Source organism: Virgibacillus profundi (genome assembly GCF_002287375.1).
In the GTDB taxonomy this organism is placed as follows: Bacteria; Bacillota; Bacilli; order Bacillales; family Amphibacillaceae; genus Virgibacillus_K; species Virgibacillus_K profundi.
This window is the reverse complement of the sequence record NZ_NPOA01000010.1, coordinates 1-57671: the sequence shown is the minus strand read 5'-3', so window position 1 is coordinate 57671 and position 57671 is coordinate 1. Positions and strand designations below refer to the sequence as shown.

The window sequence follows — 57671 nt, the reverse complement described above, 5'->3', positions numbered from 1 at the left end:
ATTATTTCGAACACAAAACAGTTGAGTTCAAAAGTGAATTCTGTTCCTAATAAATTGAACTTGAAAATAGGGTTGATTGAGGAACATTCGTTCTCTATGCGTTTAAAACATGTTATACTATAGATAAAAAAATAAAAAATGGGAGAAATCAAATGAAATTAATTTTAGCTGAAAAACCATCAGTCGCAAAAAACATTGCGGACGCATTAAAAATCAAGACAAAAAAAGATGGCTACTTTGAAGGGAACGGACATATTATTACATGGGCTTTCGGACATCTCGTTGAGCTATATGATGCCAAAGATTATGACGGCAAGATGAGAAGTTGGAGAATGGATAACTTTCCATTTATTCCGGAGGAATTTAAATACAAAGTGAAAAGTAATCCACGGAATAGACAGTACCCTGACAGTGGGGCTCAAAAGCAATTAAAGACAATCCATACATTAATGAAACGAAATGATGTGACGATGATCATTTCAGCCTGTGATTATGACCGAGAAGGCCAGCTGATTGGTGACAGTATTATCTATCGAGGCGGCAGACCTAAAAAGCAAGTATCCCGCTTGCTCCTTAATGAGTGGACACCGAAAGAAGTACTTCAGGGACTTGAAAATATTAATTCCAATGAAACGATGAAGCCTTTAAGAGATGCAGGGATTAGCAGGCAATGGGCCGATTGGGTTATCGGAATTAATTTAACTTCTGTCGCCACATTGAAATATCAGAAGGGAAAAGGAAAAGCTCTGAATATTGGCAGGGTGCTACTTCCAACGTTAAAAATTATTTATGATCGCGATAAGGAAATTGAAAACTTTAAACCAGAAGATTATTTTAAACTGATCGCAACATTTCAAACGCAGGATGAAAAAGATTATGAAGGTACATATATAGAGAAAAACCGTGAAAAATTTAAGGAAAAGGAAACATTAGAGGCGATCCATCAAGCTCTTCAAAACAAACAAGGAGTAATCTCCGACAAAAAGGTGGAGAAGAAAAAGGAATTTCCTCCATTTCTATTTAACCTATCTAATTTGCAAGGGTATATAACGAACAAATACAAGGGCTGGACTTCAGATAAAGTACTAAAAGTCGCACAATCACTTTATGAGAAAAAATTCATTACCTATCCACGTACATCAAGTATTGCTTTAGAGGAAAGCTTGGTTGGCAAAACAGCAAACGTATTAAAGACACATGCGGAAGATCTTCCTTATAAAGATGAAATAAAATTCATGAAAACCAAAAGAGTATTTAATAATGCTAAGGTGGAAAGTCATAGTGCAATCATTCCTACCTATTTAAAACCAAAACGTCTATCAGCAGATGAACAAATCGTTTATACAGCAATTAAGAACCGGTTTATCATGCAGTTCATGCCAATTGCTGAATATGAAGAAACAAAATTAACTACAAAAGTGGACGGTTTAAAAGGAGTCTTTTCATCAAAAGGTAAGGTTCAGCTGATTGAAGGCTGGAAAAAGGTTGAGAAGATTCAGTCCAAGGATACTATTTTACCTTTAGTCCACGTTAATGATCATGTTAGCTTACTAGATTCAAAGGTTACAACACACGTGACCAAACCCCCAAAGCACCATACGGAACGGACATTATTACGTGTGATGGAAACCTGCGGCAAAAGCTATAAGGAAGAAGAAAATGAAGAGATAATGGGAAGTATTTTGACTGGTTTCAGCATTGGAACAGCAGCTACAAGAGCGGAAACTATTAAGAAATTAAAAGATGTAGGCTATATCACAGCACAAGGGAAGAATCTATTGTCTACAGATCTTGGCAGAAGACTTGTTGAAACATTTCCTGTACAAAATTTATTCGACCTTGAATTTACCGGACGCTTAGAAAAAGCATTGTCTGATATTCAAAATGGAAAAGCTAATAAACAGGAATTCCTGCACATGGTTTTTAGTTTTACAAATGAATCGGTAGAAACGATCAAAAATGGACAGGATATTATTATCAATGAAATTGCATCAACTAAAAATACGAATGAGATACTTGGTACATGTCCAGAATGCGGCGGAAAGATTACTGACGGCTATAAGGCCTTTGGCTGCAGCAACTGGAAAAAAGGATGTAAATTTGTTGTATGGAAAAATGATAAATTCCTGGCAACAATGAGGAAAAAGCCTACGAAAACAATGGTGAAAGAATTGTTGAAAGGTAAGCGAGCTTTTGTAAAAGGGTTAACAAGTAAAAAAGGAAGTAAATTCAACGCCTATTTAAGGTATGAAAAAAATCCGGAGAATGATTACTATAGTTGGAAAATGGAATTTAAATAAAAGGGTCAGCAGAGAAGTTTCTGCTGACCCTTAACTTATTATTCATTCGATAATTTCAATACATCCAATAATTTAAAGAACAACCCAAGCACAATTGCAACAATCGTAGCCAGCCCCATTCCTGTTAACGCAACATCTCCTAATTGAACGGTTGCACCACTGATTCCAATAACCAGTACGACACAGGTAAGAATTAAATTCTGGGATTGATTGTAATCGACCTTTGCTTCAACCAACATCCTAATCCCACTTGCTGCGATGATACCAAATAACAGTAGTGATATTCCACCCATTACAGCTGTTGGAATGGAAGAAATCAGAGCAGTGAGTTTACCGACAAAGGAAAGAACAATTGCAATGACAGCCGCTCCTCCAATAATCCATGTGGAATACACTCTTGTAATTGCAAGTACACCAATATTTTCACCATATGTTGTATTCGGTGTAGAACCGAAGAAGCTGGAAATAATTGTGGAAACCCCGTTTCCTGCGAATGAACGATCAAGCCCTGGATCTTTCGTTAAATCTTTCTTTACAATATTTCCGGTAACGAATAAATGTCCAATATGTTCAGGTATAAGAACAAGTGCCGCTGGTAAAATCACAAGAATTGCCGACCAGTCAAATTTCATCTGATAAAATTGCGGCATGGAAAACCAGGAAGCTTCTTTGACTGCAGTAAAATCAACTAAGCCAAAGAAATAAGCAATCACGTACCCTGCAATAATTCCAATCAGTATTGGGATGATTTTCAAAAAGCCGCGAAGTGTTACCCAACAAACGATAGTGATTACAAGTGTCAGTAATGCTACAATAGCTGTTTTAGGATCCATGGTCCAGGAAGCGGCAGCATCTGCTGGCGCAATCCAACCAGCCATCTCAGCTGCAGTTGGTACAAGCTCAAGTCCAATCACAGCAACAATTGCTCCCATCGCTGCAGGTGGGAAAATAACATCTATCCATGCCGTTCCTATTAACTTTACAATTAATGCAACAATAGTGAGTACAACCCCGACTGCCAGAAAGCCCCCTAAAACATAACTATAGCCATCTCCTCCTGTATAGTTCCCGAGTACAACAAATACAGGGGAAATAAATGCAAAACTGGAACCCAAATATGCTGGGATTTTACCTTTTGTAATAAAAATATAAATAAGTGTTCCTACACCGTTCATCAATAAAATTGTTGCTGGATTGACGCCAAATAAAACTGGTACTAAAACAGTAGAGCCAAACATGGCGAATAAATGCTGAATACTTAGTGGTAAGCTTTTTAATATAGGAAGTCTTTCATCAACCTGAATTTCATCGTATTTTGCCATTATTTAATCCCCCTTTAGAATGAGGTTCATAGGTACCGTCCTTTAATGGAAAAAGGATTAATAAAAAATAAAAACACCTTGCCTAACTAGGCAAGATGTTTTTGAATAATAAAAATGTAGAGAGACATGTCTCTCTATTGATTTTTATCAATATACAGATTCCAATCTGTTCCACCTTGCCAGTCTCACAGGACTGGATTAAAGGTAACCGTATGAACTTATCCTAAATATTATCGCAGTCTATTAGATTTGTGTCAATCATAATTCGACAAATTTGCTGTTAAATTCTTTAATTACTAATAAATATAGCTAAAAGTCGCTTAAAAGTCGTATTTTGATACTTTTATACAAAAGAAGCGTATACTATATATGAGGGTAGCATAATTCGATAAACGGATAATGATATGAATTTAAATGTATAATGCTAAAATTCTCAGAAAAAAGGGTTGATAAAATGACGAAAGTGACAATTAGTCCTCGCAAAAGTCTAGCTGATGGTACACTGATGTGGATTTATGCAAACAATAAAAAGGTTTATTACAGCAGCAAAGGTCATGAGGTCAATGAATTTAATGAACATGATTCAAACTACTTGGGCGAGGTAGGAAAGGTTTGTAAAAATCAACAGCTATCTGTTGTAGCCGATTTATTAAAAAAGAAAGATAGAATCTATGGTATTTGCATGAATGAAGATAACAATCAAAATGCGAAAGATGTAGATGTACTATTTTTTTCAACCTGGGATAAATTGTTGAACTATGCTGAAACCTATTCGAATGAGACAGAAAAAATAGTTCAAAGAAAAAAAGAAGAAAAACAAAAGTGGTTGGAACAAGGTAGACGTTATTTGAAAAATAAAGAGCAAGAAAAGGAAATTTAAAAGGAATCCGCATTACTAGCCGCAGAAAAGGTATATACTATTGAAAAACTTCCTCAAAAAGAGGTCCACCCAGGAACCTAAAGGAAATGATTAAAGCTTGTATCCAACAAAAAGGATACAAGCTTTTTTGCTTAAAATCCACACCAATCAGCACGATTCGTATTTATACCATTTCTCTAAGCTGTATTTTTAATATCTTTCCACTAATGGTTTTGGGTAACTCATCAACGAAAGTAATTGTATTTGGGATATTGGCAGAAGGAAGTTTCTCCATTGAGTAATCCAGTAAATCCTGTTCAGATACTTCATTGCCATCATGAAGAACTACCACCGCATGGGAGGTTTCTCCAAGTTCTTTATGTGGTGTTAAAATTGCCGCTATTTCCTGAACTGCAGGATGTTTCGATAATTCAATTTCAATATCTGCAGTGGAAATGCCTTTTCTATTATCATTATTTTTTTGATCTACTACTTTTATACTTCCAGATTCATCTATTGTTCCCATATCACCAGTGTGCATCCACCCATCTTTAACACTTCTGTTTGTTACCTCTTCATTATTGGCAACACCGTCACCTTTTACGATTATCTCCCCAATTTCAATTCCATTTTGTGCAACATCTTCACCTTGCTCGTTAACAATACGTACTTCTGTATTGCTCATGATCATCCCACCTTTTATCTTAAAAATTACTTTTGGATATTTTATATTATGAAAATTATAACACATATTTGAAAGCGTTTTATAATAAATGTATTCAAATTTGCTTGGTAATGCAAAATACCTAATTTGAATATGGTTTTTTAGTAGTTTTGTTATATTGACTATGAGGGTCAAAATGTCCAAAATTAATAAAGGTAAAGAAGACGTAGAACGGAGTGAGTGGATGTTCAAGAATTCAATCAGTATTATTATCCTGGTATTTATGTTATTTTTAGCTGCGTGCAGCGATGAAAACGAAGCAACGTCAAATGATGATCAAAGTAATAAAGAAGATGCTGAAGTGGCTGCAGAAGAAGAAAAAGAATCAATTGTCGATCAAATGGAAACAGTTATTCAGGTAGAAACAAGAGAAGACATGAAAAAGCAGCAGGGTGGAACATTAGCTACAGATATTACACTGAAAATGGAGCTTGAGGATTCTACTGAAGAACAGTTGAACACTGAAATAATAAAAGAATTAAAAGCAGAATTTAAGAAAATCACAGAAGAAACACAGGATCCAACTGAAATTTACAAAGGGTTTATCTATTTATTGGGTAGTCATCATTATAAGGATGTTATTAAGAAAGCAGAAGAATTTGAACCGAATTTTGAAGAACCATTTTTACCGGATCCTGGTAAATCTGAAGAGGAAGTTAAAAATGAACCGGAAAAAGGGAAAGCAATTATTTTACTTGATGCAAGCTCAAGCATGCTTCTAAGTGTGGATAACAAAGTGAAAATGGATATTGCTAAAGAAGCTGTGGAAAGGTTTGCTGATGCGATTGGTCAGGATAATGAGGTTTCCCTTGTTGTATATGGTCATAAGGGGTCAGAAGCAGATGCCGATAAAGAGTTGTCATGTAACGGCATAGAGGAAATATATCCAATGGGTGATTATGAAGCAGCCGCATTTGAGGAGTCCTTATCAACATTTGAAAGTAAAGGTTACACACCGCTTGCAGGAGCAATTAAGAAAGCGGCGGACATGAGCCAGGACTTTAATGAAAACGTAACGGTATATATCGTAAGTGACGGGGTAGAGACATGTGATGGTGACCCTGTTAAGGAGGCTAAAAATTTTGTGAAAGATAGTGAGGACAGAACTGTAAATATTATCGGTTTTCATGTAGATCAGAATGCAGCAGACCAGCTGAAACAGGTTTCTGAAGCTGGTAACGGGGAGTATTACTCTGCTGAGAGTGCAGATGATATAAAAACAACGATAGAAAAAGCATGGCTGCCTTCCAGTATTGATTTGGCATGGGCATTTACAAAAGCTCCTGATAGCTGGGAAAAACTTGCAGAATATGAGAGGTTTGACGAGAATCTTAATCAAATAAAGGATATCATCCAAAAAGAAAAAGAACGATATGATGAAGCATTGCAAATTCTTAGAGATGAGGAATTAGTAGAACAAGAAGTTACTGATGACATTCGTGAGCTGATTTACGAAAGGTATAATAAAATGATGGATTTAATGCGTGACTTTCGCACTGAAAAGATAGATGAAATTGATGGTCGGGCTAAAGAAATACGCGATCGTGTCGATAAATGGACGGAAGAGATGAGGAAACGAAAAGAAGAACGCGGGGATATGTTTTAATAATTTTTTGACTGTTTCAGCAGGTATAATCACCTGTTTGAAACAGTTTTTGTATTAATTGTTAAAGTATTTCCTGTAAAAGCTTAAATAGATTGAAATTCATTGGCAATACATATTAAAATAAGGGAAAAGCAATATAATATGAGAATATTTGTCAGATACATACAAATGTGAAAGGGAAAGTGATATGAAAAATAAAAAGTTATTGATTATTAATCTGCTGGTGCTGACTGCATTTATTTTAGTAGTAAGTATGGGAATAATGCGTGCAGAAGCTACAAAAGACAAGTATGGTGATCTGGAACAGGAGGAAGAGCCAGATAGTACGAAAGAAGTAACAGAAGAGATTGTAATAGAGTCAGACGAATCCTTAGAAACAGAAGAACTTAAAATTAGAGAAAATGTAGGAGCACTTATTTTAAAAGATAAAGAATGGCTTGCTTTTGATGAAGAGGAGGTTAAGGAGAAAGTTAAAGAGGAAGAAGACTCAACTATTGTAGATGATTTTGATGAAGAAGGTAGTAAGAAAAATACTTCCAGTTCTGTTTCTAAAGAAAAGAATATAACTGAAAAAAATGATACGCCAAAGAAATCAGAGAACCCAGATCAAAAATCTACTTCAAAGCCTAAACCAGACCCAGAACCAAATTCAGATCCGAAACCGGGCTCTAGTCCAAAGCCTGACCCAAAGCCTGATCCAACACCAGAGCCTGATCCAGAGCCAAATCCAAAACCAGATCCTGAGCCTGATCCAGAACCAGATCCAGAACCAGATCCAAATCCAGAACCAGATCCAAATCCAGAACCAGATCCAAATCCAAAACCAGACCCTAAACCAGACCCGAAGCCTGATCCGGAGCCAGATCCAGAACCGGATCCTGAACCATAAAAAAATAATTGGAGGAATTTCATGTTAAAACTTACAGGTAAAACCGCAGTCATCACAGGTGCAAGCAGTGGAATAGGTTCAAGTATTGCAAAACATCTTGCTGAAGAGGGAGCGAATGTGGTACTTGCTGCAAGAAGAAAAGAAAAATTGGATGCTCTTGCCGAAGAAATCAATGGTATCAAGCAAGGGCAAGCACTTGCTGTTGAGACAGATGTGGCCCAAAAAGCAGATATAGACAATTTGGTTCAAAAGGCTGTTGGTGCATTTGGAAAGATTGATATCTTCATAAATAATGCCGGATTGGTACAAAATGGAGCAATTCGGGATGGACAGGTAGATAAATGGGATCAGATGATAGACGTTAATGTGAAAGGGGTCCTCTACGGAATTAATGCAGTACTTCCTGATATGATTAAACGTTCTGCAGGCCACATTGTGAATACAGATTCTGTATCAGGTCACGAGGTTACAAAAACAAGTGGAGTATATAGTGCAACAAAATATGCTGTTCGTGCGATATCTATGGGGCTGGAGAAAGAGCTTGCCAGAACCGGAGTACGCGTAACAAATATTTCCCCGGGTATGGTTGAAACCGAGCGTAATTCCGAACGGCTGCCGAACGATCGCAAGCCGCTTCAAACCGATGATATTGCAAGAGCTGTAGTATATGCTGTCGCACAGCCCGAACATGTTAATGTAAATGAGATAACCGTCAGACCTGTATAAACGATTTTGCCTGTAATTGCGTGAGATTTTACAGGCAAAACATCTGTTTATCAGCAAAATTCGCAGTGTTTACTCAAAAAGTAAACATATTTCAGCGATTTTCAACGGATTTATAGCCTTATTAAAAAAACTTTGATATTATTAAAGTATTGCTATTAAGCATTTATAGGTTCAAGCGGATTAATTATTTTTAAATCTCCATTATAAACATGAGAACGCTTTTACCATATGCAATTAATACTTAAAATAGTTTACAGGAAGGTGGAAGTTTCATGAGTTCAAACAAACCAAAAATAGTCGTTCTGGGCGCTGGATATGCAGGATTGACAACAACAAAGCGCTTAATAAAAATGTTGTCCCCAGAAGAGGCTGAAATTGTACTAATTAATAAACATAATTATCACTATGAATCAACCTGGCTGCATGAGGTGGCTGCAGGGACAATTAACCCAAACCAGGCTCGTGTCATGATCAGTGATGTCGTCAATCCGAAGAGAGTTAGATTAGTTTATGATTCTGTTGTCGAAATCAAGAAAGACGAACAGCGTGTTGTTTTGGAAAATAGCGAAATCACATATGATTATCTTGTTGTTGGTCTTGGATTTGAATCAAATGATTTTGGAATTAAAGGAATGGCTGAACACGCATTTGCGATTGAGGATATTGATACCAGCCGTTTAATCAGTGAACATATTGAATACCAATTTGCGAAATACAGCAATGATAAAAATGCTGATGAAGACAGCCTGAATATCCTTGTTGGTGGTGCTGGATTTACCGGTATTGAATTTGTAGGTGAACTTGCTGATAAAGTACCGGAACTATGCAAAAAATATGATATTGATCGCAACAAAGTACGAATCATCAATGTTGAAGCTGCTCCATCCATTTTGCCAATGTTTGACAAAGAGCTTGTTTCCTATGCGAAAAAATCATTGGAAGACCGTGGGGTAGAGATTATGATTGGTGCTCCAATTTCCGAGTGTACCCCTGAAGGATTCATTGTTGGTGACGACAAAGAATTAATTAAAGCAGGTACTGTTGTTTGGACAGGCGGGGTAAAAGGAAGCTCAGTACTGGGAGACTCCGGTTTTGAACTGGTAAAAGGAAAAGTAAATGTTAATGGTGACCTACGCATGCCTGAAGAAGAAAATATTTTTGTTATTGGTGACTGTTCATGGGTTTGGAACAAAGAAGCAGACCGTCCATATCCACCAACAGCTCAACTGGCAATGCAGGAAGCTGATGTTGTAGCAGCTAACCTAAAAGCATTAATTACTAATCAGCCATTAAAAGATTTTGTATTTGATGATAAAGGAACAGTAGCTTCACTGGGAAATTCAGATGGAATCGGAAATGTATTCTCCAGTTACAAACTTCAGGGTAAATCTGCTGCTGCAATGAAAAAAGTAGTAGATAACCGGTCATTGTTCATGATAGGTGGACCAATGCTTGTACTGAAAAAAGGGAAAGTACGCCCATTCTAATGATAAAATCACAATATAACTTAGGTTCAAACGAGGAGGTAATTTTAAAATGAAAAATACATTTTGCGGAATATTACTTCTACTTGCAGCTGTAGTAGGATATCGAATGGCAAGTGATTATATGGAAGATTCAAGAGATTTTCGTTAATAAAAAATAACCGCTTGGCATAAGTCAGGCGGTTTTTAATATCTTTTTATAATTAGCAGAAAAATTAAACTTTTATTGCTTGGGAATACAGAACTTTCCACAAAAATGTCATATTTGACTCTGAAAATAACGATTACCCCATTGCTTAAACCCATAAAAGGAGGCTTTTTTATAGTAAAGAGTGATAAACATCACAGCAATAGTGTAAACCCTAAGTTATTATGGAATGGAAGCGGAGGAGATTTTAATGAGTACTGGACTATTAATATTTTTAATTGTTTTATTTATTGCCGCTCTGGCAGGGACATTTTATGCGTTTAAACAGGAAGAAAATAAGATGAAAAAATACGAGGAAGAGGGACAAACGGTTCAGGATGAATTAAAGCGCTCCCTCGATTATGAAACAAGCTCGGTAAAATCCAATGTATCCTTACAGGTCTGGATCTATGTAATCACCATACTATTATCATTAATTGCATTTGCTATTTATCTTTTGTAGGTAACCAGGAGAAATCCTGGTTATTTTTATGTCTTTTTTCTAATACTAGAAAAAAGGGGGAAACCAAATGAAAGTTACAGCATTAATTTTTTTGTTATTATTTATTCCAATGAATCCTATTTTTGCGGAAGTGGATTTTAATGATAATAAAATCATGTTGGATAAATTGGAAATTAAACAATATTCTCTTCCGTATATGGATGGTCTTTTTATTGATGAGAAAAAATTAACTTTTTTGATGGATATATTGAAGGAAAAGATCTATAAAAATCCGCAAAATGCTTCTTTGGACAAAAATGGAGAAATAGTTAAGGGGAAGCCTGGGGTAACAATCGACAGGGATAAATTTAATGTTTTGTTTCGAAAAATGTTTTACAGCAACAGTGATATGAAATTGGAAGTACCAAAGAAACTTATTTATCCCAGAGTAGATAATGCATTGTTGGAGGAAATAAGAGCAAAAGAGCTTGGAAGCTATGTTACTTATTTTAAGAAGAGTAATCTGGAGCGTTCCCATAATATCGCACTTGCTACAGAGGCAATTAATAATTATGTTGTTTTTCCCGGTGAGACATTTTCCTTTAATGAGATAGTTGGTGAACGAACAAAAGAAAAAGGATATAAACGTGCCCCTGTTATTGTAAAGGGAGAATTAGCAGAAGATATTGGTGGCGGAATATGCCAGGTCTCATCCACTTTATTTAATGCAGTAGATCTAAAAGGCATTCAAATCATTGAAAGGTATGAGCATAGCAAAAGGGTGCCATATGTACCACCAGGACGTGATGCAACTGTTAGCTGGTGGGGGCCGGATTTTGTATTTAAGAACATATATAACCAGCCTGTTTTAGTAAGGGCCAAATCAGATCATGGAAAAATGCTCGTTAGTATTTATTCCTCAGAGGATGTGGAATATTTTTCGGGTGAATAGGATCAGTTTTTTTCAGGGTTGATCATACAGGAATCCCCGCACTGATTTACCGGGACAAGCTTTCTGTTAGCAGCGATTTTTTTATAAATATAATCACCAAGCCCTACCCATTTAAAAATATACATGAATGGGAGTAAAACCCAGATTAACGGTAGCAGCTTTGCAATTTCTATTAGGGCATTATATCCTTGAAACCATTGACCCCTATGTTTTACATGCAGGCTTTTTTCCATTTCTTCCGGATAGTCCATTAGTAGACGAAATGATTCAAATGATAGTTTATTTCTCCAGTCTATTTTTTTCCAGAGGATTGATGAGGTTGTGCACATTTTACAATAGCTATCATAAAAAATGATCATTTTTATTACCTCCATTCCATCTTTATTTTATCATGATAAGCATGGGAATTCTAATTTGTTTTATGGTAAATCCTTTTAGTATTCTAAAAAATACTGTTACACTAGGGAAAAGAGAAAGAATGGAGCAGGGTGATGTCAACGATGGATATTTTAAATTTGGATGAAAAAGTAAAAGAAATTATTAGAGATGAAAATAAAGCTGATTTGGAAGTAATAATAGAAGAGTTCAAGCGGAATCATTTTCCCAATGTATTATCCAAATCAAAGAAATGTCGTCAAAAATATAGTACAGATGAAAAACTTAAGGAATTATTATCTATTGTGGAAGCAGTCAGTCATGCACAAATAGGAGAAAATAGTACTTCAGCGGAAATCATTTCCAGCCTTTATAAGTCATCTTCCAGGATGACGAGTGATGATTTAATTTTATATGCTGAATTAGCATTTATGAGTGACTATAAACTTGCTCGGAGAATAATGTCTGAGGCCGTAAAGCAAATGGAAAATGATGAGGAAACTGATAGAATAAAGCTTGCTCGCGGTTTTTTAGTGCTAGGTGAGGCAGAAGAAAACCTTGAGAAGTTTGCTCGTGCAATCAGGTACTATCAGCGTGGACTAACTTACTTTCAGGATGATGATAATCGGGATAAATATATGATTTTGTTTCTGCATTTTAAACTTGGTGTCTTATATTCGACGGTTAATAATTCGGAAGAAGCAATTAATTATTTGAATAAAACAGTTGAACTTGCAGGGGATGACCATCCTGAAATGAAGATTAACAGCCTTGTCAGTATTGCCAAAACCTATGGCAGTAAGGAGGAGGATAAAAAAGCCTATGCTTATTTGACAGAAGCAATTGAATTGCTTGATGACTCTTCCTTAGCTGAAACATTGGTGCATGCTGAAGCTTTTACGGAGATGGCTTTTTATTACTTTAATCAATCTGAGCTTGATGAGGCAATTCCAAATTATACAAGAGCAATAGAAATCTTCTTAAATCTTCCAGCTTATTCTGCGAGAAAAATTGGAATGATTTATATGCAATATGCTTACTGTCTGGAGCATAAAAAGCAACCGAATCAAACACTTGCAGGAAGAAACTATGAACTCGCGATTGAAAAGCTTGAAAAAACAGATGATAAGGAACTGCTGGAAAATGCACTTGCTGATGTAATTTCATTTTTCGATAACACTAACAATCCAAGAAAGAAAAAGTATTTCGAAAATAAATTTGTGAATATGACGAATGTAAACTAATCAGAGTTTACGTTAATAAGTAAACATAAAAAACCGGGTAGTATTTTCTAAATGAAAATACTACCCGATTTAAATTGTATTAATCCTGTTTTTGTACTTCCAGTTCGAAATTGATTTTTACTTCTTCACCAACAAGTACGCCACCAGTTTCAACTGCAGCGTTCCAAGTCAAACCGAATTCTTTACGATTAATTTTTGTTTCGCCGCTAAATCCAGCAACAGTGCTGCCACCCATTGGATCCTTACTTTGTCCTGCATAATCAACATCAATTGTTACAGGTTTAGTTGTTCCGCGGATAGTTAGGTCACCGGTAACATCATAATTGTTGCCTGATTTTTTCTTAATGTCAGTAGCAACAAATGTAATTTTTGAATGATTTTCAGCATCAAAGAAATCTGCTGAACGAAGGTGGTTATCACGATCCTCATTACGTGTATTAATACTTGAAGGATCAATTGTAACCTCGATTTTTGAATCTGTTAGGTCCTCTGGATCTGCTTCAATTACAGCATCAAATTTCTCAAAAGTACCTTTCGCTTTAGAAATCATCATATGTTTTACCGAAAATCCTACTTCACTATGAACTGTATCTACTGTCCAAGTTGTTTTTGCCATTGTAAATCCCTCCAAAAGTTATATTAAGTATGTTAATTACTTTATGTTACTAAGTATATTATCTTGAATTCAAAATGTCAAGTATTTTTATACTCTGTATTTAAAATACCCTAATCAGTTCAATTTAAACTTTTTTCAATTCACTTTTATTTTAGGGAACTGTTTTTAATGCTAAGATTCCAATTCTTCGTTATAATAAAAAACAGGGTAAAAAATAAGCCATATTTTTAAGGAGCGATTTTATGCAGCAAACGTATAACCCAACCTGGGATTTAGATGTAATTTTCCCCGGTGGAAGTGAATCTGAAGCATTTCAAACATATGTATCGAACATACAGAATGATATGAAGAAGCTTTTAACAGCAGTTAACAGCTTTAACCCGGATCAAAAAAATGAAAATGATTTAATAGATATTGTCACCCAATATGAAGCTGCAATGAAGAAGTTGCGTGAAGCATTTGCCTTCGTCAGCTGCTTAAGTGCACAGGATGTAAAAGATGAGAAAGCGAGTTTGTTAGTTGGTAAGAGAAGTGCACTAAAAGCAGAAATGGATGAGATCCGGACAAACTTGGAACAAAAGCTTGTATCGATTGATGACAAAGGATGGCAGGAACTTTTAAACCACCCGGAGCTGAAGGAATTATCTTTTGTATTAAATGAAAATAGAGAAAAGGCAAAAGAACAATTAGCAGTGGAACAGGAAGTGCTAATGAATGACCTGGCTGTTGATGGCTATCATGGATGGAGTCAAATGTATGACACGATTGTTGGAAATATGAGTGTTGACATCGAGGAAGATGGAGAGGTTAAATCCTATTCTGTTGGTCAGGCTTCGAATAAACTAAGTAACCCGGATCGCGCTGTTCGTAAGCATGTATTCGAACAATTAGGCAAGGCCTGGAAGGGACAATCTGATTTAATTGGTCAAACACTGAATCATCTGGCCGGTTTTCGATTGCAAAAATATAAACATCGTAACTGGGAAAATGTACTGAAAGAACCGCTGGCTATTAATCGAATGAAGCAGGAAACGCTTGATGCCATGTGGACAGCAATAACAAATAATAAAAAACATTTCGTGGCATATTTAGAGAAAAAAGCTGATTTATTAGGATTGGAAAAATTAAGTATGTACGATATTGGTGCACCATTATCAGACTCAGTGAAAACTTCAAGCTATACAGAAGGAGCAGATTTTATTGTAGATCATTTCCGTGAGTTCAGTCCAAAGATGGCAGACTTTGCTCAAGCTGCCTTTGATAATAGATGGATTGAAGCAGAAGATCGGGCCGGTAAACGACCGGGAGGATTTTGTACGAGTTTTCCTGACAGTGAACAAACACGGATCTTTATGACTTATTCAGGTACAACGTCCAATATTTCGACGTTAGCACATGAACTGGGTCATGCCTATCATCAGCATGTGATGAATGATCTCAATGGTTTAAACCAGGGATATGCCATGAATGTGGCGGAAACTGCATCCACATTTGCAGAAATGATTGTTGCGGATGCTTCCGTGAAAAGTGCACAAAACAAAGAAGAAAAATTAGCACTACTGGAAGATAAAATACAGCGCAGTATCGCATTTTTCATGAATATCCATGCACGCTTTCTTTTTGAAAACAACTTTTATGAAGAAAGAAAGCATGGATTGGTTTCAGTTAACCGGTTAAATGAACTCATGATTGAAGCACAGAAAGAAGCATATAGTGATGCAGTTGAAGACTATGATCCGAACTTCTGGGCTTCTAAGCTACATTTTCATATTACCGGAACACCGTTTTATAATTTCCCATATACATTCGGGTATTTGTTTAGTCTTGGTATTTATGCACATGCCAAAGCAAAAGGTGGAAGCTTTGAGGATGATTATATTGCGCTGTTACGTGATACCGGCAGAATGAATGTGGAGGAATTGGCTGAAAAGCATTTAAATGTTGATTTAACAAAAACAGATTTCTGGGAAAGTGCAATTCAACTATGTGTTGCAGATGTTGAAGAATTTCTTTCCCTTTAGAAAGTTGTTATTTTTTGAAAGTTACGTTACAATACGGGTAACCAAGAAAGCATAATAATAAGAGCCTACAGGGGGAGCCATTTGGCTGAGAGTGAACATTTTACGTGTTCTTACCCTTTGAACCTGTTAGTTAGTACTAGCGTAGGGATCGTGGTTTTTTTGATGGAAAAAAGTAATGTGAGCGGATTCCCCATCAGGAAATCTTCCCCTTGGCATTGCTTTTTTTGTGTTTAAAAATTGAGAAATTAGCTTTAAAAAGGGGAGGTAACTTTTTATATGAGATCGAAAAGAACTTTGTTTTTAATTGAAGTTGCGATATTTGCAGCAATGGCTTTACTTTTGGATATTCTGCCGTTTTTATCATTTAAAGTATGGGCTCAAGGTGGCTCCGTATCGTTTGCGATGATACCAATATTTATCGTGGCGTTCCGATGGGGAGTGAGAGGCGGTATTCTGGCAGGACTCCTCTGGGGTGTATTACAGTTGTTATTTGGACCGGCTATTTTCACACCTTTACAAGGATTTCTGGATTATATCGTCGCATTCTCTGTACTGGGACTTGCGGGAATCTTTGCGAAATCAATACAGAATGCTACAAAGGAAGGTAAGGCGATTGTCGGTCTTTCTTATATTCTTTTAGGGACATTGCTTGGATCGGCATTGCGGTTCCTGGCTCATTTCACCGGAGGAATTGTATTCTTTGGTGAATATGCACCTGAAGGACAGCCTGTTTGGATATATTCTTTGATTTATAATGGTTCTTACATGCTGCCGGGATTCCTGGTCAGTGGAGTTATAGTGTATTTCTTATTTTATAAACAGCCGAGAGCTTTGCTGAACTCCGTTTAACCAATTGAAAATCCGCTTACATTAAGGTAATCTCTTAGATAAAGAGATTACCTTTTACTATTTTGGGAGATGATTTTACTTGCGTGAATTAATAGGTACATGTACATCCTGTGGGAAAAATGTTTATTGTGAAAGTGGCTTTTTTGATGGGGTACAGGAAAACGGAAAGCTTCTCTGCAATGAATGTGCAGATAAAGAGATGGAAAATAAAGCATACTCAATTCAGAAAGGATAATCTCTTACTAGGGCTCTTTTCGTAAGTTTTGGGACTGCACTTCGTACGCTCCACAAAATACTGGGACTGCGCACTGCTCGCCCCATCGAAACCATTTGTTGCTTTTTAACCTTCACAGTTGATATAAAGTGCGATACAAGATACAAATCCAGAAATGCACCGTGTGGACTTTAGGGCTTGAAGAAAACTGCTGTAAATTGTCCAATAGAAAGCTTCTTTATGCCCAAACAAAGCTAAAAAAGGCGCAAGCGGTAACATAGAACACTTCTATGAGCCTGAACAAAATTAAAACAGGTGCACGCGGTCACATAGAATGCTTCAATATGCCCAAACGAAGTCGAATCAGGTGGAAACGGTCACATAAAACTGTCATAAAGAACGCTTCTCTACGCTTAAACACCGCAGTTTTACATCGACTACTGGTTAGATAACAACAAGTCACTTCGATGGGACGAACCCATGGTGCTGTCTCAGTCTATACGAAAAACAGCCTTAACGAGAACCCCCAGAACCACTTTGGAACTTTAAAAATAAAAAGACAACCTCTGCGCCTGAGGTTGTCCAGTTCTATCTAAAGCAAATAGCTATTTACGTTATCATTATTTGCAACCATCAATAATACTTTACCTTCATCCATGTCTTCTTCGTATTTTTCTGCTTCTGCTTTTGAGAATCCCATTTCTTCCAGTTTTGTTCGCAGTTCGTCCCCTTTTTTATTGAAAAGGTTTCCTACCGCATTACCAAAATCCATTTCTTTAATACCGATTGTATTTGTTTCAGCACTTCCTGCTAATCGGTTTGTTCTATCATCATCGTGTGACAGAATATAGACATCATCTTTGTTTACACCTTTATCTTTCAGTATACTCACATCTGTTTTTAGTTTTTCATCATTTATATATTCTTGAATAAATGGTTTCATTTGTTATCCTCCTTTTGTTGCTTCAATAAATGTATTCCCATTTTGATAGCAGTTAAACATAATATCATTTCCCGGTAGCGTTTCTTTTCTCTTTTGCATAGGCTATAGCACTATTCAACAGGAGAGGATTGGTTGAAATGGAGCTGACGATATCCCACTGGTTATATGGTTTATTTACACTCATCATTATATTCACAATGATTTTTCGCAAAGGGGTAGTATTACCTTCGCTACTAGGCACATTTGTCATTGCCTGGGTTTATAATGGAAGTCTGATTGATGGTTTTACAGCAATATTTAACGCAAACCTGGTGGCTGCAAAAGAGCTTTTTAATATATTTTTAATCATTACCTTTATGCTGGCACTTCTGCATTCATTACGAGATTTAGGTGCAGATCGGAGAATGATACAGCCAATTCAAAAAATGATGATCAATGGTCATGTTTCGTTCTTTGTCCTTGTTGGTGTAACGTATGTTATTTCGTTATTCTTTTGGCCGACACCTGCTGTTCCACTAATCTGTGCATTACTTGTTCCCGCTGCAGTAAGATCAGGTTTACCAGTCATGACTGCCGCGGTTGCGATCGCTCTCGCAGGTCAGGGGATGGCATTGTCCTCCGATTATATTGTGCAGGTAGCCCCAAGCTTATCTGCTGCTTCAGCCGGGATTGATACAGCGTTAGTTGCTGATAAGGCACTCGTTTTATCATTAATTGTTGGAGGAGTTGCGATTCTTTTAGCATATTTAATGTACCGAAAATCTATTCGTTCCAAAGATGATAAATTTATTGAAATAGAATTACAGAATATGCAATCAACTACGGAAACAACGAATAAAGCGCATACCAATAATTTATCCAAATGGAGTAAATTATTTGCTGTCTTAGTTCCTTTAGCTTTATTGGCAGTTGTGATTTACATGGCTTACGAAAAACTTTTATCAGGTAGAATGAGTGGACTTGAAGGTGGTGATGGGGCAGCATTTGTTGGTGGAGTAGCTGTAATCCTTCTATTATTGTCCACCGTTGCATTCGGAAAACAGCATGCGCTTGATTATATTAGTAATCATATTACAGATGGATTTGTCTTTGCATTTAAAGCAATGGGTCCTGTTATCCCGATTGCGGGGTTCTTCTTCTTCGGCAGTTCGGATTTTTCCGGAAGTATTTTAGGAGTAGAAGAAAATGCACCAGCCTTATTATTCGATCTTGTACAATCCACACAGGAATTTTTACCACAAAGCGCATTATTAGCTGCATTAAGTGTGTTAATTATAGGAATAATAACAGGACTCGATGGTTCCGGTTTTTCCGGGCTGCCACTGACCGGGGCACTTGCAGCATCCCTTGAAAACAGCTCTATTGATGCAGGAACACTCGCTGCAATAGGACAGATGGGTTCAATCTGGACTGGTGGTGGGACAATTGTAGCATGGTCCTCACTTATCGCAATTGCCGGATTTTGTGGAGTATCCGTGATGGATTTAGTACGAAAAAACTTCATACCTGTTATTCTCGGGCTTGTCTTAGCTACACTAGCAGCTGTATTCCTGCTTTAAGGGGTTGTTCAAAACCCCTATAGCTTAACAGAACCCAATAATAGGGTCTTTATCATCCTTTTAGAGTTAATTAAAACGTTTTCATTGGTCACTGTACTTTTCTTTTGTTACACTTTATATTAAATAAATTTTTAGTCGCAGATGGAGGAGTACTACATGGCAAATCAAACAGGGGTAATTGTTGAAGAATCGTTGAATGCTCTATTGGATGATGAAACATTCTTACCTGAATTACAAGGTTCATCAAGGGAAAAGGCATTTACATCACTGGTTTCGATCCTTTCCACACCCAATCATGTGAATAAATCATTTTTGCGGATAGCGTTGGAAAATGGAAATGTTGTACGGATTCCAGCTTTTCGTGTGCAGCATAACAATATTTTGGGTGCTTATAAGGGTGGAATTCGTTTTCATGAATCAGTTAATGAAGAAGAAGTAATTAACCTGGCAGCACTAATGACACTTAAAAATGCGTTGCATGATGTCCCTTTTGGCGGTGGAAAGGGTGGAGTCGTCATCAATCCAAGAGATTATGAAGTGAAGGATCTTAATTTAATTTGCAGGAAATATGTTCAGTATTTTAGTCAAATCATTGGTCCTGATAAGGATATCCCAGCACCTGATGTTGGAACAAGTGCCAGGGAAATGGATTGGATGATGGGAGAATTTAAAAGTATTCATCCAGGGGAAAATTATCGGGGAAGCTTTACAGGGAAAAGTGTAGAAAACGGCGGATCTTTAGGTAGGAAAGAAGCTACAGGAAAAGGTGTTTACTTTACGTTCCGTTATTTAATGCATGATTTTATTAAGCAACAGCATGAATGGCTGTCAGAACGTGAGAATATATTTGCGAAAACTGCTTTAGCTCATTATGATAAATCATTAACATTGGCTTTTCAAGGCTTCGGAAATGTAGGATCTGCAGCTGCGCTGGAGGCTTATCGTTGTAATGATCTGAATAACAAAGTAGTAGCTGTGAGTGATCGTAATGTAACACTTTATAATTCGGATGGGCTTGATATACCGGAATTAGTAAAGTTTACTGAAAATAACAAAGGGGATTTACCTGTTGATGACGTCGAGTTGAAAGAAGCAGGTATAAAAGCTGTCGTCAAGGATCGGTCGGAAGTACTGAGTTTGGATGTTGATGTTTTATTTTTAGTTGCATTAGAGAATCAGATTCATAAAGATAATAAGGAAGAAATTAAAGCTCCAATTATTGTAGAAGGGGCAAATGCACCGATTACGAGCGAGGCTGATAGTTATTTAAGTGGCAAAGGAAAAGTAATCATTCCAGACATTTTAGCAAATGCCGGTGGTGTAATTGTTTCCTACTTTGAATGGCTGCAGGGAAGAGAAACACAATTTTATTCTGAGGAAGAAATTTTTAGAAGGCTTTTTGATAAAATGCAGGAAACATTTGATGTTGTATTACCACAATACTTTGGAGACCCATTTCCTTTAAGACAAAACTGTTATATACATTCCGTCATGAAAATATCAACAATATTATATCGTCAAGGTAAACTTTATTAATACTTTTTATTTAGAAAGGCATTCCGCAAAAATCGGAATGTCTTTTTTGATGGCTCTTTTCGTAACCTTTATAGCTTTACAACCTTCGCAGATGATATAAAGGACGACGTAATGAGTGATAGTAGATCTCATCGACCGCTCCGGAAACACATTACGCTTTCCGCGGGCGGCTGGTGAGCCTCCTCGCGCTACGCACTGTGGGGTCTCACCTATGCCTTTTCTCCCGCAGGAGTCTTCATGTGTTTCCTCCTCTGGGATTGTGCTTATAAACTTTTTTAATTTCTTGATTAATTAAATAAATGCTGACATATTTTGGCGGTTGTTTGGAGCGGAGGACCGTTGACTCCTGCGGGAACAGCACGAGTCCGAAGACCCCACAGCGGTGATCTTCCGCGAGGAGGCTGAGGCCGTGCCCGCGGAAAGCAACGGTCCGTAGCGGATAACAAACCAGCGCATACGTCATTGTTTCTATCGACTACGGGGAAGATAACCAATCACTTCGGTGGGAGGTGCAGTGCGCAGTCCCAAATTATGCGAAACCAGCCTTTTGAATTCAAATAATTATAATAATTCAAGTTTTGAAATAGTTATTTACGGGGATTGGACATATATATAATAAAGTATATTAAATAAAAGGGAGGAGTAAATATGCAAGAGCATATTGTTGTGACAATTAATGGTTCAGAATATTTAGCTGAGCCCGGCCAGAATCTGCTGGATTTAATTAACACAACAGATGAGTTTTTTCCACAAATTTGTTACAACGAATCACTTGGACCTGTACAAACATGTGATACTTGTATGGTGGAAGTAGATGGGGAGATTATAAGAGCATGTGGGACGAAGGTTACCACTGCAATTGAAGTAAACACGGTTATTGAGACAACTAAGAAAGCACAAAAAGAAGCACTTGATCGTATTTTGGAAAATCATGAATTATATTGCACCGTTTGTGATTATAATAATGGAACTTGTGAAATCCACAATACTGTAGCTGAATTTGGATTGGAGCATCAATCTAGGCCCTTTCAATCCAAATCATATGAAGAAGATCATTCGGGGTCATTTTACCGTTATGATCCTGATCAATGTATTCTTTGTGGAAGATGTGTTGAGGTGTGTCAGGATGTCCAGGTTAATGAAACCTTGTTAATCGATTGGGAGCGCGAACAGCCTCGGGTTATATGGGATAATGATGTTCCAATTGACCAATCATCTTGTGTTAGTTGTGGGCAATGTGTAACCGTTTGTCCCTGTAATGCATTAATGGAGAAACCGATGCTGGGCGAGGCAGGATTTATGACGGATCAGTCACCAGGTTTATTGCGTTCAATGATTGATCTTACGAAAAAAACAGAGTCGGGATATGGCCCTTTATTTGCGATTTCAGATACGGAAGCATCCATGCGAGAAGAAAGAATCGAAAAGACAAAAACCGTTTGTACATATTGTGGAGTAGGATGTACATTTGATGTCTGGACGAAGGATCGCAAAATTTTAAAGGTAGAACCTCAAAAAGATTCGCCTGCTAATGGAATTTCTTCCTGTATAAAAGGGAAATTCGGTTGGGATTATGTGAATTCAGAAGAGCGATTAACACAACCGTTAATCCGAAAAGATGACCATTTTGTTGAAGTAGAATGGGAGGAAGCACTAACATATGTCGCCAAACGTTTTAATGAAATAAAAGCAGAAAAAGGTGCTGATGCACTTGGGTTTATTTCCTCATCCAAAGCAACAAACGAGGAATCCTACTTAATGCAAAAATTATCACGGCAGATTATTGGTACGAATAATGTGGATAACTGTTCAAGATATTGCCAGGCACCAGCAACAAAAGGACTTTTCCGGACAGTTGGGCATGGGGGAGATTCAGGTTCCATTGATGATATTGCCGAAGCAGAAATGGTTATCACAATTGGTTCAAATACAGCTGAGTCACATCCGGTCCTGGCATCCAGAATTAAACGCTCCCAAAAATTATTTGGTCAAAAATTATTTGTTTTTGATCTCAGAAAGCATGAAATGGGACAACGTGCTGATCGATTTGTTCAGCCAAAAAGTGGGACGGATTTAGTCTGGCTTTCTGCAATAACAAAATATATTATTGATCAGGGTCTTGAAAATCATACGTTTATTGATAAATGGGTTAATGGTTTTGATGAATATAAGGAAAGCCTAAACAAATTCACCTTGGAATATGCAGAAGAACTGACGGGGATTTCCCGTGAAGAATTAATAGAAATAGCTACAGAGATTGTTAATGTCGAAAGATTAGCAATCTGCTGGGCTATGGGAGTAACCCAGCATCAGCTAGGAAGTGATACGAGTACCGCAATCTCCAATTTATTATTAATTACCGGAAATTATATGCGAAACGGAACTGGTGCATATCCATTACGTGGTCATAATAATGTACAAGGCTGCAGCGATTTTGGAAGTATGCCGAACTTCTTTCCAGGCTATGAAGAGGTAGCAGATGAAGCGGTAAGGAAACGTTATGAAAAAGCTTGGAATGCGGAATTGCCTGAAGCACCAGGCAAGGATAATCATGAGATGATAAAGGCTATCCATGAGGGAGAATTAAATTCGTTATTTGTAATTGGGGAAGATACCGGAATTGTTGATGCGAATATAAACTATGTAACAGCAGCATTTGAAAAATTGGATTTCTTTGTTGTTCAGGATTTATTTCTAACACACACCGCGCAATATGCTGATGTGATTTTACCAGCAGTGCCAAGTTTAGAAAAAGACGGTACCTTTACAAATACGGAAAGACGAATTCAACGATTGTATAAAGCATTGGAACCAGTAGGTGAATCGAAGCCCGATTGGGTTATTTTACAGGAATTGGCAAATGCATTAGGACATGATTGGAGCTACTTCCACCCATCGGAAATTATGGATGAATCAGCTTCTCTTGCCCCGTTATTTGCAGGAGTTAGCTATGATCTGCTTGAAGGCTATAATAGTTTACAATGGCCTGTTGCTGCTGACGGCACAGATACACCATTATTATTTTCCGATGGATTTCCTTTTGAAGATAATAAGGCAAAATTGTATCCACTGCACTATCAGTTGATGTATGACACAAATGATGAATATGATTTGCACGTAAATAATGGCAGGGTATTGGAGCATTTTCATGAAGGAAATATGACCTTTAAATCACCTGGACTTTTAAGGGAGATGCCTACATCCTTTATTGAAATTTCACCAGAGCTTGCCGAAGAAAGAGGAATAAAAGAAGGTGCTGAGATCAAACTGATTTCAGAAGCAGGGGAGGCTACAGGGATTGTTCATGTTACAGATCGTGTAAGTGGAAAAGAACTTTATTTGCCACTGAATTCAAATGGAAAATCAGCGGTGAATTATCTAACGGACAATAGAGTTGATAAGGATACAAACACCCCCGCTTATAAAGAAATTGCTGTTAAAATGGAAGTAATCAAGAAAAAAGGTAAAAGTCCTTTACTTGGCCATAACCACCGCAGAGGAAACCGACAGCCGCAAATTGGTGTATTGGTGGAAAACAAGTGGGATCGTAAAGACTATATTTTCCCAGGAAATCAGGTGAAACAAGATGGCTGATCCAATTTCTAAAATAAAGCGTATGGAAATCCCTGAGGAATTGATTCATGAAAAAGATTTGACAGAGGTTTCAAAGAAAGTCAGTGAAAATAAAGAAGCAATTTTAAAAGGAATTGATCTGCTTGCAGCAATAAATGAAAGTGAAGCATTGGATACAATTAATGCACTTGTAAAACACAGGAAGGAAGCCTTGGAAAATATTGTACAAGAACTTAACAAGCCTGGGTATTCAGCTACATTGGAAAATTTGAGTGATCTGTTTTTATTTCTCGGGCAATTGAATGTGGATGAATTGTTTTATTTTACAGATAAGCTAAATCATGGAATGAAGGAAGCAAGAGCTTCAAATGAAGACGGGACTTCCTACATGGGGTTGATAGGAGCGTTAAAGGATCCGGATATTAATCGCAGTATAACACTGTTATTATCATTTTTAAGAGGAATGGGAAAAGAATTATAAAATAGCCAAAACTGCCATAAATAGTGTTGTTTATTCACTTTTAGTGGCAGTTTTTTATTCATTAAATAATCACGCTATTTTACAAATGGTGAATTTTTAATTAATATGAAGTTGTACTAAAGTAAAATTCCTGTACATAGCATGTAATGGGATAAGTCTTCTATTTTGCAAATTTACAAGAAAAAACCTGAATTGACTTATCACAAATAAATGAAGGAGGTAGAGAGTTTGTCGAGTATATTGGTTGCTATTATTGGGATGATTGTTTTTGCATTAGGTTATCGTTATTATTCAAGGTTTGTAGCAGAAAAAATATTTCGGCTTGATCCAAACTATGTTACTCCGGCACATCGTTATAAGGATGGAGTAGATTTTGTACCAACAAACAAATTTGTCCTATGGGGACACCATTTTACTTCAGTTGCAGGTGCAGCTCCGATAGTAGGACCTGCGATTGCCGTTTACTGGGGATGGCTTCCAGCATTTTTATGGGTGATTTTAGGAACAGTATTTGCTGCTGGTGTTCATGATTTTGGAACATTGGTATTATCTGTCCGGAATAAAGGCCAATCAGTGGGGACACTTGCCCATCGATTAATCGGGCAGCGTGCCAAATTGTTATTTCTATTTATTATTCTTATTTTAGTACTGATGGTTAATGCAGTATTTGCCTGGGTTATAGCTAATTTATTCATTTCATACCCAGCTAGTGTTTTACCGGTATTTATTCAAATTCCACTTGCAATATGGATTGGGTATGCTGTTTATAAGAAAAATAAAAAAATGCTTATCCCATCATTGATAGCGCTTGCGTTCATGTATTTTGCAGCAGTACTTGCCAGTAGAATTGATTTTCTGCAGATTGATCTGGTGCAATACATGGGTGGGGAAGACGGCGCAGGATTCTTCGGGCTTGGTGCCGTTTCAACAGCATTTTTCATTTGGATTATCATTTTAATGATCTATGTTTATATCGCATCAACCCTGCCAGTATGGAAATTATTACAACCACGTGATTTTATTAATTCACATCAGCTGGTTGTTGGTTTAGCAATTTTATATTTGGGGCTTTTATTTGTAAATCCTGAGATTACGGCTCCAATCACAAATGCGAATACGGATATCTCATGGTTTCCATTACTATTTATAACAATTGCCTGTGGCGCTATTTCGGGATTCCATGGATTGGTCTCATCAGGTACTTCCTCAAAACAATTAAATAATGAAACAGAAGCACGTTTTGTTGGTTACCTAGGAGCTATAGGGGAAGGGGTATTGGCACTCATTGCCATTATCGCTGTTATAACCTTCTTTCCAAGTAAAGAAGCATTCCTGGCAACATACTCAAGCTTTACAGCATCAAATGGAGCAGGTCTAGGAGTTTTTGTGGAAGGTGCAAGTAATCTGGCTTCCGGTTTGATGATCCCAACAGATATCGCATCAACAATTGTTTCCATTATTGTTGTCAGCTTTGCGGCAACAACATTGGATACATCTGTAAGATTGATGCGGTATATTATTGCTGAATTAGGTGTGGAATATAAGGTGCCGGTTTTATCCAAAACACATGTAGCAACAACAATAGCAGTAGTTTCAAGTGCTGCCCTTGTACTTTTACCTGAAGGTCCTAAAGGATTCGGCTCCGGAGGGTACTTACTATGGCCATTATTTGGTACTGCAAATCAATTACTTGCAGGAATTAGTCTATTACTCATAGCAATATGGCTTAAACGGCTTGGAAGAAATTATGCCATTGCCCTGATCCCAATGATTTTCGTTCTGTTTATGACATTAATTGCGATGTTCCAGCAAGTTATATTTGAGTGGTCATGGTTCGGATCGAATGCAAATATGCTTTTATTCGTCCTTGGTGCCATCACATTTGTATTTGCTGTCTGGATAATCCTAACAGCCTTTTCCTCACTTACAAAAAACATGGATGAACCAATTGATGATGAAAAGTAATGGATTATGAAGGGGGGGTCATTCAATTGATCCCTTTTCTAAATAAAGCGAGGTGAAATGTAATGATGCTGGCTAAATTGAAAACATTAATACAGTTTTACGAAGAAGTACTAAGCATGCCGCATCGTCAGGAAATTGCACGTGAATTACGAAATGAAGATGATTTATTTTTGTTACTGCTTTACTCTGAAATGATTGGAATTCCAAATCCGGTCTATTATTATACACTGGAACTTTATCCATATATGATTGAAAAATTTCATGATTGGCATTTACGAATGGGGATGGAAAAATCACCGATGACTGGAATTCGCTGTTGCTAGTTTTAGAAAGAAAAGGAGAATTTCAATGAAAGAGTTGGCTAAGAATATAATTTTTGTTGGTGGAAAGGGAGGGGTAGGGAAGTCCACATCTGCTGCGGCAATTGCTTGGAAATCAGCACAGAAAGGCTATAAAACCCTACTTATTTCCACAGATCCAGCACATAATCTAGGGGATATTTTCAATCAATCCATTGGGGGTAAAACAACGAAAGTTGCTGATAATTTGTTTGCACTGGAAATAGATCCGGAGATTGAGACGAATAAATATATTAAAGGTGTTAAAGAGAATATCAAGGGTATAGTACATTCAGGGATGATGGAAGAGGTACATCGCCAGCTTGATACAGCCAAGGCATCACCTGGAGCGGATGAAGCCGCCCTGTTTGATAAGCTGATCTCAATTATTTTGGAAGAAAGTGAGAACTTTGATAAGCTTATCTTTGACACAGCACCTACGGGTCATACAATCAGGCTGTTATCCTTACCGGAATTAATGGGGGTTTGGATTGAAGGAATGCTTCAAAAACGCAGGAAAACAAATGAAAATTATACACAGCTTTTAAATGATGGTGAACCGATTGAGGATCCTATCTATGATGTACTAACAAAACGTAAGGAACGTTTTAGTAAGGCGAGGGAGGTGCTGCTTGACGGTAGTAAAACCAGTTTTATATTTGTGCTAAATCCGGAACGACTGCCTATACTGGAAACAAAAAAAGCAATTGAATTATTAGATAAATATCATCTACATGTGAAAACATTAATTGTAAATAAAGTATTACCGGAACATGTAGATGGGGAATTTTTAATCCAGCGCAGAGAACATGAAAAAGAGTACTTAGCTATGATAGAGGATAAATTTAGAAGTAAGAAATTAATATATGTTCCATTATTTTCACATGATATAACAAATAAAAACCAGTTAGAAGCATTTAGTAGTTATTATTAGAAAGGATGAAAGTAATGAAAGCATTTGTACATGAAGGTGCTGAGCTGAAACTAAGAGATATAGAGGATCCTGTAGCTGATAAAGGGGAAGTTGTTGTTGCCCTTGTGACTGCAGGCTTAAATCGGCGTGATTTGTCTATTCCGAACAGAAGAGGGGATGAGGCTGAAGCATTGATCCTTGGCTCGGATGGTGCAGGTATCATCGAAGCTGTAGGGGAAGATGTTACAGATTTTAAAGTCGGTGACGAGGTAATAATTAATCCTGCACTTCGCTGGCATGAAAACAGTGACGCACCCCCAAAGGGCTTTGGTATTTTAGGAATGCCTGATCACGGAACTTTTGCAGAAAAAATTGCGATTTCCGATGAACAGGTTGAGAAAAAACCAGAGCATCTCACGTGGGATGAAGCGGGTGTCCTAGCCTTATCAGCACTCACCGGGTACCGTGCATTATTTACAAAAGGACAAGTGAAAAAAGGCGAGACCATTTTTATACCAGGGGCTGGCAGTGGTGTTGCTACATATTTAATTTCCTTTGCAAAAAATATTGGTGCAAAAGTGATTGTCACCTCCCGTAGTGAAGAAAAACAAAAGCAGGCCAAAGAATTAGGTGCTGATATTGTTTTAGATACGAATAGTGATTGGCCAAAAGAGCTGGCTAACGAAACAGTTGACTTAGTGATTGACAGTGTTGGACGAGCTACATTTAACCGTTCACTGGAGGTTTTGAAAAAAGGTGGGCGCATCGTTGTGTTTGGAGCAACTACTGAAGATACAATTGATTTGAATTTACGTGAATTCTTCTATGGCCAATACCAACTGATCGGTTCAACGATGGGAAGCAGACAGGAGCTTCGGAGCATGTTGGATCATGTAACCAATTATAAAATGCATCCTGTCATTGATAGAACCTTCTCATTTGATATGGCGCATGATGCACTGAATTATCTAAAAGAAGGGAAGCAGTTTGGAAAAATAGCTTTATGGATAAAAGATGAATAAAAAATAAGTGAAAAGCTGGCAAATATATTATTTGCTGGCTTTTTACTTTTTTCTGATTTGTTAGTGGATCACATATTCAGGATTCAGCTTCCCAAATACGGACTAACCATTTCAATCGCTTTTTGCAACTTTTTACTGTTCATTTCATAAACTTGTTTACTCTCTGAATTTTCGGTTGCAAGTGCAAATAATTCTAAATCTGCCTGGCACTTTTTCATTGTTGCTAAGAGAAGCGGAACTTCTGTCGGGCTTGGAACAGCAATTTTATCATCATATAGATCAACAGTTAATTGACCATTATTATCTGCCTGGCCAAGAAAAACATTTTCAATACTAATATTCATTTTATCCAATTCAGTTTCAAGCCAGTTTGTATTTAAAGATAGGTTGGCTAATGGTTCAAGTAATACTTTTCCATCCATAACCACTGTTTGGGGTTCTTTCTCGGGGGCAGGATTCAATCCTAAATCCTTCGCAGTAAGCGGTTGATTTTCCTTTTTGGGTAATACACTTAATGTTCCTGTAGGCTCAAGTACAGCAAATTCAACATCAGATGCCAGGAAAACATTGTTGTCCCGAAGTTTTTCAAGTAAGTCATCCGTGGAATAGCCTTCTTTTTTAAGATTATCCTCCATTATTTTACCGTCCTGAATAAATACAGTACTTTTGCCCTGACTGAAATTACGAAAACTTTTACTCTTAAGTGAGAAGAACTCCACTGCAAAAGGTACAATAAACCATATGAACATCGCAATTAATCCATAGACAAGATTTGTATTTGGGTCAATCGTATTAATGGCAACGATTCCGCCTAGAACAATGCCAGAAATGTATTCGAAAATATTTAGTTGTGATATCTGCTTTTTACCAAGCCATTTAGTCATAAAAAACAGAATAATTAACAGGGTAAATGATCTTAAAATAATTGTTATCCACTCCGGCATTTCAGAACAAATCCTTTCAGGAACTTATTTATATTGCGGTTCTTCTTTAGAAAGCTGAATTACTTGTTTTTGCAGATCGTCTTTTACTTCAGTAATTATTTTCTGCACATTGTTAAATGTTTCTTTTGCCAGGGGATCCTGTGTTTTATTTTCCAATAATTGAAGGCTTGCTTCCACGCTCTTAACTGATGAAAAGCAGCTTTTTACTTGTGATCCAACCGTCATGAAATTTAACTCCTATCCTTTTGGTTTAAAAATAAGTGCACCAATTACTCCAAAAATGATCGCTGCTGATATACCGGCACTTGTCACTTCAAACATTCCTGTTACCACTCCAACAAGACCGTGCTTTTCAGCTTCAGCCATTGCACCATGTACTAAAGAATTACCAAAACTGGTAATCGGTACAGTAGCACCAGCCCCAGCGAAATCAATAAGTGGTTCATATAAACCAAATCCATCGAGAATTGCACCGGAAACTACCAAAATACTCAAAGTGTGTGCAGGGCTTAGTTTGAAAATATCAAACATAATTTGTCCGAAGACACATATGATTCCACCGACAACGAACGCCCAAAAAAAGATCATGTTAAATCACTTCCTGCTTCTATTGAAACTGCATGTGCAATACATGGAATGGGGTCTTTTTGTTGAATGCTTAGTGGGGAATGAAGCGCCCCTGTTGCAACGACAAGTATTCGTTTTAGCTCCCCTTTTTTCATTAAATTTAAAAAATGACCATACGTAACAACCGCTGAACAAGCCGGACCACTTGCTCCTGCTAAAACAGGTTGTCCTTCACGATAAATGGTTAAACCACAATCGACATACTGCTGATCCGATATATCCAGTCCACGTTCTTTAAGAAGATCCAATGAAACTTCCCTGCCAATATGGCCAAGATCACCTGTTATAATTAAATCATAATAAGAAGGATCGATATCTCTCTCCTTGAAATGCGTTTCAATTGTATTAACAGCAGCTGGGGCCATTGCACCACCCATGTTAAACGGATCCGTTATCCCCATGTCTACAATTTTTCCTATAGTAGCTGATGTGATACGGGGTCCATTACCCTTTTTGGCAACAAGTGCACACCCTGCCCCAGTAACTGTCCACTGAGCTGTTGGAGGTTTTTGCCCCCCATATTCTGTCGGATAGCGGAATTGCCGTTCGGCTGCAGAATTATGACTTGATGTACCACTTAAAATATAATTGGCCCCATTTGCATTAATTAAAAAAGCAGCTAATGCTAAACTTTCCGTTGATGTTGCACACGCACTAAATAACCCTAGATAGGGAAGTCCCATTGTTTTAGCGGCAAAACTGGTTGGGGTAATTTGATTCACTAAATCACCACTTATAAAAAACTCAACCTGTTCTTTTTCAATGCTGCTTTTTTTAACGGCAACCTGACATGCTTCCTCCATCATCATTTGCTGAGACTTTTCAAATGAAGCCTGTTCAAGCCATGTATCATCATGCAGGATATCAAAGTCACCTGGAATGTTTCCGTTTGCTTCAAACGGTCCTCCAACGGTTCCAGTGGATATAATGACTGGCTTATTTTCGAATGTCCATGTTTGATGTCCGACTAGCATTACAATCCACCCCATTTTATTAAGATTGTTTTTATAAGAGCAATGACAAAAGCGGAGAATACACCGTATACAATAACCGGGCCAGCTAATTTCAACATATTACTGCCTACACCTAATACAAAGCCCTCTGTTCGATGTTCTATAGCTGAAGAAATAACAGCATTACCAAAACCTGTCACAGGAACAGCAGAACCTGCACCCGAAAATTGGCCGATTCGATCATATACTCCAAAGCCTGTCAGCAGCATCGTTATAAATATCAGTGTTGCTACAGTAGGATTACCGACAGTTTGCTCCGTGAAATTAAAAAAGTGGATGTAAAAAGTGGAAATAATTTGGCCGATAAAACAAATAAATCCACCAACTAAAAATGCTTTGATACAATTTTTGAAAATTGGCCTTTTTACTTCCCGCTGCTTCTGAAATGCTTGATATTCCTGAGCGTCCGGGGGTAAGTTTTTTTTCTTTTTATCTGCCATGATCCTTTCACTCTTTTCGCCTAAGTCTGTTCTTTGGATAATTTGATAAGTTTTTTTATTTCTTTTTCAAGCTTTTTTTTAGTAAATGATTCTGCCTGTATTTTATTTTCCAACTGATCAAGTTCCAGAATGATTTTTTTGTCTGTTGTTAATTCAACTTTCATTTCAGGAAACATCTTTTCTAATTCCTTTGTTAATTCCTTACGTATATTTGCAAGCTTAAATCGATCATGATGATGTACTTCAACAGCAATTAAGAGGTCTTTATCCGTATTAACGGCTTTTATCGTTGTTATTTCATCATATTTTTTTAATTCTTCTTTTGCTTGATTGGAGGGATGCTGAGCAGTTGGATTGCTTGCAGAAATTTTTGTGAGTTCAATATCTCTGTTTTCTTCATCGGAACTTTCCAATGTTGAATTTGTACCACATCCAAATAGCAATAAAATTAAACAGAAACTGACAATTTTATAGTAATTCATAATCTCACCCGTTTCCCTGTTGTGAGGTATAAGAGGCTGGTTAAAAACCAACCTCTAAATATTAAAAACCTTTATATTGAGGTTCTTCCTGTTCCATTTGCTGAACCCTTGGCTCGACACTTTGCAGAATAGTCATTGTCTGTTGTGCAGCGTTTTCATAAAGCTGTTTTGCCTGTTTATTTTCAGTTTGTAATGCAAATTGTTCAAAGCTTGCTTGTGCACTCTTTAACCCTGCGATCGTTTGTTTCACTTGGCTTCCAACTGTCATATAGATCCTCCTTTTTAAGACCATCACTATATATAGTTAGAAAAAGTGTGTATAAATATACTTTTTGCTTTTTTCCTATTTTCACCATTTGATGATAATAGTAGTAATAAAATTGAAACTTTTTAATTGAGTCTTCCGTCATATAGTATAAGGGAGCTGTTTTACGTGAAGGGGACCGTATTGAAAAAAATCCTGCTTTTGTCTTTTGTGTTACTTTGTTGTTTTTTCGTAATGCTGTTATGGCAATTTATTAAACCTGAAGCAAAATTGGCAGAAAGTAAAATTGCGGAAAAACAAGTGGATGATTTTATATTGCATATGAGAGTAAATGAAACTGAAAAAGGAATTCAGGTATTACAATCCATTCAATATGTTGGGAAAGAGATTGTTGAAATTAAACATCAATCACCTTTAGTATCTGTATCATTGCTAAATAGAAACCATGATTATACTGGAAGTACCGTTTCGAAAGCACTCAAAAAAGGAGATGTATATCCAGGAGAAGAGATAATCTTTCCATCTCCCAAAAAAGGAGAGTGTAATTTATATTTGCAGGCCAGATTTAATGTGAATGGGGAAGAAGTATCAATTGATCATGTAGAAAAGTTATTTTTTGAATAAGAAACAGCACATATTAAGTAAAATGTGCTGTTTCTTCTAATTATGTGAAATGCGTAATACAATGTTCGTTACTATAGATCCTTCTGATACCAGCCATTCATTAATAAGTTCACCCGAAGGTTCTAGAACTGCAGGTTTTGCTGCAGAAATGGTTTCATTATCGATCCACTCAGCACTAATCAGTGGCCAGGTATAATCGAGTATATTGGAATCTGTAGTTTCATTAATTAACGGTAAAGGTTCCCATGCCTCCAGATCAATTACAACCATATTTGTTAAAGGAAGTGGCAGTGAACTATTACGTTGAAAAAGAAATAACATCTTTGTATGATCAGGTGATCCAATCATCGATACTGATTTTGCCAAATCAGCCAGAAGGTAAGTTTGAGTATCAGCGTTACTGTTAAAAAGCAGATAGGAGCACAGGTTATTTTGACAGGAAAACTCAAGTAAATACATACTGGGACTATCTGCATATATGCGTTCTATTTCCATTTTTTCAATAGCTGTTTGACGATCGTTTACTGCATTAAGGTAAGCGTCCAAAATCGGAACCATTTTTAAGTTGATTCTTATTTGTTCATCTTCAAATGCAAATTCTATATATTCTTCCACTTCATCTTCGTTTTCATTAACTTCTTCAACAAGTTCGGGTTCATTACTTGGATCATCAGTAACGGTATCTGTTTTTTCAATAGCAGGTTCCTCCTTGACACAAGCTGCTAGCAGGATAAGGATTAATATACTTAGTATTTTTTTCATAAACAACGCCTCGATTGTATAATATATTGAATAAATATAATTATACAATAATTACGAGCGGTTAACAGGTATTTTACAGTAGTTTTTAAAAAAATGGGGTAGTGCACCGCTCGTTTCCCGAAATACTTCTCATGACTTTTTAAACTACAATTGATTCGTTGCTTTGGAGTTGATGATTAACACGCAGTACTGTATTTTTTGCCTGATCGTCCAGAATGGATATGATATCCTCATAGGACTCCTTTGTGTTCACACCATCAATGATCATGACAATGGAATTGCTCTTTGGTGTAATAAAGAAAAAGGAAAGCAGCTTCGGTAAATTTCTTGCATCAGCAATTACATTTTCACGATATAAATAAATATTGTTTTCCCCTTTTAAACTAAATTGATGGATTTCCATGACATCCTTTGTTTGCAATTCTTCTTTTAAGTGGATTTCATAGGATGATATTTCTTCCAAATCCTCACCTCATTTCGGCGGAACGTCTTAGGTAATGTTTGTAAATTAATACCCAATCGTTACAGGATTCAAACATTTCCCTATTTAAATATCAATTGCTTGCTATTTTTGTTACACTTTAAATAAGTTCAAATTAAATTAGATTGTACAATTAATATATAAGAAAGGGCCTGGTAATTGATGGTTGAAAGAAGAAAACCAATTCCTATAAATAAAGCAGTAGAAATGGTAATGAACTATCGTTTGAAAGGTCAAAAAGAGATAATTTCTATACATGAAAGTGATCATAGAAGATTAGCTGAGCCAATCATTGCAAAAAATAATGTACCATCATTTGATAAATCTCCATATGACGGCTTTGCTTTAAGATCAATCGACACGGATAAAGCTTCCACTAATAACCCAATGGAATTTGAGGTTGTTGAACACATCGGGGCTGGTCAGGTTCCGACAAAGACGTTAGGAAAAGGGCAAGCTACAAGAATTATGACAGGTGCGAAGATTCCTGATGGTGCAGATTGTATAGCTATGTTTGAGATTTGTAAATCATATGAGAGAAATAATAACCCCTTCATGTCGATAAAAAGAAAAATGAATAAAGATCAGAATATTATCAAAGAAGGTTCAGAAGTACTTGAAGGTAAAGTTCTTATAGAAGAAGGTACAATCATTAACCCAGGTGTAAAAGCATTACTGGCTACATTCGGATACAATCAAGTAGAAGTTGCCAAAAAGCCGATAGTGGGAATTATAGCTACGGGAACGGAATTATTGGAAGTGGATGAAGACTTAAAACCAGGAAAAATCCGAAATTCAAATGCATATATGATTGCTTCTCAAATTAACAAGGCTGGAGGTATTTCCAAATACTATGGTAAGCTGGCTGACGAATTCGATACAAGCTATGAAGCTATGAAAAAGGCTCTTGATGAGGTCGATATTTTAATTACTACAGGGGGAGTCTCGGTAGGTGATTTTGATTTAATGCCTGCCATTTATGAGAAGCTAAAAGCAGAAGTGCTTTTTAATAAAGTTGCAATGCGCCCTGGAAGTGTAACGACAGTTGCGGTAATTGAGGATAAGATATTATTTGGTCTCTCGGGCAATCCTTCAGCCTGTTATGTAGGATTTGAATTATTTACAAGACCGATTATCCAGCATTATTTATATAATAAGAAACCCTATTTAAAACGAATAAAGGCAATATTAGCTGATGGGTTTCCAAAACCCAATCCATTTACAAGATTTGTACGGAGTTACATAACTTATGATAATGCTTCAGTGTACGTTCACCTTGCTGGAATGGATAAATCTAATGTTGTAACATCATTGGCAAACTCAACCTGCTTAATGGTATTGCCTGGTGGAACAAGAGGTTTTAAAGCCGGTGATGAAGTAGAAGCGTTATTACTTGATGATATGTATGGTCAATCAGATTTTTAGTCTGAATTATACAAGGGGTGATTTACATGGAAAATAAAAAAACACCAATTAAAGATCATTTCGGCAGATCACTGAAAGACTTGAGAATTTCTGTTATTGATAAATGTAATTTACGCTGCAACTATTGCATGCCAAAGGAAATATTCGGAAATGATTATGCTTTCCTACCTGAAGATCAACTATTAAGTTTTGAGGAAATTGTTCGTTTAGCAGAAACATTTGCACAGCTTGGGGTTGAAAAAATCCGGATTACAGGTGGAGAACCTTTAATGAGAAAGGATCTTGATCAATTAATTGCGAAATTAACTATAATTCCCGGGATCAAAGATATAGCATTGACAACAAATGCGATTTTATTACCCAAGAGAGCAAAAAAGTTGAAAGAAGCGGGCTTGAAACGCGTAAATATAAGTTTAGATGCCATTGAAGATGAAGTTTTTAAACAAATTAATGGGAGGGGAGTTGTGACACTTCCCGTATTAAAAGGGATTGAAGCTGCTCAAAAGGCAGGATTAGAGATAAAAATTAATATGGTTGCTAAAAAGGGCATGAATGAAAGTCAAATATTACCAATGGCACGTTATTTCAAAGGAAAAGATATCATCCTTAGGTACATCGAATTTATGGATGTTGGTAACCATAATGGCTGGGATTATAATAACGTTATTTCAAAAAAACAAATCATAAACACAATAAATGAAGAAATGCCTCTTGAGCCAGCAGAGGAAAACTATTATGGCGAAGTCGCTTCAAGACACCGGTATAAAGATGGCGGGGGTGAGATAGGCGTTATCTCTTCTGTGACGGATTCATTTTGTGGAACATGTACACGTTTAAGGTTGTCGGCAGATGGCAAATTATACACCTGTCTATTTGCTTCCGGTGGTTTTGATATAAAAGAAAAATTAAGAAATGGATTGTCCGAGGAAGAACTGGAAAATGAATTAACCTCATTATGGGAAACAAGAAAAGATCGATATTCTGACGAACGTGCTGAAAATAAACATAAGAATCGCAAGAAAATAGAAATGTCATATATTGGGGGATGACAGGAGTATATGAAAACATTTAAATTGAATAATCTGGAAATTATTGAGCAACAGGATGAGGATATTATTCAAAATAGAATTCCTTTAAAAGATGGATTGATTATAAATAGAGAAGATGATCAGAATCGCTGGGTTATAGAAGCATATGTTGAACATTCCTATTTAGAATTCTTCAAAAATCTGGATGAAAAAGATGAGGAAATTCTTATTCAGGTGAAAATAACGAAGGAAACGAATGAGCCTGCAACATTTATTACATCTATCATTGGAATAAATGAAATAGGCGCACATATGAATATTTTATTCATGGGAACTATTGTAGATCAGAGAAAACATAAAATTGAAGAACAGCTGACGGCATTAATCGAAGAGGGATTTCAAGGGGAAGAGCTATTAAATAAATTCAAAGAAATTATGTAAACAAGATTGGTCTGATTTAGACCAATCTTGTTTCATATACTTGCATATTAATATGCAAATAAGTCTGTTTTAATTTTGACCGTTAGGACAATAGGGTTATTTTACGTGTGGTTGGTTTTCAGAAGCCTAATACATCATTAATTATGCCGAAAAAGGAAGCATTTAGCGTTGATGACTGCTATAATGATATTAACTTTTTTAAAAGCATACCGATATAATACATAAGGTCGTTGGGAGTACTAATTATGAACCATCAAAATCTTATTTTTCGTTGGATACGTAAACTATCACCTGTACAAATATTATTGTTTTTTTATTTAATAGCGGTTCTTTCTTCAACTGGCATCATGGCTTTACCTGTTGCATACCAGGAAGGTGTGGATGTAGCATTCATTGATGTACTTTTTACATCTGTGAGTGCATTAAGTGTAACTGGATTAAGTACAATAACAATTGCCGATACACTTAGTACAACAGGTATCATTCTACTCGCATGTATACTGCAGTTGGGTGCAGTTGGTGTGATGTCAATTGGTACATTCATCTGGCTGTTGCTGGGTAAAAAAATAGGTTTAAAAGAACGGCGTTTAATTATGACAGACCAAAACCAAACATCCTTTGAAGGTATGGTTCGCCTAATTAAGCAAATAGTTTATGTTTTATTAGTAATTGAGTTAGTTGGTTTTCTTATTTTAGGAACTTATTTCCTGCAATATTTTCCGACTGCAAAGGAAGCATATCTGCATGGTTTTTTTGGAACAATCAGTGCAGTTTCCAATGGCGGATTTGACATCACAGGACAGTCATTGGTTCCATTCAAAGATGATTATTTTATACAATTTATAAACATGCTGCTGATTATTTTTGGTGCTATTGGTTTTCCGGTATTAATCGAAGTGAAGGAATATATATTTGCTAAATATGAAAACCGCAAGCTAATGCGCTTTAGTTTATTTACAAAGTTGACTACTGTTACTTTCTTAATCTTAATCATTTTAGGTGCTTTATTTATATTTTTACTTGATATTGGAAATTTCTTTGCCGGTAAGTCCTGGCATGAGGCACTTTTCTATTCATTGTTTCAATCTGTTACAACAAGAAGTGGTGGACTATCTACAATGGATGTAAGTCAACTGACTGAGGGAAATCAATTGTTCATGTCAATGTTAATGTTTATTGGCGCATCACCCAGCAGTGCCGGTGGAGGTATTCGTACAACAACATTTGCTCTGGTAGTTATTTTTATTATTACATATGCGCGTGGTGGTGGAAACATTCGGATTTTCGGTCGTGAAATATATGATGAGGATCTGTTTAAAGCTGTTACTGTTACCCTAATGGCAATTGTATTTGTATTTAGTTCCGTTCTGGTCATGTCGATTATAGAACCATTTTCTTTATCAGAAATATTATTTGAAGCTACGTCAGCATTTGGAACTGTAGGGTTATCACTTGGCATAACTGATGAAATTTCTACATTTAGTAAAATAATACTGATGATCCTGATGTTTATCGGCAGGATAGGAATAATTACATTTTTGTTCATCTTTAAAAATAATAGGAAGAGTGGAAAATATCATTATCCAAAGGAAAAAATAATAATTGGGTAATTTACGGGTTTCGTTAGGGGAGAAGGTCTATGAAGAATAGAAAAGTAGAAATACCATTTCAACGTAACATACTGTCCAGTTTAAAAGAACCAATTCTTTTTGTTCAAAAGGATGGAGAAGTAATTGATGGTAATAAACCGGCGTTTACTTTATTGAATGCGGATAGTACCAGTGAATTATTCATAAATGATTACCTGGATTTTGATCTATTATCAGCAGCGGATGAGACACATCAGTTAATGGAATTAAAAAACAAAAATAATAGCCTGATTGAAGCGAAATGCATTCAAGTATCACCAGGCGTTTATTGTTTAATTATGAATAATCTGAGTTTGGATGATAAAACTTCCGGGGTAAAAAAATATATTAATCGTCTTATCGATACAAGTGTTGGGGGCATCATTATTTATAATGAGAAATCGATCATCGATTGTGACTCTACATTTGCTCATATGTTTGGATATTCACAAGCAGAAATCAGGCAAAAAATACTTAAAGAGCTTATGGACAGTAAAAGTAACTATATTTTTACCGAGGAGGTTCAATCCAATCCGGAAAAAACCTACGAACTGACTGGGATCCGAGCGAATGGATCAACATTCGATTTTGAAATAATGCAGCATCCTTATAATAACCAGGGGAATGTTATTCGTATGGCTATTATTAAGGATGTTACCGAAAAAGTAGCCAACGAAAAACGAGTGGAGTATATGGCTTATTATGACGAATTGACCGATTTGCCAAACCGGAACTTTTTTATAAATGTATTAAAAAATGCAATGAAAAAAGCAACAAAACATAATGAATTGCTTGCCGTTTATTTTTTGGATATTGACTACTTTAAAGAAATTAATGAAACATTGGGCTTTGATTTCGGAGATAAATTACTCAGAGCCTGTGGTTCGAGATTAAAGACTTTTTTACAAACAGATACCTTTATAGCAAGAATGGGTGGGGACGACTTTTTAATATTACAGAGAAATGTTTCTAATAAAGATGCTGCTGCATCTCTTGCTGAGAGTTTGATTGCTGAATTTGAAAAACCAATTAAAATTGATGGGTACGAAATTTTTACATCTGTCAGTATTGGAATCAGTGTCTTTCCGTATAATGGGAAAACATCTAGTGAACTTATAAAACACGCTGATTCAGCTATGTCTGTAATCAAAGAAAAGCATCGAAATAATTATAAAGTATTTGAATCATCTATTTCTGAGAATTTGAAAACAATGTTTACAATGGAAACTGAGTTACGCAAGGCTTTAAGTAAAGAAGAGTTTGAGTTACATTACCAACCACAAAAAAATCTGAAGACAGGAAAAATCGTTGGGATGGAAGCATTATTGCGCTGGAAACATCCGGTGAAAGGCTACATTCCACCATTGGATTTTATATCATTGGCTGAAAAAACCGGGTTGATCATTGAAATTGGTGATTGGGTATTGGAAGAGGCCTGCAGGCAAAATAAATACTGGCAGGATCAAGGGTTTGAGCCTGTAATTGTTAGTGTTAACATGTCTGCCAAACAGTTCCATCAAAACGGGCTTGTTGAAAAGCTGGAAAAAGTATTAATGGAGACAGGGCTGGATCCAGAGTTTCTGGAACTCGAAATAACCGAAAGCATTTCAATGACCAATGAAAAAAACATCCTTACCACAATGCAACAACTAAGAAACCTTGGCGTATTTGTTTCGATTGATGATTTTGGAACAGGCTATTCATCATTAAAGTATTTAAGCCTTTTTCCAATCACCAAATTGAAAATTGATAAAATGTTTATGGATGATACACAAAAACAAAATCCGGCAATAGTAAAATCCATTATTCATATGTCACATTCTTTAGATATGAAAGTAATTGCTGAAGGTGTGGAAACAATGGAGCAACTCAACTTTTTAGAAAATGAAAAATGTGATGAAATGCAAGGCTTTTATTTTAGTAAACCATTGCCACCTGAACAATTATCCAAGCTGCTTGTTACATTACGCTAATTGGGTTGATTAATAAATGCCATCTCTTATTTTTAGAGATGGCATTTCTATGACTCTTGCTTATAACGCTCCTTCTTTTGTATCCGTAACAATATTTTCTTTCTTATCTGGAAGTAACAGACTAAATACGATCCCAAAGAATGCTGCAATAAAGAATGTAGTAAAGCGGGATGTCAACATTTCTTCTAATGGAGTGCTTATCCATAATATAGTTGAAATTAGGCCAGCCAATACGGTTGCAACTACACCTGCACTCGAGTAACGCTTCCAAAAGAATGTCATCAGAATAGCAGGGGAGAGTGTACAGCCGACTCCTGCCCAGGCCCAACTCACTACGAGATACAAGAGCGATTCTGATACAAGTGCGATTACCATCCCAATAAGTCCAAATAGCAAAACGGAGATTCGGGATATCCATACTAATTGTTTATCTGTAAGCTGTATTCCCAAAGCCTTGTGAATAATATCTTCACTTACAGAGCTGGTAACCACAAGCAGCTGAGAAGTTGCAGTGGTAATGATTGCGGCTAATACACCAGCAAGTAAAATACCTGCAATCCAAGGTGGCATTAATTCCAGAATCATTGTTGGTAAAATGATTTCAACATCTGTGAAGGAACCCTGATCGTACATAGCAATTGCAGATAATCCAATTAAAAATGCGCCCCCATACGCTAAGAAAGTCCAAATAATTGCTACCACAGTACCTTGGTTGGCGTCTTTTTCACTTTTTAATGCCATGAAGCGTGTACTGAGCTGTGGCTGACCACCAAGGAAGCCGAAAAACCATGCAAAATTATTAAAGAATAATACCCCAAGTGCAAATCCAGTCAGTCCACCAAACCAGGAATCAAATGAATCACCTGCACCAACTAAAGATTGTGTAATGGACAAATCATTCGTATTAATATAAATCAATGCAACTATTGGCAATGCAACTAATGTAATTACCATCATTACACTCTGAATCATATCTGTCCATACTACGGAAATAAATCCTCCGGCAACTGTGATCAGAATAATAATAATTGTTGCTAGGACGATACCTAATGCTGGCGGCATCTCAAATGTAGTAAATAACATTTTACCCGCACCTGCCATTTGAGCACCAACATAAAACATTAAGAATCCGGCTATAAGTGAGCTTGTAAGCCAGCGAATAACATTAGCCTTTTGTCCAAAGCGTACTGCTAAATAATCCGGTAGTGTTAGGACATCATATTTATCCGTCTCTCGCATAAAAATTTTTGCCAGGAATACCCAGGCAAAAATAATCCCAAGGGCAATTCCTGCTGCAACCCATATCCCGGATAGACCTGTCATAAAAACAAATCCAGTATAACCTAGTAATAGCCAAGCAGATTCCCCAGTGGCCCGTTCGGAAAAGGCAAGCGCCCAACCGGGTAACTTTTTTCCTCCTAATAAAAAGTCTGATTGTGTTTTACTTACTCGACTGAAATAATACCCAATTCCAAGTACTACAACACAATAAATAATGAATTCCACAACTATAATATTCATCGTTTACCTCCATGATTTTGTTGAAATCGCTTTCAAAATCTAGTAACTCAACTGGTTACCAACTCCTTTTTCGATTGCTTTTTGATAGATCAAATTAGCAGTAACTACATCAAATAAAGCCATTCCTGTTGATTTAAAGATAATTCCTTTCTTATGTGTCGAATTATGTTTATTTGTGAGGTATGATGACATTGTTTGAATAGAGCTTTTTTCAATCCACTTGTTTTCCAGAGGTATTCGGATATCGCCAGACTCCTTAACTGCATCCTCAGAGTCTACAATTATCCGATTCGATTTGAGATAGAGAGCTTCCGGAAATTCCCGCATCTCGGGTTGGAAAGAGCCTATACCAATAATTAATTTATTATCCAGTAAATCTGGATTATTCGGCAAAACCGGTGTAATGGAAGTTGTGGCTGTAATAATAATTTCAGCATCCTGAATGGCGGATTCAATAGTCTTCATGGCGTGCAGGCGTATAGACTTGTCCAATTGTTTCTCTAAATTTTCTTTAAAGAGAGGAATTTTATCATAAGTACGATTAAATAAATAAATATCTGTGATTGGACGCTGTGAACAAGCAGCAATTGCCTGATAAAACCCTTGAACTCCTGTACCAATAATGGCTATCTTTTTAGCATCTGCTTGAGATAAATGCCGGATGGCTGAGCCGCCAATAGCACCAGTTCGAAATCCTGTAATAAATGAACCATCCATAATAGCTTTTATTTCACCGGTCTCACTGCTGTTTAAAATAACAAGACCATGTAGTGTGGGGTGTTTAGTATTATTAGGAAAAGAAGTTACTAATTTTGTACCAATAGCATCTTCTGTTATACATGGCATTAGTATTAAAGTATTCGGATCATCAGTAACCTGCATTCTTGTAGGCATTTGAAATTTCTGTGATTCATATAATTTATAGGCGGTATCAATCGCATCAATAGTATCCTTCATTGTAACCGCCTTTAAAATATCCTGTTTATTCAAAAATAACATAAGAATCAGCTCCAATTTTTATACGATTGCACCTTCAATGATTAAATTGTTTTCCGCAAATCTCTCAAACCGCAATGGGGATAAATCTAAAGTCTCGTAACGCCCAGTACGTATTAATTCAGACAATCCTTTTCCGACAGCTGGAGCCTGCTGCATACCATGTCCACTGAAGCCACAAGCAATGAAGTATCCATGAACTTCTGGATGCGCTCCTATAATCGCATTTTGATCTATCGTGTTATGGCTGTACATCCCCGCCCAACCACTAACGATTTTAGCCCGTTCAAAATTGGAAATGCGATGACTTAGTATCGGCCATAATTGTTCCAGAAAGAATGAACGTTTCCATTTAAAATCTATTCCTGGTCGTACAGTTTCAGAAAAACCAGTAATTAGAGACTTTCCTTCATGACGGAAATAAACCCCTGTTGGATCCACCGTTAATGGTAAATCATTTACTAAAGCTTCTGCTATATCAAATTGAATGATTTGTCTTTTTAAAGGGATAACAGGGAGGGGGTATCCCATTTTCTCACTTAATGCTGGCGCCCATGGTCCAGCACAATTAACTACAATTGGGGCTTCATATATATCACCATTTGATAGCTTGACCCCGCTGACTTTTCCGTGATTTTGCAAAATCGAATCTATTTCTTCATAAACATAATCTGCACCGAGCTGCTTTGATTTTCGGGCATATCCCTGCATGACGGAATATGGATCTAAATAACCATCCTCACCACAGTATAGACCTCCGTTAAGGTCATCTATGGTTAATTCAGGAATAATGGATAATAGTTCTTCCTTTGAAAGTAATTCAGATGGTACGCCATTACTTTGCTGAAGCATCCATTGTTGTTTTAATTCTTCTATTGTTTCGTTTTTGGCAAGGAAAAGATAACCTCGTTGTTTAAAATCAATCTCAGCTTTTTCATTTCCAACAGCCATATCCTCAGGAAATGTTAAATATTTTTTTAAACCAAATCGACTGATCTGAATATTAATGGCAGTGGTAAATAATTGTCTTATTCCTCCAGCACTTCTTGGTGTGGATGAAAATTCATAAATGCTGTCTTTTTCAAAAACAGTAACTTCCCCGTTATAGTCATCATTCAGTAGATTATATGCAATACTAGAACCAATAACACCGCCACCTATTACAATGATATCGGATTCATATTTCATATTTTCACCTCCAAAAGTATATTTAGTAATAATTCATAAGATTATATACATTTATAACGTATATAGACGGTAAAATCTATGGTTAATTTATACAAAAAAACTACCGATTTTATTCTAAATTATCAAAATTATGTTAGAATATAATGAAGTTAGAAATAATTTTAATGGGGAGGGGAAGGTAATAGAAGGTTTAGTTCAAGTTGCACAAAGGATTGTGAAAGCGGCTTCAGAAATTTCTCCTTTTCCTATTAGTTTAACTGATGAATCAGGTTATATAATTGGGGATAGTGATTCAAGCAGAATTGGGACATTACATTCTCCGTCTTCATTTGTTTTAAAACAAAATAAGTTAATATTATTTGATGAACAAACTATATCTAAAATGAAGAATGTTTTACCAGGTATAGCTGTACCATTAATCTTTGATAATAAAACGCTGGGAGTTCTGGGGATTATCGGAGACCCTGAAAAAGTGGAGCCACATGTAAAATTAGTAAAAAAATATGTAGAGATGATGTGGCAGGAAACAATTTTCAGGCAGAGTAAGCAGCTTGAAAAACGTACTGAGGAAACCTTTATTCAATATATATTACTAAATGAAAAAGTAAATAAGGAGACGGTTGAAAAGTTTTGTGAAATACTTCATATTAATTGTAAAATAAACCGCTTCTGTATTGTTGTAGATATAGGAGATTCTTTAGTAAACAGAGTAGGGGAGAAACAGATTTCTTTAGATCATTTAAAAGACGTATTGATTGATCATACACTTAAAATATTTAACTGTAAGGAGAATGCCATTTGCACCTTTTTGAATACGGGAAAAATGGTGCTGTTAAAGCCAATTCCCTCTGATGAGGTATATATAAAGACAATGGAACAGTTTTCATATCAAAGCAGGAAATTGATGGAAAAATTTCTTAATTATCAAATTTATAACATGGCAATTTCCGCAGGGGATCAATCTTCTTCTTTGGTTAGTATAAATAAGTCCTATCATGAAGCGGAAAGGTTAATAAAAGTCGGTAATGAATTAGAATTATTACCTCGCATCTATAATTATTATAATTGGGATATTCTGTTGGTATTAATAACAAGTCAAATTGAAACAAAATTACAGGATAAATTAGAATTTCGTCTGAAGGCATTAATTGAGCATTCCGATTTTAAAGAGTTAGCAAATAATTTTATGGTATATTGCAGTAACAGCATGAACATTAGCAGTACTGCAAAAGAACTGTATATTCATCGAAATACATTAATATATCGATTAAAGAAAATAGAAAAAATTACAACACTGGATACAAGCTGTTTTGAACATTGTACATTTTTATATTTAATATTAAAAAATCACATGAGTAAACTGAAAAAGTAGAAGCTTGTGCTATAAAGAGGAAATAGCACAAGCTTCTAAAGCTTCCATTTAGCAATAAAAAGCTGCGCCGACAATGATTAAGAGAATAAAAAGCACAACAATTAGCGCAAAGTTATTTCCATAGCCACCACCATAGCCACCAACGGAGTTATATCCGCCACAGCCACCATAACCATAGCCCATTCTAAACACCTCCAGTATGTTACAGTTATACTATATGTAAAATAACTAAAAATGTATGGACGTTTTACCTACAGCATGTAAAAAAGGAGGGGAGAAAGACAATGATAACCTCAGGCAAAAGACTGTGGGGTTATCAGGATTCAGAACTATTAACATTTAAAATTTTTAATTGATCATTTTCATACCCTGTTGTAAAGTCAAATTTATATGTTTTCTTCGATGTTTCTTCCTCATTTTGCAGTTTGTTTTCTATCGTTACATTTACAGTTGTATTGATGTGATTATCCTCTGTTATTTTACTGGACAGCTCTGAATAGTTCATGTCAACAATATTAATGTACTGTTCACGGAACTTCGGATAAGCAATTTCAGACTGCGTGGAACTTCCAAGTAATGCATAGGCATTTACATAGTCCCTGATATCAATACTCTCCAAAAAATAATCAATTAAGTATTCTGCTTCCTGAATAAATTGCTCTGGATCATGTGTGATGATATCAGAAGTACTTGCAAAGTCTAATTTGTCATTTTGTGCTTCATTCGACCATTGCTCTATTTGATCGATTACTTCATTAATTGGAATGCTAAAACCAATCGTTCCATCTTCCGTACCGACAGAGTTAATTCCAATGACCTTCCCGGTTTCCCTATTGATCAAAGGACCACCACTATTTCCATGCGTTATTTGTGCAGAAATCTGATATACATTTGAATAATCGAATCCATCTACTGAAAAATTACGTTCCGTTCCTGAAATAATACCAAGGGTAACCGTATTTTGGAAACCATGGGGACTTCCTAATGCAATTATTTCATCACCTATTTCTGCCAATGATTCTTTCTCGACAGTTGAGAAGGATTGCCCTGCAAGCTGGGGAACCCGAATTACTGCAATATCTAAATCTTCTCCAATACCAACTACTGCAGCTGGATAAATTTGTGCATCGGCTGTTCGGATATTGATAACATCTGCATCTTTGATTACATGCGCATTTGTGATGATATCCCCTTTCTCATTGTAAAGGAAACCGGAACCTGTAATGGTATTATATTCATTCTGGCCTTCAATTTGTACCACATTTTTTTCAGCTTCATGTATGATTGTCTTAAGATCGAGCTGCCCGGAATTTATCGTAACCTTGTTAATAATCGGGTTGCTTATTGATACTCCTTCACTGTCCCAATGGGAATACATAACAAAAAAGACAGAAATTCCAATGATTAATAGGATTATTGATACGAATATGGGGGGAAACCGTCTTTCACGCATGATGTTCACCTCGACTGCTGTTTTGATTATTCTGTGTACCAGGTTATTTTGCTTACTTCTATTTTTAAGTTTTTATTCTCTTCATCGATATCAAAATGAGTAAATTCAAAATCACCTTTTTCTTCCGGATAAAGCTTATCCGGATAGACATAGACCTCATTGGATAAAATTTCTGTACCACTTTCAGTCAGAAGGGAATATTCGATTAAAATAGAGTTGATGGGAATAGTTGCAACACTTTTTACTTCACCGATTACAACTAATTTTCCTTGTTTATCACTTTCGATAGCCACGGATACAAGCTCTATAGCATCTTTTTCATTGATTTCCTGTTCTTTTGCTGCAGTGTTTATTGCCTGCTCAATCCTTTGCTGCTGGGCTGTTTCGAAAGCTACTTGCTCTTTGTCGATAGTTGTTTTTAAACTTTGTAGTTTTTCCGCATTTGGTGCATATTTAAGTCCATCCTCGACAAATATAAGTGCATCATTGAATTGTTTGTTTTTTAATTGTTCACTTGCTTTTGAATAGGAATAGTCAATAATCTGATCTCTAATCGTTGCCGTAATCTTTTTTGCTTCATTGTCCTTTATAGAATCTGCTTCCCATAATAAAATTTTTAAATCGTCAATAGACGGTTCTTGTTTCAAGGTGTCTTTTAATTGTTCGATCTTAATCGTATTTCTTGTGGAAACAATAAGGTCAATTATCTCGTTAACTGCAGGACCATTGAAGTTTGTCATATCATTTTCTGCTTCATTTATAAGTGATAATGCTTGTTGATAATCCTGTTCTTTCAATAATTCAGTTGATTGTGTTAAGGTTCTTTGCACATTCAATGCTTTATCCATAAAATCCAAGGAAGTGGATGCATGATTAAAATTCTTTTTATGCTCTAATGCATCTGCAAATAAATCTCTTGCTTGTTCATAGTCCCCGGCCAAAACTTGCTTCTCACCTTGTTCATATAAATTCTTGGCTTCTGCAGTCTGGTTTTCCAGGATCAAATAATAAATGCCACTTGATATAAGTAATACTGCGGCTAATATAGCTGGAAGATACCATAATTTATTTATATATTTTTTATTTTTTAAACGGTTATTTATATCGTCGGGTAACTGTTTTCCACATTTAATGCAATAGCTTTCGTCTTCTTTAATGTTCGTTCCACAATATGGACAATGAAGCATTTATTGTCACCTACTTTATCATTGGTGTAGTCTTTCTACCATAATATCATATTTTTACTTTATTTAGGATGGAATTATTGGTATGATAGAAAAGAATAAAGCTATAAATAAATGGTTTTGAGATATGCTAAGAATACATAGATATGATGAAAGGGGTTGCTTTAGACAATGGAAATAGCTTTCGGTATTGTTTGTCTTGGCCTTTTAGTACTAAATGTTGGATATTGCATTTTCGATAATGAAAAATAAGCAGTAAAAAAGAGCCGGCATAATGTCCGGCTCTACTTCTAATTATCTTGTTTTGGATAATTCATCAAAAGGAAAAATAACAAATTCTGATCGTCCAATAATTTCATCCTCCAGAATAAACCCTAGCCCATTTCTGCTGTCCTTACTGATCGCACGATTATCTCCCATAACAAAGTAGCTGTCTTCTGGTACTTGAATGGGACCGAAATTACCGGTGCGCTGTTCAGCTTCTTCATTTAGAAAATTTTGTTTGTATTTTTCACCATCTATATATAATTCGCTTCCATTGATTTCAATTGTTTCACCTGGTAATGCGATAACTCTTTTTACATAATTTTTAAAAGGTCGCTTAATTATAACGATATCTCCACGTTCAGGTTCATCAACAAGATAGACAATTTTATTGAAAATAACTCTCTCTCCATCTTCCAGTGTGGGATCCATGCTCTCACCTTCTACAATAGAAGTGGCAAAAATAAATGATCTTAAAAATAGAGCAATTAATACAGCAATTATAATGGCTTTCGCCCATTCGAGCCACTCATTTTTCTTCTTAGCCTGAGTCAACGATGACATCCTTTCTTAGAAAACTTGTCATACGCTTTAGGTTAGGCGTATGACATAGTTGCACTTATGCAGTAAGGAAGTAGTTATGCTTTCTTAACTGCCAAAAAACATTTCTATATTATAGTAGCACAGTAATTTCAAGTATTCGAGTATTAATTATCAAATCATAAATGAAGGAAATTAAGGCTTGTAATAGCACGTAAAATTATGCTAGATTATACTAGTATGTTAAAAAGGTGGTGTAATTTTTATTAAAATGGTAGAAACAGAAAAGCTTCTAAAACAAATTGAATTTTTACGAACTGAAATGACTAAAGTAGCGTTGGAAAAAGGATTTACCAATGTAGAATCAATTTCCATAAGCCAGGAGTTGGATCATCTCCTGAATCTATATGAAAGTAAGGAACAATCAGATGTAAAAAAGTAAACAGATTAGCCTCTTTGTATTTACTTCGATTTGGATAAGTCCTTCTATATTAGTCTATTATAACATTCTATACATATGAACCGTGTGATATAGAAAAAAATACCTCGAATTATCATTTCATTTAATCTTTTCATTCAACTTAAAATCCGTATTAGATTATTAATAAATTTTTCGTTAAGTTTTGTTTTTTAAAATAATCTTCGTACTTGATATAAACTGCGAAGTAACTTTTAATGATAATATGTGCTAAATCTACCGCTACGGAAACACATTTCGCGGACCTTAGGGCGGCTGGTGAGCCTCCTCGTGCTACGCACTCCGGGGTCTCACCTATGCCTTTCCTCCCGCAGGAGTCTTCAATGTGTTTCCTCCGCTGGAATTGTGCTTTAAATTTTTTATAAATTTCTTGACTAATTTAAACAAATACTTGAACATTTATGCGGTTGTTTGGAGCGGAGGACCGTTGACTTCTGCGGGAAAAGCACGTGTCTGAAGTCCCAGCAGAGTGGGTTTCTCGAGGAGACTGAAGCCGTGCCCTAAGGTCCGCAACGGTCCGCAGCGGAAAATAACCAAGCGCATACGTCGCAGTTTATATCTATTGTGGAAAAAAGATTCTTTTCGAGGACAAATAACCGTAATTTCAGTCTTATAGAAAACAGATGTGTTAAAAATATTGAAAAGTTTCACAAAATGTTCAAACAATTTCGATTTGTGATGCGAAATATAGGGTATACTTAATATATAACGTAAAAGGAGTGGATAACATGCGACCAAAAACGATGAATTTTGAACAACTTGTTAATCAGAATAAACAAGATTTATTAAATGATGAAGTGAGAATTTCTCAAATAGAAATGCGTTTAGAGAAAAAACAGGCAGAATTGGCATTACAAAAACGTAAAGAATTGAGTATCTAATATTTCTGAGGGGGAATAGGGTATGAAAAAGGCTATAGACTAGAAAAAGGAGTGACATAAAAAATATGTTACTCCTTTTTCAATACCTAAAATATTATTTAATTCGTTTGAACAATACATTATTTTCTAAATGAACATGCTGGAACGTGTCTGATTCCAGTTCAGCTAATCGTGCATATGTGATTCGATATGAATTACATGCATCTGCAGGTGGTTCAAAATCATTTGTTATTACTCTCATTCTTTTTAGAATATCTCCCTGTGACTCATGTTCGTCCTCTAATCCACCATTAGCCTCATGGATATGGTGCGCAAGTTTTTCGCTTGGATTTTTTTCAAATTCTTTAATTAAAGGAAATACCTCTCCTTCTTCTTTTATCATATGTTCTTCCATATCTACCTTAAAGTCATTATATAGCCTATACAATTCTTTAAGATGAGGATGTTTTGCGCCATGTACACGGAAAATCTTTGTCACAAATTGACCAAGGGCAGGCAGCTCTTCATTTAAATATGCATGATGGTTATATACGATATGATCTACCAATTCTGAAAGGGGTACTTGATCCCAGTCAATTATTTCATGATCTTCTTTGCTCCAGCTATCAAATGCTGTATTTAATTCTGACAGGACAATGGCTTCGTCCAGGTTTTTTTCTGTAAATACTGTACCAAGCGGTCGATCTCCACCACAGCAAAAGTCAATGCGCCGTTCTTTAAACAAATCACTGGCCTTAGGAAAAACCTTAACTATCTCAGCTGGCGTATGTTCAGCAGTAAATGAACTCATATCACTATACCTCCTATTTATGAATCTCCATAAATGATAACCGTTTTCATTAAATTATTCCGTGATAGAGATCACTTAGCAAATTGTTTTTTAGCTCGTCCATTTAATTGCATACTGATTACTGCACCTATAATGCATACCATTCCAAGCATTTGGATCGTTGAGAATGCTTCCTGGAAAATAAAAATACCAATTAATGTTGCTACAACCGGCTCTATTGTGGATAAAATAGAAGCCTTTGAAGCCTCTGTTTGATTTAGTCCATGGGTATATATAATATATGCGAATGCTGTTGGCAAAAACCCTAGACCAAATGCATATAAAAGAACAGTTGGATCCTGCAGGAGATGTAATTTTTCCTGATAGGGAAAGAACGGGAGCAATGCAATAGCTGCAATAACAAATGTAAAGGTGGTAACACTTAAGCTTGTGTATTTCTTTAATGCATATTTACTAAAAATACTGTACAGTGCATAGCCAATTCCCGAACCCAATCCGAAAAGTATGCTGGTAAGTTGCAATGCTTTTAGGTTTAATGGTATCAATCCAACTACTAAGCAAGTTCCAATTAGCGTAGCAAATAAAGCGGTCAGCTTAATTCTTGTCAATGGTTCTTTAAAAAGAAAGAATGAAATAATTGTTACAAAGGCAGGTGCTGTATATAGTAGTGCCGTTGCAAATGGCAATGTTGATAATTCAATTGCAGTAAACAAACAATAATTGAAAAAAATAATGCTTATAATACCGGTACCCAAAAAATATTTAATATCTCCAGGTGTATGCAACTTTAACTTTTTTGGGGCAGCAATCAATAAATAAATAACTAATAAAATAGCAGAGGACCATGCCCTGAGTGTAACTACTTCCATAGGAGTGAAACCAAACGCATATAAATTCTTTACATACCAGCCAATGGTACCCCAAAGAGCTGCACCAATAATTATGTAGATAAAAGCTTTGTTCAATGCAGTATTTCCCCTTTCTGATTCTATCTAAAGCGATTATAACAAACTTATTCAAATATTATGTATGTTTTAAATAGAAATTGCTAACACTATATATAAAAAGGAAGTGGGGGAGAGTTGGATGATTAAAAGCTGGATTGATTTGTCAGTATTTAGTTTTTTAGGAATAGGCGGGGATGTTGTTTCCTATCTTATTGTTTTCTTAAGTATTATTGCAAGCTATTTTATTATTAGTCCACTTATATCCTGGTTTGTTGCCCTGCAATCTACTAAATTATTAAGCTATATTATATGCAGCTTAATTATTTTCGTTTTGTTTTTTATCGTAATGGAATTTATATGGAATCAACAGAAATTGAATAATTTACTGAAGATCATATTACAATGCCTTGTTGCATTTGGCGTGGTGCTTATATTTTATTCCGGCTTTCAACGATTACTAAAGAAGATATAAAAAAGCGCACGATTTAAATCGCACGCAATTTAATAAATTTGCAAGTTAACCAAAATCTAATCTTCATTTTTAATCCCCAGTTTTTCATGCAAATTCTCAAGCCATAGAAATACGGGGTGGAAATGTTCTTTTGGTGATTTTAAATTTTCTGGTGCTGCATCCATTACCAATCTTTTTTCTGACTCGGAAAGTTTTTCAAAGTGATCTTTTAACATATGTGTCTGGTTCGCATAACGGTTTAGCTCTTACATAAATTCCTTAAGCTCTGTCATCAAACTGCCTCCTTTTATTACTAAGTACCTTAAAATAAAAGGATTAAAACATTTATGAGGAGATGTTGTTCAAGCTTAATAATTCCGACGGGTTTTCGTTGGAGGCCATTCCATTTTCCCCAGTGAAGAAGGGGTGAAATAGGAAGATGACTGCTGTTTATGCGCGATTGGGCGTTTTTTCCTTGGTTTCCAGTCGATATATTGATAGATTAATCTTTTAGCCTGCGATAAGGACATCTTTGTTTGTGGGTTACGAAAATTTTCATCAAGCGCTCCTAAATGTTTAAGTTCTTTGAAGTCTTCTTTAGTGGGAGGTATGTGAAAAAAATAATTATCTACTTGTACAAGCAGGGTGGAGTGTTGATTACTGAATTTCGGATGGTCGGAAAAATGAAGTCCTACCTTCGTAGCTCGTTTTTCTTTTAACAGACGAGTAATAGCTTCTTTTTTTATAAAATACAGATGTTGGGGTTCCGGTGCTGTTTTTGCGTGTCTGTTAATAGTAAACAGAGCTTTAGCAATATCACCTATACGGATTGAATCTTCCATTGATTTATCCTCCTTTCATTTTGTTTGTTAAAGCTTGTCTATATCGTATCGTAAAGCTTGTCCATACGCAAATAAAAATTATAGAATACTAAAAAAAGAGTGGAAATTTTCATAACTTCCACTCTTTTTCGTAAGATGTTAACACAGGGAGAATCTTTCCTTTGTCCAGCAGGGTGCAATCCCATACATCGCTGAACGGCTATCCTTTAGTTTCGTCTTTATTAATTATATCTATTAAGATCCTGAACTATTTTTTCCATTTCAGCTGCCATAGTCCCAGTGTAACGTTTGATGGCATTGCCCTCAGGGGAAACAAGGAAGAAACTGGTTACATGCATAACCTGGTCTGAATCAGGTAATAGTTCCAAAGGAGACTTAAATGAATTTATGGAGAACTTCTTAATTTCATCAAATTCATAACCTGTCAGGAAATCCCAATTATCAAAGGAAGCATTACGGGATTCGCCATACTCTTTTAATGCTTCAGGTGTATCGTTTTCCGGATCCACACTGAAGGATACTAATCGTACATCATCAAGTCCTGCTTCATCTAATTGTGTTTGCAGCTTAGCCATATTGGACGTCATTGGCGGACATACCGTTTCACAATTTGTAAATATAAAATTGGCTACCCAAAAGTTGCCATCTAACTCACTTTTACTAACTTCTTCACCATCCTGGTTCGTATAGGAGAAATCCTGGACTTCGTAAGAGAAATCGCCTTCATATTCATCTCCACAAGCACTTAAAATTAGGAGTAAAACAAAAAATGGCAGTACAATTTTGTACTTTTTAAGCATATGTACAACCTCCGTAAGTTTGAAATCCCCATAAGTTTAGCATTTTAATATAGAAATTACTATGGATAAATTGTTAACATCATATGAACAGGGATGTCCATAGAACGCGCTTTAAAAATGGTTTGGCCTATATCTTTACAGGCCAAACCTCAACTATCAATAATAACCATTGTGATAATAGGGATTATATCCCTGTTCATATCCATAACCGTATGGATATGGTGACGGATAAGGTGGATAGGGAGGATATGGATGATATCCACCCTGATGGAAAGCTCCATATAGTAACGGACCGAATGCAAGCCCCGTTAAAAAAGGTATTACAGGGAATACCCGTTCATCCTGATCCCCAAATGATCGATAACCATACTGGTATATGTTTGGATAGTTCAATGAAATCTCCCTTTCATTATAAACTCTTCAACATAGTATATGTTTCTAAACTAAAAGGGAGCCTGGCTATCCGGTTATTTAATTACTGCTTCGCCCTGAGTGTATAGGAATGAATTTCCGGTTTGCATAAAAAACGATATGGTAGGCGGGTTGTACCAATACCACTATTAACATACAGTGCAAGTTTATCATTACCTATTGTGTATTTTCCTTGAACATATTTTTCAGCGAATGACGGTGTATATAAATGTCCAATAAAAGGTAACCTGACCTGCCCACCATGACTGTGTCCGGACAATTGAATATCAATAGGGAATTTAACAGCTGTATCTGCAAAGTCAGGTTCATGTGCAAGTAAAACTGTAAATAAATCCGGATTAGCATGCTGTAATGCCATATTTAGATCTGGATTACCCAGCATCACATCATCAATTCCGGCAAAAATAATCTGTTCATTTTCCACTTCGATAACAGTGTGGCTATTTTTTAAAAGCTTAAAATCAGCCTGCTCCATAACATCCTTGACAATGTTCGTACCATAACCACCGTGATCATGATTGCCATATATCCAATATTTCCCATGAGTTGCTTCAAGTGAATGCAATAATTTAATTAAATCATTGCTCCAATTATAATTATTTGGTTCATCAACCAAATCACCTGTAAAAACTATTAAGTCCGGCTTCATCGCATTTATTTTATCTATTAATTTTTTAAACTGTTTAAGCGAATAATGAAAACCGATATGTGTATCAGAGAATTGTATAATTTTAAAGTTATTAAATTTAGATGTGATTTTTTTAGATGCAATTATATTATTATTAATTTCCAGCAATGTTGGCTCTATTTCACGAGCATAATAATAGGTTCCACCACCTAATCCAACTAATGCCAATAAACTCCCAAAAGCCTTTTTCAAAAAGGAACGTCGATTCATAATAAGTCAAACCTTTCTAAATCCAATAGTGAAATTATAGCATGAAATAAGGTATTTATTCGAAGTTTTTTATTGCAGTACTTGTCTTAATTATCAGTAAATTCTTTGACAATATTAAATATACATAATATTATTATTTTAGCGGTAATTATTTTAGGAGGAGCTTATGAATAATAAAACAGTAATCGTAACAGGTGGTTCAAGCGGAATGGGTAAATATATGGCTGAAAAATTTGCTGCTGAAGGTGCTAATGTCGTTATTACAGGCAGAAATGAGGACAAGCTGACAGCTGCAAAGAATGAGTTGACAGCTATATCAACCGGTAATGTTTTTATCATTCCAATGGATGTTAGAAAGCCTGAAGATGTTCAGCGCATGGTAGAAAAAACAATAGAAAAATATGGAACGATTGACCACTTAGTTAATAATGCTGCAGGAAACTTTATTAGTGCAGCAGAGGATCTATCTATAAACGGGTGGAATTCTGTCATAGATATTGTGTTAAATGGTACATTTTATTGTAGTAGAGAAGTTGGTAAGTACTGGATAAATAATGGAAAAAAAGGAACCATTTTAAATATGGTTGCTACATATTCCTGGAATGCCGGAGCAGGTGTTATTCATTCTTCAGCTGCAAAAGCGGGAGTTCTGAATATGACAAGAACATTGGCAGTGGAATGGGGAATTAAATATGGGATTCGTGTGAATGCCATCGCACCGGGACCAATTGAGCGAACAGGTGGGGCTGATAAATTATTTGAATCGGAAAGAGCGGCAAAACGAACAATTAACTCTGTACCACTTGGTCGTCTTGGAAAGCCTGAGGAAATTGCAGAACTGGCACATTTTCTATTATCAGATAAAGCCGGTTATATTAATGGAGAAGTCGTCACAATGGACGGGGGACAATGGTTGAATAAATTTCCGTTTTAGAAATTAAAAAGAAGCGTGTTCTTTCAGTTAACACGCTTCTCTTTGCAACCTCTTGTCTTTACGGCATATATTAATAATGGGTAATTATTTAACGTTCTGCCGAAAGAAGTCTCCCTCTTCAAGCGCGTGAAGGGCATAGCCCAACGGTAAGGGGAGATGAATTTCGGTTGGTGATAGCCAAATATGCCTCATCATGATATAATGGGAACATATATTCTGGCGGAAGCGAGATGATTTGATATGGCTAAACAAAATAAAGCATATAAGTTTCGCTTGTATCCAACAGAAGAACAGACAATTCTCCTGCATAAAACATTTGGTTGCGTTCGTTTTGTATATAACAAAATGTTAGCCGAACGAAAAGAGTTCTATGAAATGCTCAAACATGATAAAGAAGCTCTTAAAAAGATAAAGCATCCAACTCCTG

The 57671-nt window shown here is 36.2% G+C and carries 59 protein-coding genes, 1 pseudogene and 1 riboswitch; of the genes and pseudogenes, 32 read left to right on the top strand and 28 right to left on the bottom strand.

Annotation, left to right across the window (positions count from 1 at the left end):
• Window positions 1–152 precede the first annotated feature (152 nt).
• Complete coding sequence (locus CIL05_RS14510) at window positions 153–2300, top strand: type IA DNA topoisomerase (protein ID WP_095656270.1); 2148 nt, start codon at window positions 153–155, stop codon at window positions 2298–2300.
• Between the two features lie 38 nt (window positions 2301–2338).
• On the opposite strand, the gene uraA is transcribed toward CIL05_RS14510, so the two are convergent.
• Window positions 2339–3622, bottom strand: coding sequence for a uracil permease (gene uraA / locus CIL05_RS14505; protein WP_095656269.1), 1284 nt, complete (start codon window positions 3620–3622; stop codon window positions 2339–2341).
• A gap of 454 nt (window positions 3623–4076) precedes the next feature.
• Between uraA and CIL05_RS14500 the strand changes: the two genes are divergently transcribed.
• The gene (locus CIL05_RS14500) at window positions 4077–4502 is read left to right on the top strand and encodes a hypothetical protein (protein ID WP_095656268.1); all 426 of its coding nucleotides are present in this window, start codon (window positions 4077–4079) and stop codon (window positions 4500–4502) included.
• A 163-nt stretch (window positions 4503–4665) separates the two neighbouring features.
• On the opposite strand, the gene CIL05_RS14495 is transcribed toward CIL05_RS14500, so the two are convergent.
• A complete protein-coding gene (locus CIL05_RS14495) occupies window positions 4666–5166 on the bottom strand; it encodes a class I adenylate-forming enzyme family protein (RefSeq protein ID WP_165769139.1) in 501 nt (166 codons plus the stop codon).
• Between the two features lie 175 nt (window positions 5167–5341).
• On the opposite strand from CIL05_RS14495, the gene CIL05_RS14490 reads away from it, so the two are divergent.
• From CIL05_RS14490 to CIL05_RS14465, 6 genes are all read left to right on the top strand, one after another.
• Window positions 5342–6811, top strand: a complete 1470-nt coding sequence (locus tag CIL05_RS14490) for a vWA domain-containing protein (RefSeq protein WP_165769138.1) — start codon at window positions 5342–5344, stop codon at window positions 6809–6811.
• 187 nt (window positions 6812–6998) lie between these two features.
• Window positions 6999–7700 (top strand): hypothetical protein, encoded by a 702-nt coding sequence (locus CIL05_RS22290; RefSeq protein ID WP_165769137.1) that lies wholly within the window; start codon window positions 6999–7001, stop codon window positions 7698–7700.
• 21 nt (window positions 7701–7721) lie between these two features.
• Window positions 7722–8426 carry an SDR family oxidoreductase gene (locus CIL05_RS14480; RefSeq protein ID WP_095656265.1) on the top strand — a complete coding sequence of 235 codons (705 nt, stop codon included), beginning with the start codon at window positions 7722–7724 and terminating at the stop codon, window positions 8424–8426.
• 272 nt (window positions 8427–8698) lie between these two features.
• On the top strand, window positions 8699–9913 hold the full coding sequence (locus CIL05_RS14475) for an NAD(P)/FAD-dependent oxidoreductase (protein WP_095656264.1): 1215 nt from the start codon (window positions 8699–8701) through the stop codon (window positions 9911–9913).
• A gap of 395 nt (window positions 9914–10308) precedes the next feature.
• Entirely contained in the window at window positions 10309–10560 is a 252-nt protein-coding gene (locus CIL05_RS14470; protein WP_095656263.1) for a hypothetical protein, read from the top strand.
• Window positions 10561–10627: 67 nt separating this feature from the next.
• Window positions 10628–11491 (top strand): VanW family protein, encoded by an 864-nt coding sequence (locus CIL05_RS14465; RefSeq protein WP_095656262.1) that lies wholly within the window; start codon window positions 10628–10630, stop codon window positions 11489–11491.
• A 2-nt stretch (window positions 11492–11493) separates the two neighbouring features.
• On the opposite strand, the gene CIL05_RS14460 is transcribed toward CIL05_RS14465, so the two are convergent.
• On the bottom strand, window positions 11494–11850 hold the full coding sequence (locus tag CIL05_RS14460; protein ID WP_165769136.1) for a thiol-disulfide oxidoreductase DCC family protein: 357 nt from the start codon (window positions 11848–11850) through the stop codon (window positions 11494–11496).
• Window positions 11851–11991: 141 nt separating this feature from the next.
• On the opposite strand from CIL05_RS14460, the gene CIL05_RS14455 reads away from it, so the two are divergent.
• Window positions 11992–13110: a tetratricopeptide repeat protein gene (locus CIL05_RS14455; RefSeq protein WP_165769135.1), complete on the top strand. Its 1119-nt coding sequence runs from the start codon at window positions 11992–11994 to the stop codon at window positions 13108–13110.
• A gap of 79 nt (window positions 13111–13189) precedes the next feature.
• Here CIL05_RS14455 and CIL05_RS14450 read toward each other — a convergent pair whose 3' ends face one another.
• Window positions 13190–13726 carry a YceI family protein gene (locus tag CIL05_RS14450; RefSeq protein ID WP_095656259.1) on the bottom strand — a complete coding sequence of 179 codons (537 nt, stop codon included), beginning with the start codon at window positions 13724–13726 and terminating at the stop codon, window positions 13190–13192.
• A gap of 242 nt (window positions 13727–13968) precedes the next feature.
• On the opposite strand from CIL05_RS14450, the gene CIL05_RS14445 reads away from it, so the two are divergent.
• From CIL05_RS14445 to CIL05_RS22285, 3 genes are all read left to right on the top strand, one after another.
• A complete protein-coding gene (locus CIL05_RS14445) occupies window positions 13969–15747 on the top strand; it encodes a M3 family oligoendopeptidase (RefSeq protein ID WP_095656258.1) in 1779 nt (592 codons plus the stop codon).
• Window positions 15748–15807: 60 nt separating this feature from the next.
• Window positions 15808–15913: riboswitch (TPP riboswitch) on the top strand.
• Between the two features lie 110 nt (window positions 15914–16023).
• Window positions 16024–16596 (top strand): energy-coupled thiamine transporter ThiT, encoded by a 573-nt coding sequence (gene thiT / locus CIL05_RS14440; protein ID WP_095656257.1) that lies wholly within the window; start codon window positions 16024–16026, stop codon window positions 16594–16596.
• 79 nt (window positions 16597–16675) lie between these two features.
• On the top strand, window positions 16676–16831 hold the full coding sequence (locus tag CIL05_RS22285; protein ID WP_165769134.1) for a hypothetical protein: 156 nt from the start codon (window positions 16676–16678) through the stop codon (window positions 16829–16831).
• Window positions 16832–17402: 571 nt separating this feature from the next.
• Here CIL05_RS22285 and CIL05_RS14435 read toward each other — a convergent pair.
• Complete coding sequence (locus tag CIL05_RS14435) at window positions 17403–17753, bottom strand: YflT domain-containing protein (protein ID WP_095656256.1); 351 nt, start codon at window positions 17751–17753, stop codon at window positions 17403–17405.
• A 137-nt stretch (window positions 17754–17890) separates the two neighbouring features.
• Here CIL05_RS14435 and CIL05_RS14430 point away from each other — a divergent pair, with 137 nt between their 5' ends.
• From CIL05_RS14430 to CIL05_RS14395, 8 genes are all read left to right on the top strand, one after another.
• Complete coding sequence (locus tag CIL05_RS14430; protein ID WP_095656255.1) at window positions 17891–19312, top strand: hypothetical protein; 1422 nt, start codon at window positions 17891–17893, stop codon at window positions 19310–19312.
• Window positions 19313–19468: 156 nt separating this feature from the next.
• Window positions 19469–20848 carry a Glu/Leu/Phe/Val family dehydrogenase gene (locus CIL05_RS14425; protein ID WP_095656254.1) on the top strand — a complete coding sequence of 460 codons (1380 nt, stop codon included), beginning with the start codon at window positions 19469–19471 and terminating at the stop codon, window positions 20846–20848.
• A 648-nt stretch (window positions 20849–21496) separates the two neighbouring features.
• Window positions 21497–24442, top strand: coding sequence for a formate dehydrogenase subunit alpha (gene fdhF, locus CIL05_RS14420; RefSeq protein WP_095656253.1), 2946 nt, complete (start codon window positions 21497–21499; stop codon window positions 24440–24442).
• Window positions 24435–24902, top strand: coding sequence for a helical membrane plugin domain-containing protein (locus CIL05_RS14415; RefSeq protein ID WP_095656252.1), 468 nt, complete (start codon window positions 24435–24437; stop codon window positions 24900–24902). The genes fdhF and CIL05_RS14415 overlap by 8 nt, the downstream gene beginning before the upstream one ends.
• Window positions 24903–25130: 228 nt before the next feature.
• Complete coding sequence (locus CIL05_RS14410) at window positions 25131–26867, top strand: carbon starvation CstA family protein (RefSeq protein ID WP_095656251.1); 1737 nt, start codon at window positions 25131–25133, stop codon at window positions 26865–26867.
• A gap of 65 nt (window positions 26868–26932) precedes the next feature.
• Window positions 26933–27190 carry a cory-CC-star protein gene (locus CIL05_RS14405; protein WP_095656362.1) on the top strand — a complete coding sequence of 86 codons (258 nt, stop codon included), beginning with the start codon at window positions 26933–26935 and terminating at the stop codon, window positions 27188–27190.
• 25 nt (window positions 27191–27215) lie between these two features.
• Window positions 27216–28139, top strand: coding sequence for an ArsA family ATPase (locus CIL05_RS14400; protein ID WP_095656250.1), 924 nt, complete (start codon window positions 27216–27218; stop codon window positions 28137–28139).
• Between the two features lie 14 nt (window positions 28140–28153).
• On the top strand, window positions 28154–29140 hold the full coding sequence (locus CIL05_RS14395) for a zinc-binding dehydrogenase (protein WP_095656249.1): 987 nt from the start codon (window positions 28154–28156) through the stop codon (window positions 29138–29140).
• 83 nt (window positions 29141–29223) lie between these two features.
• Here CIL05_RS14395 and CIL05_RS14390 read toward each other — a convergent pair whose 3' ends face one another.
• The 7 genes from CIL05_RS14390 to CIL05_RS14360 form a co-directional block, all read right to left on the bottom strand.
• Window positions 29224–30084 (bottom strand): DUF421 domain-containing protein, encoded by an 861-nt coding sequence (locus CIL05_RS14390; protein ID WP_095656248.1) that lies wholly within the window; start codon window positions 30082–30084, stop codon window positions 29224–29226.
• 24 nt (window positions 30085–30108) lie between these two features.
• A complete protein-coding gene (locus CIL05_RS14385) occupies window positions 30109–30309 on the bottom strand; it encodes a DUF1657 domain-containing protein (RefSeq protein WP_095656247.1) in 201 nt (66 codons plus the stop codon).
• Between the two features lie 12 nt (window positions 30310–30321).
• Complete coding sequence (gene spoVAE / locus CIL05_RS14380; RefSeq protein ID WP_095656246.1) at window positions 30322–30672, bottom strand: stage V sporulation protein AE; 351 nt, start codon at window positions 30670–30672, stop codon at window positions 30322–30324.
• Window positions 30669–31685, bottom strand: coding sequence for a stage V sporulation protein AD (gene spoVAD / locus CIL05_RS14375; RefSeq protein WP_095656245.1), 1017 nt, complete (start codon window positions 31683–31685; stop codon window positions 30669–30671). Before spoVAD ends, spoVAE begins: the two co-directional genes overlap by 4 nt.
• Entirely contained in the window at window positions 31685–32164 is a 480-nt protein-coding gene (spoVAC, locus tag CIL05_RS14370; RefSeq protein ID WP_095656244.1) for a stage V sporulation protein AC, read from the bottom strand. Before spoVAC ends, spoVAD begins: the two co-directional genes overlap by 1 nt.
• 20 nt (window positions 32165–32184) lie before the next feature.
• Entirely contained in the window at window positions 32185–32646 is a 462-nt protein-coding gene (locus CIL05_RS14365) for a YhcN/YlaJ family sporulation lipoprotein (protein WP_095656243.1), read from the bottom strand.
• 61 nt (window positions 32647–32707) lie between these two features.
• Window positions 32708–32914 (bottom strand): DUF1657 domain-containing protein, encoded by a 207-nt coding sequence (locus CIL05_RS14360; RefSeq protein ID WP_095656242.1) that lies wholly within the window; start codon window positions 32912–32914, stop codon window positions 32708–32710.
• Between the two features lie 180 nt (window positions 32915–33094).
• Here CIL05_RS14360 and CIL05_RS14355 point away from each other — a divergent pair, with 180 nt between their 5' ends.
• A complete protein-coding gene (locus CIL05_RS14355; RefSeq protein ID WP_095656241.1) occupies window positions 33095–33535 on the top strand; it encodes a hypothetical protein in 441 nt (146 codons plus the stop codon).
• Window positions 33536–33571: 36 nt separating this feature from the next.
• Here CIL05_RS14355 and CIL05_RS14350 read toward each other — a convergent pair whose 3' ends face one another.
• Both CIL05_RS14350 and CIL05_RS14345 read right to left on the bottom strand, forming a co-directional pair.
• Window positions 33572–34297: a hypothetical protein gene (locus CIL05_RS14350; RefSeq protein WP_095656240.1), complete on the bottom strand. Its 726-nt coding sequence runs from the start codon at window positions 34295–34297 to the stop codon at window positions 33572–33574.
• Between the two features lie 139 nt (window positions 34298–34436).
• On the bottom strand, window positions 34437–34760 hold the full coding sequence (locus CIL05_RS14345; protein WP_095656239.1) for a hypothetical protein: 324 nt from the start codon (window positions 34758–34760) through the stop codon (window positions 34437–34439).
• A gap of 180 nt (window positions 34761–34940) precedes the next feature.
• Between CIL05_RS14345 and CIL05_RS14340 the strand changes: the two genes are divergently transcribed.
• The 5 genes from CIL05_RS14340 to CIL05_RS14320 all read left to right on the top strand — a co-directional run bounded on the left by CIL05_RS14340 (window position 34941) and on the right by CIL05_RS14320 (window position 41273).
• Window positions 34941–36203: a molybdopterin molybdotransferase MoeA gene (locus CIL05_RS14340; RefSeq protein WP_095656238.1), complete on the top strand. Its 1263-nt coding sequence runs from the start codon at window positions 34941–34943 to the stop codon at window positions 36201–36203.
• Window positions 36204–36229: 26 nt separating this feature from the next.
• A complete protein-coding gene (moaA, locus tag CIL05_RS14335) occupies window positions 36230–37252 on the top strand; it encodes a GTP 3',8-cyclase MoaA (protein WP_095656237.1) in 1023 nt (340 codons plus the stop codon).
• 9 nt (window positions 37253–37261) lie between these two features.
• Window positions 37262–37672, top strand: a complete 411-nt coding sequence (locus CIL05_RS14330) for a YwpF family protein (protein WP_095656236.1) — start codon at window positions 37262–37264, stop codon at window positions 37670–37672.
• Between the two features lie 245 nt (window positions 37673–37917).
• On the top strand, window positions 37918–39282 hold the full coding sequence (locus CIL05_RS14325; protein ID WP_095656235.1) for a TrkH family potassium uptake protein: 1365 nt from the start codon (window positions 37918–37920) through the stop codon (window positions 39280–39282).
• A 29-nt stretch (window positions 39283–39311) separates the two neighbouring features.
• Entirely contained in the window at window positions 39312–41273 is a 1962-nt protein-coding gene (locus tag CIL05_RS14320) for an EAL domain-containing protein (RefSeq protein WP_095656234.1), read from the top strand.
• A gap of 60 nt (window positions 41274–41333) precedes the next feature.
• Here the strand turns inward: CIL05_RS14320 and CIL05_RS14315 are convergent, their stop codons facing one another.
• Genes CIL05_RS14315 through CIL05_RS14305 form a run of 3 tightly spaced genes read right to left on the bottom strand, consistent with a single transcriptional unit; the run spans window position 41334 to window position 44978 of the window.
• Window positions 41334–42794, bottom strand: coding sequence for a sodium/proline symporter (locus CIL05_RS14315; protein ID WP_095656233.1), 1461 nt, complete (start codon window positions 42792–42794; stop codon window positions 41334–41336).
• A gap of 39 nt (window positions 42795–42833) precedes the next feature.
• Window positions 42834–43793 (bottom strand): ornithine cyclodeaminase family protein, encoded by a 960-nt coding sequence (locus tag CIL05_RS14310; protein ID WP_095656232.1) that lies wholly within the window; start codon window positions 43791–43793, stop codon window positions 42834–42836.
• Between the two features lie 18 nt (window positions 43794–43811).
• Window positions 43812–44978, bottom strand: coding sequence for an NAD(P)/FAD-dependent oxidoreductase (locus tag CIL05_RS14305; protein WP_095656231.1), 1167 nt, complete (start codon window positions 44976–44978; stop codon window positions 43812–43814).
• A gap of 130 nt (window positions 44979–45108) precedes the next feature.
• On the opposite strand from CIL05_RS14305, the gene CIL05_RS14300 reads away from it, so the two are divergent.
• A complete protein-coding gene (locus tag CIL05_RS14300; protein ID WP_095656230.1) occupies window positions 45109–46350 on the top strand; it encodes a CdaR family transcriptional regulator in 1242 nt (413 codons plus the stop codon).
• Between the two features lie 48 nt (window positions 46351–46398).
• Here CIL05_RS14300 and CIL05_RS22655 read toward each other — a convergent pair.
• The 4 genes and pseudogenes from CIL05_RS22655 to lepB all read right to left on the bottom strand — a co-directional run.
• Window positions 46399–46479, bottom strand: a pseudogene (locus CIL05_RS22655) (YjcZ family sporulation protein); the annotation flags it as partial.
• A gap of 187 nt (window positions 46480–46666) precedes the next feature.
• Window positions 46667–47803, bottom strand: a complete 1137-nt coding sequence (locus CIL05_RS14290; RefSeq protein WP_095656228.1) for a S1C family serine protease — start codon at window positions 47801–47803, stop codon at window positions 46667–46669.
• A gap of 26 nt (window positions 47804–47829) precedes the next feature.
• Complete coding sequence (locus CIL05_RS14285) at window positions 47830–48990, bottom strand: zinc-ribbon domain-containing protein (protein ID WP_095656227.1); 1161 nt, start codon at window positions 48988–48990, stop codon at window positions 47830–47832.
• Between the two features lie 291 nt (window positions 48991–49281).
• Window positions 49282–49806: a signal peptidase I gene (gene lepB / locus CIL05_RS14280; protein ID WP_095656226.1), complete on the bottom strand. Its 525-nt coding sequence runs from the start codon at window positions 49804–49806 to the stop codon at window positions 49282–49284.
• Window positions 49807–50062: 256 nt separating this feature from the next.
• On the opposite strand from lepB, the gene CIL05_RS14275 reads away from it, so the two are divergent.
• Both CIL05_RS14275 and CIL05_RS14270 read left to right on the top strand, forming a co-directional pair.
• Complete coding sequence (locus CIL05_RS14275) at window positions 50063–50233, top strand: aspartyl-phosphate phosphatase Spo0E family protein (protein ID WP_095656225.1); 171 nt, start codon at window positions 50063–50065, stop codon at window positions 50231–50233.
• Window positions 50234–50997: 764 nt separating this feature from the next.
• Complete coding sequence (locus CIL05_RS14270; RefSeq protein WP_095656224.1) at window positions 50998–51150, top strand: FbpB family small basic protein; 153 nt, start codon at window positions 50998–51000, stop codon at window positions 51148–51150.
• A gap of 94 nt (window positions 51151–51244) precedes the next feature.
• On the opposite strand, the gene ric is transcribed toward CIL05_RS14270, so the two are convergent.
• Both ric and CIL05_RS14260 read right to left on the bottom strand, forming a co-directional pair.
• Window positions 51245–51940 carry an iron-sulfur cluster repair di-iron protein gene (ric, locus tag CIL05_RS14265; RefSeq protein WP_095656223.1) on the bottom strand — a complete coding sequence of 232 codons (696 nt, stop codon included), beginning with the start codon at window positions 51938–51940 and terminating at the stop codon, window positions 51245–51247.
• Window positions 51941–52011: 71 nt separating this feature from the next.
• Complete coding sequence (locus CIL05_RS14260; RefSeq protein WP_095656222.1) at window positions 52012–52905, bottom strand: DMT family transporter; 894 nt, start codon at window positions 52903–52905, stop codon at window positions 52012–52014.
• Between the two features lie 121 nt (window positions 52906–53026).
• On the opposite strand from CIL05_RS14260, the gene CIL05_RS14255 reads away from it, so the two are divergent.
• A complete protein-coding gene (locus tag CIL05_RS14255) occupies window positions 53027–53359 on the top strand; it encodes a hypothetical protein (protein WP_095656221.1) in 333 nt (110 codons plus the stop codon).
• Between the two features lie 56 nt (window positions 53360–53415).
• Here the strand turns inward: CIL05_RS14255 and CIL05_RS14250 are convergent, their stop codons facing one another.
• The 5 genes from CIL05_RS14250 to CIL05_RS14230 all read right to left on the bottom strand — a co-directional run bounded on the left by CIL05_RS14250 (window position 53416) and on the right by CIL05_RS14230 (window position 56310).
• Window positions 53416–53574: a hypothetical protein gene (locus CIL05_RS14250; RefSeq protein ID WP_240510203.1), complete on the bottom strand. Its 159-nt coding sequence runs from the start codon at window positions 53572–53574 to the stop codon at window positions 53416–53418.
• Window positions 53575–53706: 132 nt separating this feature from the next.
• Window positions 53707–54180: a YkyB family protein gene (locus CIL05_RS14245; protein WP_095656220.1), complete on the bottom strand. Its 474-nt coding sequence runs from the start codon at window positions 54178–54180 to the stop codon at window positions 53707–53709.
• A 221-nt stretch (window positions 54181–54401) separates the two neighbouring features.
• Window positions 54402–54980 (bottom strand): SCO family protein, encoded by a 579-nt coding sequence (locus tag CIL05_RS14240; RefSeq protein WP_095656219.1) that lies wholly within the window; start codon window positions 54978–54980, stop codon window positions 54402–54404.
• Between the two features lie 156 nt (window positions 54981–55136).
• A complete protein-coding gene (locus CIL05_RS14235) occupies window positions 55137–55373 on the bottom strand; it encodes a penicillin-binding protein (RefSeq protein ID WP_095656218.1) in 237 nt (78 codons plus the stop codon).
• 82 nt (window positions 55374–55455) lie between these two features.
• On the bottom strand, window positions 55456–56310 hold the full coding sequence (locus CIL05_RS14230; RefSeq protein WP_095656217.1) for a metallophosphoesterase: 855 nt from the start codon (window positions 56308–56310) through the stop codon (window positions 55456–55458).
• Between the two features lie 166 nt (window positions 56311–56476).
• Here CIL05_RS14230 and fadH point away from each other — a divergent pair, with 166 nt between their 5' ends.
• Together fadH and CIL05_RS14220 are read left to right on the top strand one after the other, a co-directional pair.
• Complete coding sequence (fadH, locus tag CIL05_RS14225; RefSeq protein ID WP_095656216.1) at window positions 56477–57244, top strand: 2,4-dienoyl-CoA reductase; 768 nt, start codon at window positions 56477–56479, stop codon at window positions 57242–57244.
• 240 nt (window positions 57245–57484) lie between these two features.
• The coding region (locus CIL05_RS14220) for a helix-turn-helix domain-containing protein (RefSeq protein ID WP_165769133.1) at window positions 57485–57671 on the top strand (187 nt) is incomplete at its 3' end.

Bases quoted from the DNA above. Each gene is read 5' to 3' on its own strand.
- CIL05_RS14400 (WP_095656250.1), top strand. From the start codon at position 27,216: ATGAAAGAGTTGGCTAAGAATATAATTTTTGTTGGTGGAAAGGGAGGG.
- CIL05_RS14325 (WP_095656235.1), top strand. From the start codon at position 37,918: ATGAACCATCAAAATCTTATTTTTCGTTGGATACGTAAACTATCACCT.
- ric (WP_095656223.1), bottom strand. From the start codon at position 51,940: ATGAGTTCATTTACTGCTGAACATACGCCAGCTGAGATAGTTAAGGTT.
- CIL05_RS14300 (WP_095656230.1), top strand. From the start codon at position 45,109: ATGTTAGAATATAATGAAGTTAGAAATAATTTTAATGGGGAGGGGAAG.
- CIL05_RS14455 (WP_165769135.1), top strand. From the start codon at position 11,992: ATGGATATTTTAAATTTGGATGAAAAAGTAAAAGAAATTATTAGAGAT.
- CIL05_RS14470 (WP_095656263.1), top strand. From the start codon at position 10,309: ATGAGTACTGGACTATTAATATTTTTAATTGTTTTATTTATTGCCGCT.
- CIL05_RS14315 (WP_095656233.1), bottom strand. From the start codon at position 42,794: ATGAATATTATAGTTGTGGAATTCATTATTTATTGTGTTGTAGTACTT.
- CIL05_RS14490 (WP_165769138.1), top strand. From the start codon at position 5,342: ATGTCCAAAATTAATAAAGGTAAAGAAGACGTAGAACGGAGTGAGTGG.
- CIL05_RS14290 (WP_095656228.1), bottom strand. From the start codon at position 47,803: ATGCGTGAAAGACGGTTTCCCCCCATATTCGTATCAATAATCCTATTA.
- CIL05_RS14230 (WP_095656217.1), bottom strand. From the start codon at position 56,310: ATGAATCGACGTTCCTTTTTGAAAAAGGCTTTTGGGAGTTTATTGGCA.
- spoVAC (WP_095656244.1), bottom strand. From the start codon at position 32,164: ATGGCAGATAAAAAGAAAAAAAACTTACCCCCGGACGCTCAGGAATAT.
- CIL05_RS14270 (WP_095656224.1), top strand. From the start codon at position 50,998: ATGCGACCAAAAACGATGAATTTTGAACAACTTGTTAATCAGAATAAA.
- CIL05_RS14425 (WP_095656254.1), top strand. From the start codon at position 19,469: ATGGCAAATCAAACAGGGGTAATTGTTGAAGAATCGTTGAATGCTCTA.
- CIL05_RS14430 (WP_095656255.1), top strand. From the start codon at position 17,891: ATGGAGCTGACGATATCCCACTGGTTATATGGTTTATTTACACTCATC.
- CIL05_RS14250 (WP_240510203.1), bottom strand. From the start codon at position 53,574: ATGTTAAAAGATCACTTTGAAAAACTTTCCGAGTCAGAAAAAAGATTG.
- CIL05_RS14275 (WP_095656225.1), top strand. From the start codon at position 50,063: ATGGTAGAAACAGAAAAGCTTCTAAAACAAATTGAATTTTTACGAACT.
- CIL05_RS14450 (WP_095656259.1), bottom strand. From the start codon at position 13,726: ATGGCAAAAACAACTTGGACAGTAGATACAGTTCATAGTGAAGTAGGA.
- CIL05_RS14305 (WP_095656231.1), bottom strand. From the start codon at position 44,978: ATGAAATATGAATCCGATATCATTGTAATAGGTGGCGGTGTTATTGGT.
- CIL05_RS14415 (WP_095656252.1), top strand. From the start codon at position 24,435: ATGGCTGATCCAATTTCTAAAATAAAGCGTATGGAAATCCCTGAGGAA.
- spoVAE (WP_095656246.1), bottom strand. From the start codon at position 30,672: ATGATCTTTTTTTGGGCGTTCGTTGTCGGTGGAATCATATGTGTCTTC.
- CIL05_RS14240 (WP_095656219.1), bottom strand. From the start codon at position 54,980: ATGCTTAAAAAGTACAAAATTGTACTGCCATTTTTTGTTTTACTCCTA.
- CIL05_RS14510 (WP_095656270.1), top strand. From the start codon at position 153: ATGAAATTAATTTTAGCTGAAAAACCATCAGTCGCAAAAAACATTGCG.
- fdhF (WP_095656253.1), top strand. From the start codon at position 21,497: ATGCAAGAGCATATTGTTGTGACAATTAATGGTTCAGAATATTTAGCT.
- CIL05_RS14445 (WP_095656258.1), top strand. From the start codon at position 13,969: ATGCAGCAAACGTATAACCCAACCTGGGATTTAGATGTAATTTTCCCC.
- CIL05_RS14480 (WP_095656265.1), top strand. From the start codon at position 7,722: ATGTTAAAACTTACAGGTAAAACCGCAGTCATCACAGGTGCAAGCAGT.
- CIL05_RS14365 (WP_095656243.1), bottom strand. From the start codon at position 32,646: ATGAATTACTATAAAATTGTCAGTTTCTGTTTAATTTTATTGCTATTT.
- CIL05_RS14340 (WP_095656238.1), top strand. From the start codon at position 34,941: ATGGTTGAAAGAAGAAAACCAATTCCTATAAATAAAGCAGTAGAAATG.
- CIL05_RS14360 (WP_095656242.1), bottom strand. From the start codon at position 32,914: ATGACAGTTGGAAGCCAAGTGAAACAAACGATCGCAGGGTTAAAGAGT.
- CIL05_RS22290 (WP_165769137.1), top strand. From the start codon at position 6,999: ATGAAAAATAAAAAGTTATTGATTATTAATCTGCTGGTGCTGACTGCA.
- CIL05_RS14385 (WP_095656247.1), bottom strand. From the start codon at position 30,309: ATGACGGTTGGATCACAAGTAAAAAGCTGCTTTTCATCAGTTAAGAGC.
- CIL05_RS14390 (WP_095656248.1), bottom strand. From the start codon at position 30,084: ATGCCGGAGTGGATAACAATTATTTTAAGATCATTTACCCTGTTAATT.
- CIL05_RS14435 (WP_095656256.1), bottom strand. From the start codon at position 17,753: ATGAAACCATTTATTCAAGAATATATAAATGATGAAAAACTAAAAACA.
- CIL05_RS14255 (WP_095656221.1), top strand. From the start codon at position 53,027: ATGATTAAAAGCTGGATTGATTTGTCAGTATTTAGTTTTTTAGGAATA.
- CIL05_RS14320 (WP_095656234.1), top strand. From the start codon at position 39,312: ATGAAGAATAGAAAAGTAGAAATACCATTTCAACGTAACATACTGTCC.
- CIL05_RS14245 (WP_095656220.1), bottom strand. From the start codon at position 54,180: ATGGAAGATTCAATCCGTATAGGTGATATTGCTAAAGCTCTGTTTACT.
- CIL05_RS14500 (WP_095656268.1), top strand. From the start codon at position 4,077: ATGACGAAAGTGACAATTAGTCCTCGCAAAAGTCTAGCTGATGGTACA.
- CIL05_RS14285 (WP_095656227.1), bottom strand. From the start codon at position 48,990: ATGCTTCATTGTCCATATTGTGGAACGAACATTAAAGAAGACGAAAGC.
- CIL05_RS14495 (WP_165769139.1), bottom strand. From the start codon at position 5,166: ATGAGCAATACAGAAGTACGTATTGTTAACGAGCAAGGTGAAGATGTT.
- CIL05_RS14310 (WP_095656232.1), bottom strand. From the start codon at position 43,793: ATGTTATTTTTGAATAAACAGGATATTTTAAAGGCGGTTACAATGAAG.
- spoVAD (WP_095656245.1), bottom strand. From the start codon at position 31,685: ATGCTAGTCGGACATCAAACATGGACATTCGAAAATAAGCCAGTCATT.
- thiT (WP_095656257.1), top strand. From the start codon at position 16,024: ATGAGATCGAAAAGAACTTTGTTTTTAATTGAAGTTGCGATATTTGCA.
- uraA (WP_095656269.1), bottom strand. From the start codon at position 3,622: ATGGCAAAATACGATGAAATTCAGGTTGATGAAAGACTTCCTATATTA.
- CIL05_RS14460 (WP_165769136.1), bottom strand. From the start codon at position 11,850: ATGATCATTTTTTATGATAGCTATTGTAAAATGTGCACAACCTCATCA.
- fadH (WP_095656216.1), top strand. From the start codon at position 56,477: ATGAATAATAAAACAGTAATCGTAACAGGTGGTTCAAGCGGAATGGGT.
- CIL05_RS14330 (WP_095656236.1), top strand. From the start codon at position 37,262: ATGAAAACATTTAAATTGAATAATCTGGAAATTATTGAGCAACAGGAT.
- CIL05_RS14350 (WP_095656240.1), bottom strand. From the start codon at position 34,297: ATGAAAAAAATACTAAGTATATTAATCCTTATCCTGCTAGCAGCTTGT.
- CIL05_RS14395 (WP_095656249.1), top strand. From the start codon at position 28,154: ATGAAAGCATTTGTACATGAAGGTGCTGAGCTGAAACTAAGAGATATA.
- CIL05_RS14465 (WP_095656262.1), top strand. From the start codon at position 10,628: ATGAAAGTTACAGCATTAATTTTTTTGTTATTATTTATTCCAATGAAT.
- moaA (WP_095656237.1), top strand. From the start codon at position 36,230: ATGGAAAATAAAAAAACACCAATTAAAGATCATTTCGGCAGATCACTG.
- CIL05_RS14475 (WP_095656264.1), top strand. From the start codon at position 8,699: ATGAGTTCAAACAAACCAAAAATAGTCGTTCTGGGCGCTGGATATGCA.
- CIL05_RS14405 (WP_095656362.1), top strand. From the start codon at position 26,933: ATGCTGGCTAAATTGAAAACATTAATACAGTTTTACGAAGAAGTACTA.